Raw genomic sequence first — 55,455 nt, forward strand, 5'->3', positions numbered from 1 at the left:
GATGGCAGCGGCAAACCGTGTCTTCCGCGTGGTATCGGTTGCGGCGTTGTGGCCCTTGCCCCGGCCCCCGAGCCGGTAACGCAGTGCGCCTCCGAACAAGTTTTACTGCACCCTGCAACAGGCCTGTCAATGGTGCTCAGACGTGTGAACGTCTGACTGAACATCGCCAGACCGCCGAGGCCGAGCAACGCGAGGCTCGCGGGCTAGGGAACCAGCAGTGCAGCTTTGAGCGCATCAACGTCTGACTGGGTGAAGGCACCCTCGAAGAACGCAATCTCGTCCATTGAGCCGTGGAAAGCGTTGGCGGGATGAAGGCTTCGAGCGCCGATGATGGCGTCGGCGGCTAATCCTTGGCCGATAGGGGAGCCTTGTGTTGTCTCCACAGACTCAAAGTCAATCCAAATCTCCACGTCGCTCCAGTTGTTGCCTCCCCGTGAGACAACCAGATGATGCCATTCACCATCCAGTGCTGACTCGCCATCCAGTGCCGACGAAAGGTCGATAGACGCCGAGGTCCAGCCATCGTTCCCCTTCTGAACGGTCACCGACAATGTGTTTGTTTCCGTCACGGCAATCGTGAATTGATAACTGGAACTCGCTTGGGTGGTATAAAAACGCTGGCCGATTGAATCACCTGTCGAGCGAAAGAACCCGGTGAATGTGACCTGCTCCTTGTCGACGGCGGCCGGATCGATCGCGATCATGCCTTCACCATTGAAGTTGATCGCCAGGTTGTCATCACCCAACGAGGGCGCTCCGTCATCGGCCATGGGGCCTGTCGTGGTCAACGGCGATCCGTTGTATGTTCCATGATGGTCGTTGCCGGACGCATCCGTCGCCGTCGTGGTCTCACCAGGATCCTCACTAAGACGGTAATAGGCGATCAGATTCTCGTTGTTCAGCACAGTGTCGGCGTAGTCCGCATGAGCCACACTGACGCCGAGGCTGGACCCTGCCAACACAGCGGCACAGCCAAGCGATTTCAACAGACTGTTCATTTTTGCGTAACTCATTTTTCGATCCTCCCAAACAGGGGGCATAACGTGCTTCTGCATGCTGACGACTACAGCATCGTCCCCGCTTGAGACCGAATTGGCAATACGGCCTGCTCAGCGCTTTCGAATCGGGGTGTCTGCAATTTGCAGCAGTTCTAGCAATGGTGTTCAGACGCGCGAACGCCTAAACACCGATTTCGGAAAACGAAGGTTTACTGAGCGGCACGGTTCCGCCGACGACCGAGCATCGCCAGACCGCCAAGGCCGAGCAACGCAAGGCTCGCCGGCTCGGGGATGACGGTGAAGTAGTCGACGTCCATTGTCGTGAAATTGGTGCTCAGGCCGATCGCCCCTTCAGCGTTGCGGTTCTGCGGATCGATGTAGTCGATCAGCAGTTCGTCATCGATCCACACCTGGTGGTGGTTCCCTATGAACGACACGCGGATCGAGAACGGATTCTCATAATGTGCCGTGTCGTCGGAGATGTTGGCCGATGCAAGCATGTTGCCGGCAGTGCGGGAGTCTCCATAATACAATTCAAGGTCCACAGTCGTGCTCCAATCACCCCGGACCACGACATGGAACGTGTTGTTGGAGCTGTGAACTGCAGCATTGGCGAGGCTGCTGGCACGATAGTTGATCACGGACCGCCTCGCGTAACTTGTGTCTGAAGCAATCACGTCGAATTGGGTTTCGATGATGCCATCCGCCAGGCGAAGGTCGGTCAGCGCCAAACCGGGACTGCTATTGGTGGCGTAATGGGTGAACCGAAGCTGATTATTCCGGATGGTGAGCTGGTCTGCTTGCCCCTCGAATTCGGTCCACGTGTCGTTGCCATCTGATGTCGTGCCGACGGTGTTGGAATTGGGACGATTGAAATCGTCATGCACGAGGGCCGCATCCGCGGATGCGACCGCCATGCCAAAGGCGGCGGCGACTGTCAACGTGGTAGATAGATGCTTGCGATTCATAACTTGATTCCTCCAAAGAGTGTGAAAAAAACTTGTGGCAAAATAGGGCCAATGTGTCTCTGCCCCAGGATAGGCATTGCAGGTTCTATATCGTCATACTCCTTTCGCTTCGCCTGGCTGGCTCGGTCGGTGATAGAATTCCTTTTACTGTTACTGGAGTGTTTCCAGCAGCGCCAGCGCGTCACGCCGCCACTGTTCCAGTTCAGCAGGGCTGCTGCTTCCGAGCAATGTTTCCGCTTGCGACTTCAACGCATCGATCCGCGTTCCATTTGCGCCCGAAGCATTGCTCTTCGCTTCCGCCAGCAGGTGCAGCAGCACGTAATCTTCCATACCGGCCCGGAAAGCGAACAGTCGTTTGGATGGCACGGGGCCGCCCTCACCGCGGTAGGCCAAGCCTTCATTGAATCGGTAGCCGCCGCCGGGGCGGGGACTGTCCCATTGCGCCCACGAGTCGCCGGTCCAGGAGTTGAACGCCCACAGCGCGATGCCATCGACGCCGAGGTGGTAATCCTGAATGCCGCGATGGCGGTAGTAGCCAATCAGCGATTGCATGTCCATCCGCGTCGCGCAGAGGAACGGCCAGAACGCATCCTGGGTGTTATAAAACGCCAGTTCATCCGCCGCTTCTTCCCGCATGGTCAGGCGTCGCCGCTCGGGCATCCACATGTCCACATAAGGCTCAAGGGATGCGATGTGCTCGGCCGTGTTCCACGGGGCCATGGTGACGGTGGTCTGCACGTCGGGGAAATACTCTTTGAGCATGGCTGCCTCTTTCACCAGATCCGGCATGCGAGGCAGGCGAGGCTCGTCTTCGATCTGAATCCAGAAGTCGTCGTAGGTCAGCCCATGGCCCTTCAGCGCGTCCATAAAGTTGCCGAACCACTCCCGGAAGTGCGCCTGCCACTCGTCATCCATGGTCTCGCCTTCGAAACCTGCCTCTTTCAGAGCCGTATCAAAATGGGTGAACAGGTGATAGTCGTAGACGAACTTCATCGGCCGATCTTCACGCATGTAGACCGCGTGGTTGGTCAGGTAATCAGCCGGATCACTTGACATCACCGGCCCATCCTTGATGGCACCAACGGGGTAGGACACGTGGAAGACGTTGATGTGCGAATCCAGCATGAGTTTGACATAGTCCAGCGGACCGCCGTAGTCGTACAACGCGCCCATGTACGGGCCGAAGGTGTAAACATGCATCGGCAGCGGGCTGGGGATTTCCACGTCGTAGATTCGCACATCGATCGGCACGCTCACCGGGGTCTGATCTCTGAGCGTGATCGGCAGCAGTTGCAGTTCGCCGCGGTAACGGCCGGCCGGGGCCTTGCCCGCAACATCGACCCAGAGCTTGGCCGTCTCGCCTGAACCCACGGTCAGCACCCCGTTGATGCCGATCGCTCCCAGCGGATCAAAGTCGAGCGTTTCGTAACTGCTCAACCGCGGCACGCCCTGATAGAGCGTGGCCAAGTCATAGAACCGCACGGAACGGCCGCCGCCGGCGTTGAGCTTGACTGGCGGATTAACCTTGAAGACCAACGTGTCCGGCCCATGGTTGCGGACCAGAAGCGCTGCCGCGTCGGAGCCGCCGCCGGGCACGTGCAGTTCCAGCGTGCCGGGTTCGGGGTTATCCCCGCGCGGCCGGGTGGTCAGGCCAACCCCGTCTTCCCAAGCGGAGACCTGCCAGATGTCAAAGCCTTCACCTGTTGCCGCCGCCGGGCCGGCGCTGGCGGTGGCCGGGCGATCGACGAGTCGGCTCGCCAACTCACGCGGCGAGAGTCGGCTGATGTGGCCAACGCTTTCCGGCGTCGGGATCACATGTATCGGCGCGACCCACGAACTAGTTTCTTCCGAGTTTCGATCGTTGCGGGCGAGGTTCGCAAAGAACATCTCAGGCACTTCGCCGCCTTCAAACACCTCGGTCAGGGGCACTGCGAGCACCGCCTGCCACGAATCGGAGCCGATCCGCACATCGCTGGTCGATTCCCCGTCCCATCCGGCAACGCGATCACGCGCATCGTAAATCGCGCCGCCCGCGGACAGGATCCAGTGATACACCGATCCACCTTCTTCGGGCACGAGCACCAGTTCCACGCTGTCGTCGGTCCACGCCTGGCCGTCGCGAACGGTCACGTTCTTGACCAGATCATCGGGATTGGGTTCTTCGTTGTGAAAGGCGGCCACGAGGTACTGGCCGATGACGCCCAGCCGGGCTTGGGTTGTTTTGGTGGGCTCGTCGCCGGTGTCGTGGATCCGCAGTTCGACCGTTTCGAACGCCTCCCAGATTTTCGGATCGTTGAACAGATCCGCCTCGGCGATATCCTCGAAGCTCGCGTCCTCAAACGTTTCAAGAAACATCAGCGGCTTGCCGGCTCCAGCGGAGCCCAGGGCCAGAGTCGTCGCCCCGCCGGATGTCCCAGCCGCCCCTGTCGCGGGATCCACCTGCGCGGCGGCGCTGCCGCCCAGATAAGCGATGAGATTTTCCCAGAAAGGCGACCGGGCCACCCGCGTGAGATGGCGGGCCTGGCTGATGATCACTTTGCCATCTCCGAAGATGCCTTCCTGCAGAAGCATCACCGGATATTCGTTGTCCGGACCGACCAGCACCGGCAGGGCCTTGTCGGGGAAGTTGCGCCAGTAAAACGCATTGCTCTCCACGCCGCTCCAGTCTTCCTCGGCCAGTGAATTCGGCTGAGACAGAAGCGGCAGGTCCAGCAGGTCCGGATTGGCATAGGCGGTAAAGTTGCCAATACTGCTGGACGCGCTGGGGCGGTTGGGCGCGGTGGGAAGAAACACATCGTGTTCTTCAAAGTAGTCTCGCATCACCGCCGGCAGATTGTTGAGCGTGGCCCCGTTGAGCTGGCCGATGTAGAACATCCCGCCGCGACGAAACAGGTCGTCGAACGCGGCCCGGGCCGGGTCGGCGTTGAAGAGGCCTTCGAACGCCTCGGCCGGCATGATGGCGCCGGTCAGCACCAGTATCGACTCATCGATGCTCTGTCCGACCGCGATGGCGGTCTGGGTGTCCATGGTCGTCAACTGTTCCGCGGTATAGGTGTTCACGCGCAGGCCAAGCCGCTCGAAGTCCACCCGCGTGTCCTCCCTCGGCGCGAGAATGGTCACCTGCCCGGCCAACGCGGCCTGGGTGAAAAGCACAAGCGCGAGAACGAGCAGGGTCGGCTTGAGCAACATCGACATAAGGAAGCCGGGCCTGCCGAGCCGTGAGGCTCGCGGTCGACTTGAATGATTTTCGATGGATGCAATACCTGTGATCATGAATCAGCTTTCTAAAAAAGGACAAATGGCCTCGTTGCCGGAAAGAAACGTTTTCGTTGCGGTGATAGTGAAACGCAGTGACGAAGCGGAAAACATCAATCAATGATGTACGTCAGTTGACGCTCCGCCCACGGCTTGTACGACTCCATACATTCCGATCGGTCGCGGCGGCGCCTGTGCCTCCGACGCCCAGCAATTGATAAAGAGCGGCGTAATCTTCAGGATCCGGCGACCTGACAGAACTGGCATGCCCGTCGATCCAGACGATATTGGTCGCGCCACGATGGCGAGGGTCTGGTCGCCCCGAGTCGCCAGAGCCAGCAGCGTAAGAATGAGCGACGCGATTCCTTCCGTGGCGAGGCGTTGCTGGCAAGCCTGTCCCTGTATCAATGTCGACCGTGTCAACCAAAAGCAGTTTATTGCTGGGGTCAACAATTTCGTCCTGATGGGCGGTGTAATACCATCGGGCCTCCTCGGTGTTTGGAAGGATACTTATCGAAGCACCGATCTGGTGCCAGTTATAGCCAAACGAAGTAAAAGTAGCTCGCCACCCGGGATTCTGAGTGCTCGCTGTGCCACGTTCGTTGGGGTCGGCGTCACAGGCAAAGACATCCCAGCCAGGTTCAGTACCTTCAATACCTCCAGGCAGGTAGGCGCGATGCATCAGCACTCGAGGCCAGGAAAAAGACTCATCAGATGTGCCTGGAGGAACGGCGTTATAGTCGCGATGCTGCCTTGATGGCAGCATGTAGCCGCGGCTGTCGTCGGCATACATCAACATTGACAAGCCGATCTGTCGCTGATCGCTAAGGCATACGACGGATCGCGCCGCATCCCGGGCCGAACTCAGCGCGGGCAGCAGAATGGCGATCAGCAAAGCGATGATCGATATAACAACGAGAAGCTCGATGAGCGTGAAAGCTTTTGAACGACGGAGCTGAAGGCGGCGGGATATATACATCATGTGGTCTTCCTTGTTATGAACTGCTGTGAACGTAATAGGACGTCAAGACCTTGCTTCACGGTTCACTGACGCTGGCCCCGTGGAGTCGCGGACGACCAGTTTCAGGTTGAGTTGTTCGTTTTGCGGTTCGCTGTTGTTTTCGATGCAGTCGAGGACGGCTTTGACGGCTTTCCGCCCCAGATCCAGATGGGTCTGAGAGACGGTGGTGAGGCTCGGGTAATAGAAGGCGGAGGCCTGGACGTTGTCGAAGCCGACGAGCGAGACGTCCTGCGGCACGCGCATGCCGTGATCGTGCAGGGCCTTGAGCACGCCGAGCGCGACCTGATCGCCAATCGCCTGGAGGGCCGTGGGAAAAGGGCCTGGCTGCTGGAGACGCTCCGTGATGGCCTGGTAGGCGCTTTCCATGGATGCGGCGGCTGGGGCTATGAACTCCGTCTCGACGCGGTGCCCGCTCTGGTCGATCGCGCGAGCGATGCCTTCTCGCTGCGCGCCGTGGGTCCACTGGGGAGCGGGGCAGATTCCGACAAAGCCAATGTGGCGGTGCTGAAGCGACAGCAAGTGCTCCATAGCCAAACAGAATCCGGAAGCGATGTCGACGTTCAGCCTCGTGGCGCCTGAAAGAACACCGCGGTTAGCATGGACGATTTGCAGGACAGGGATTTTTCGATTGAAGAAGGGCTTGAACGCGTCGTTACCGCTTTCGACCTGCGGCTTGCTGAGAGGACCGTCGATGATCAGTGCGTCGACGTTCAGGCCGAGAAAGTGCTGGCAGAGGAGGGCTTCCTGGTCAGGCCGCCACTCGGAACTGGCGAAAGAGATTTCGTAGCCCCGCTCGTAGGCCACCTGCTGAGCGGAGGCGACTCGCTCGATGTAGATCGGATTGCTGAATGTGGGGATCAGCAGCCCGATCAGGCGTGTCTTCTGTCGGCGAAGCGCCGCTGCCTGGCGGTTGGGAACGTAACCCGCCGCAGTGGCGGCGGCCACCACGCGCTGACGGGTGCTCTGGGTCACACACGACCGGCCGTTGAGGGCCATGGACACCGTGCCTACCGAAAGCGAGAGCTGCCGAGCCAACTCGGCCATACTGATGTTTTTGGGCGGGCTTTGGGTGGACATGATGAAGTTCGCCGATCGTGTTCGCCGGGGATTTACGACTTCCGACCCCAATTTGAATCGACTCAATTGAATCGACTCAATTTCAATTGTCGATAGTTCTGCCGCTTTGTCAAGGGGTAACAGGCGATTTTGGCCGAGTGCCGGGAACCAGCCTGCCAGCGTTGCTTTCCGCGTAGCGATGATGATCAAGCAGTTGATTTAGGCGGGGCGATCGGAGAGGCGCGGTCGCTACGGCTGATCTACGTGTGGGAAGTCCTAGACGCGGTTGGCAGGATATGTCCTTGGCATCGTGAAATTGGACATCGTCCGCCAGTCTTGCTGATCGGCCTCCGCCTGCCAGCAGCGCCCCTGCCTCGAACACCAGCAATCGTCAGTCAAATTGCTCGGCCGTGAGCTGGGCAAGGTAGATACTGGCCTTGCCGCCGTTGCCCGAGTAATAGCTGACCCACAACCGCTGATCATGCCAGAGCAAGCCGGGGTAACTCGAATCGTCACTGGTCACCAAACGCACGCGCGGCTCGAAGCGCCCCTGGTCCATGTCGAGCACGCCGAGCGTGGTGTAGGGCTTGCCGTCCGCATGAACCCGCCCGGCGCCGATCCAGCGCCCGTCCGGCAACTGGAGCAGGTTCGGGCCGCCGATGTGCACATCCAGTTCATGCCACTGCCACTGGGTGTAGGGTGGTCGGCTTCGGCCGAGCAGCGCGTCAGTGTGCTTCGGGCTGTCGCGTCGGACCAGGGCGTAGGCCGTGTCATCCTGGTCGAACCGGAGCGACGCCTCGGAGGGGCAGCCGGGGATGCCCAGGTCTTCCACGACGCTGTGGTAGGTTAGGCCATCGTCCGTGGCATGCAGGGTCAGGCGGGCATGCTGCGGGAAATCGATCGTGGTTGAAAACGAGAGGCCATACCCCCTGCCGCGGTGCCAGGTCACCCGCCAGAGCCAAAGTTGCGGGGCGAGCGCCGGCTCGATTTCACTCCAGGCCGAGCCGTCTTCCGAGAAGCTGACCACGGCCTGGTGCTCGCCGGGAAAAGGCACTCCGTCCCGCAGGGCCGAGCAGCCCAGCAGCATCAGCCGATCGTCGGGCGTGATGCTCAACTTCGGGTCACGCAGATCCCGCCCGGCCTTCGACAGCAGCGCGGCGGATTCCCACGCCACCCCATCGAGCGAGGTCAAGACCCGGAGGGCGCCATCGGACGAAACATGCCCTGAGGCTTCTCGAAAGGTGCACCAGAAGCGATCCCGCCAACGGACCAGGTCCGTAAAAGCATTGTGGGCAGCGGCGTCCCAGATGCACCGGGTATCACAGTCAATGAGGGCAATCTCGCCTGAGCGGGTCATGAGTTGGGTCCTGTCGGGGTGAGGGGCCGTGCCCGGCGCTTGCCGACACAGGGTTTGCTTCCCGCCGTCGCGGGCGAGTTGGTTCGATTTTAAGAGAGTTACTAATTTTTTCAAGCACAACCTCAAAATCATGCATGTATGGATCCCCAAACGCCGATCAAAGCTTGAGGGGCAAGCATTTGGAGCAGACGGGGATTGGTCTTGAAAAATGTAGTAACGCTCTTATAATGGTGGCGATGAACCCTTCCCTTCGAGAGATCGCGGATCGCGTGGAGCTCTCGTACCAGACCGTGGCGAACGTGCTGTCGGTCAACAGTAAGACCCGCGTTCGGTACAGCACACGCACGCAGCAGAAGATTCAGGCGGTCGCCAAGCAGATGGGCTATCGCCCGCATCTGGGTGCCCGGTCCATTTCCACGGGGCGGTTCGGCAGCCTGTCGCTGCTCATGAGCACGCACAGCAAACGCCGAAGCCTCCCGCAGGACATGCTCGACGGCATGCTTCGGGCCTCGGCCGACCTGGGCCTGCACCTCTCGGTGGAAACGGTCGACCGCGTGCTGACGGACCCCAAGTTCGTGCCCCGGATGTTGCGCGAATGGTGTTCCGACGGTCTGCTGGTGGATTTCGTGGGCGTGCCATCGGAAATGGAGCAGTTGATCAGCGACAGCCAGGTGCCCACCGTCTGGATCAACCGCAAGCGGCATCACGACACGGTCCGTCCGGACGATTTTCAGGCGGGGCAACTTGCGGCCGAGACGCTGCTGGCCTTGGGACATAGGCGCATCGCGTACGTGCAGCTACTCCACAGTGCGTTGAAATTGCCGCAACTGCACTACAGCGTCACCGATCGGATCGAAGGCTTTCAGACGAGCGTTCAGGCGGCGGGGCTGAAGTCGGAGGTAATCAGTTTCGACCAGGCACTGCCGCAGGCGGAGATTGAGTCATGGGCCACCGCGTTTCTTTCCGATCCGGATCGCCCGACGGCGGTCGTGGCGGCGGACGTGCTGGAGCGTGAGACGCTGTTGCTCGGTTGCGCTCGGCTGAACCTGCGCGTGCCGGAGGATCTTTCGATTCTCGCCTTTGCGTCGGGCAAGTTGTCCGGCTGCGAGGTGGGCTGGCAGTCGTTCACGAATGTGGCCGTGGACTGGCATAAGGTTGGCGACCAGAGCGTACGAATGCTGGTTCGCGTGATCGAAAACCACCACGTCGACCCGATCTTGATTCCATTTGAGTTGACCGAAGGGCAGACGACCGCCCCCCTGCCTGCATAAGCCCAGAGTTCCCGGCCGCGCCGAAACGCGATGAACGATCACGTCGGTTTGAAAAAAGGGATGCGTGATGCAGGTGAAATGTTCCCGGTGGACATGGGCATCGCTCGTATGCGTGCTCAGCATGCTGACTGGGGGGCAGGCGGCTGGCGCGGCCGAGCCAACCTTCAAGGACTCGCTGGCCGAGGGCTTGCTGCTGTTCGCCAGTTTCGATGACCCGCAGGAGCCGATCGATTTCGCCCGAGGGCCGACCGCGGCAAATGGTGAAGCGCCGCAGTTCGTCGCGGGACGCACCGGCCGGGCCTTGGCGCCGCGCGACTCGGGTTGGCCGGTGCAGCTTCACGGCAACCTCGATTTCGGACGCGGCACACTGAGTTTTTTCATCCGTCCCGACTGGCAATGGGGCGATCGCACGCAACGTGTGCTGCTCGCCACGACCAACTTTGAGTTGCGCCTCCCTGCCGAACACGAAGTGCTGCTGTTCATGACCGGCAACGATTTGCCGACGTCCGGCTTCGCGTGGGACTACGGCTGCACGGGCCGTATTACCCGCGCATTCACCCAAGGCTGGCAGCACATCGTACTCACCTGGGATGCCGAGGCCGAGCACAAGCAGATCTATCTCAACGGCGAACGTATCGCCGAGCAACAGACCAACCTGATCCGCCCCTCGCAGTTCAGCCCGACGGGTCCGCTGTGGTTGGCGCGGGGCGCGGCGCCGGGCGCTTACGACGAACTGGGCATCTGGGACCGGGTACTGAGCGAGGATGAAATTGCCGCCTTGGCCGATCAGGGGCCGACCCTGCGTGACGCTGCTCGGGAGAAAGAACATACGCCATTGAGTCCGCTGCGAGTGCAGGTGGATGGCCAACGCAGTCCCGGGTCGTTGATTGTCGACCCGGGCGAACGGTTCACCAGTCGATTCGGATTGAAAAACCGCCAGCCCGAGCCGATCGCGACCGAGATCACCCTGCGTCTGCTGGACTACCGCGAGCGCGAGGTCGATCGCACGACGCGCGAGGTTTCGATTGCGCCCGGCACGTCGATGAACGTCGAGCATGCGTTTTCCGCCCAGGCTTACGGGCCTTACAAGGTCGAGGTGAGCTATACCTTGCAGGGCCGGGATCATCTGGCGGACGCGGCGAGCTTTGTCGTCTGGCCTGAAGCGGACGCGCCGAATCCGGACAGTTTCTTCGGCTACCACATCAACAGTTTTCGCGGCTCAGGCGTCTTCGAGCAGGCGGTCCGGTTGGGTGCGGCGTGGAACCGTGGGCACAACATGGTGCAGCATACCTGGTGGCCGCGCGTGCAGCCGGAGCCGGGCGAGTTCGCATGGCAACTTGAAGACAAGATGCAACGCCTGGACGACGCGGGAATGACCCTGCTTGGCCAATGGTTCGGCACGCCTTATTGGGCCGCGCGGGAGGCGGACCGATCGCCGCCGGAGCATCCGCTGGCGTATCCCTCGGGCGACCTGCCGGACCTGCAGGCGTTCGCGACCTACGTGCGCAAGACGATCGAGCGGTTTCCGCAGATCCGTTACTGGGAGACATGGAACGAGCCGGATGTGAGTCTGTTCTGGCGCGGCACGCCCGAGCAACTTGTCGAGGTGGCGCGGGTGGCCTACGAGACGGCCAAGGCGGTCGATCCCGAGCTGACAGTGATGGGTGTCGGCGTCACGGGCAGCGCCCGCGGCTGGCACAGACAGATCGCCGAGGCTGGCCTGTTCGACTACGTCGATGTGATCACTTACCACGCCTATCACCCGGCCGACATCGAACCGGAACGCCTATGGGACATGCAAAAGAACCTTGTCGAACATTTCCGCTCAATGGCGCGCGAGCATCACGGCCACGAGTTGCCGCTCTGGGACACGGAAAGCGGCAACGTCAGTACGACCTGGCTGCGTCACTACGAACATGAGTCACTGCCTGCGCCGCACCTGCGTCACCCGATCGACGCGTATGAAGCGGCGCTTTCGATGGTGCAGGCCAACGCCTTCATGCAGGTGCTCGGCGTGGAGCGGTCGTTCCACTACATGTGGAACCTGCCCCAGCCGAACGATTACCGAAGCTCGAACGCTGTGGACCCAACCGGCACGCCGAAGCCGAAGCTGCTGGCTCGGCTTGCCATGGAACGCATGGTCGGCCGCGGCGAGTTGGCCGGCCACGTGCAGCGCGACGAAGGCCGGCTGTGGTTCAACGTCTACGCGATGCCCGACGGTTCGAGCGTTCTGTTCGGCTGGACCGGTCGCGGCGGGCAGGTGGAGTTGACCGACATGCCCGGCGCCTTCACGCGATACGACCTGATGGCCAATGCCAGCGACGCAACGAGCATGCACTTCGATCAGGAACCGGCCTACTACGCATGGGACGTGTCGGCGGACGAGGCAATTTCGCTGCTCGAACGCGCTACCGCGCACGTTCATCGCACGCCGCAGCCGGTGGGCGCGGCGCGTGAGCCCATTGATGCAGATCTGCCCGCCTATCCTGACTTCGCGGCGGCATTGGATCAGGCAGGCGGCCTTTTCACATTGGACTTGCGCCCCTTCGCGAACATGGGGCTAGCCGACGAAACCCCCGGCACACGCGACGGTGGCTGGACCGACCAGGGGCCGATGAACGATGCGCGTGACCTGACCATCGGCACACGTGAACTGTTCGGCGTACCGTTTGAGGTGATCGATCCGCAGCGCAACGACGGCCGCGCGGTCATCACGATGCGCGGCGAGAATCTCACACCCGACTTCCCGCAGCGTGTCGGGCCGATCGAAGTCAATCGCCGCATCCGAACGCTCTATTTCATGCACGCCGGTGCGTGGGCGGTTGATGGCGAGATTGGGCATTACCTCATCCGCTACCGCGACGGCAGCCGCGTCAAGGTGCCGGTACGCGTCGGCGAACAGTTGAACGACTGGTGGCGGCCGCCCAGCGATGGGATGGAGGCACGTGCAGTCGGGTTCACCGCCGAGCAGACCCTCACCGGCGAACCACAGCAACGTTACATCTACGTCTACGAATGGCAGAACCCGGAGATGGACAAGGCGATCGATTCCATTGAAGTGGTTTCAGCCAACGGACAATCCACCCTGCTGGTGCTGGCGATCAGCGGCGTGGCGTTCTGATGGCGGACAGGACAGGTACTGGCGAGCAAGCCAGGCAGATCAGGCTGGTGCATGTGCAAGATCCGGTTGACCCACAAGGAGTGACTGGCGATGACTTTCACGCGAATGATTCACCGTAGACGATCGGCCGACATTGATGACCGACGTGGTTTCACGCTCATCGAGCTGCTGGTGGTAATCTCCATCATTGCGATTCTGATCGCCCTGCTGCTGCCGGCACTCGGCGCCGCCCGCGAGCAGGCCCGGGCCATCCAGTGCGCCGCGAACGTCCGTTCGATTGGCTTGAGCTTCGAGTTCGTGGCGGAAGATCACAGCGGCTATTATCCGCCCCGCGCCTTTTTCGCGGATCCCCATCGCCCCGGTATGGCCAGACCCGCCGGTTGGCCCACCGACGGCATCCGATGGGACGACTGGATGGTCCTCAAAGGCTACATGCATACCGCGCTGGTGGCGTGCCCGACCGCGGATTACATCCCGCAGCAAACCTACCCCTTCGACGGAACCCGCGTGTTGCTCAACGAGGTGCGGCATTACGGCGTCGCCACCTACGGCATCGGAGGCGCATTACTCAGTGTCGGCAGCAGTTCCTTCGAACCCGTGCATCGCGACAGCATCCAACGCCCGACCCACGCCATCGGCGTCGGAGACAGCGACCCCGGCTACGCCCAGAGTCCCGGTGAATTCAACCCCGCCGACTTCGCCGGCAACAACACGTGGAACATCCAGGGCACCGCCCCCTCCGCCACCACCGGCAAACCGTCCATGCGCCACTCGCTGACCGGGAACTACGCCTTCCTCGACGGCCACGTCAGCCGCGATCCGGTGCAGGACGTCGCCGTCGCCTTGCCACTGGATGAGAACGCACGCACCTACCGCATGTGGGTCTATGGCGGAAACAACGAATAACCGACACCCACTTTTTTTGACCTCGATAATTCAGGAACAGCCATGGATGCCACCGCCCTTGTCTGCGACAAGCAGCAGAACATTTCCCTCCTCAACGTCCGGTTGAAAGAACCGGATGCGGATGACCTGGTCGTTCGAACGCTTTACAGCGGCGTGAGCCCGGGCACGGAACTGGCGTTGCTTCAGAACAAGATTTCCTGGGGCCCGTTCCCCTTATGCACCGGCTACCAAGGCGTCGGCGTGGTCGAGGCAGTGGGCGCCAACGTTCACGACTTCAAGCCCGGCGAGCGTGTGTACTACCGCGGCAATACGCCGATGACCACGCCCGGCGGCGAGCCGATCTCACCCGTTTCCGGCACGCATTGCAGCCATGCCGTGGTACCGCCGGGGCGGATCGGCACGGCCGTGCTCCCCGAAGGGGTGGACCCGGCGTCGGCGAGCCTGTTCGTGATGCCGGCCGTGGGCCTGGCGGGTGTGGACATGGCCAACCCGCGGATCGGGGCTTCAGTCATCGTGCATGGCGTGGGCCCGATCGGCCTGGGCGTGGTCGCGGCCTGTGCACATCGCGGTTGTCGGGTGATCGCCATCGACCTCGACGATCATCGACTGAAACTCGCCGCGGCGTTCGGCGCCGAGCAACTGATCAATGCGACGAAAAAGCCCGCTGCCGAACAGGTCGCCGATTTGCTACCCGACGGGGCCGACGTCGTATTCGAAGCCACGGGGTTGCCTTCGTGCATCGACCCGGCGATTCGAATGTGTCGAACCTTCGGCACGTTCGTCTGGCAAGGCAATTACGGGGCCCAGCCAATCCAGATGCAGTTCATGGAAGCACACATGCGTCGGCTCACGATGTATTTCCCCTGCGACGACGGCGGACCGGCTTGTCGCCACGCGGTGCTGAGCAACATGGCCCGCGGCGGACTGGCGTGGGATCGCACGATCACGCATCGCGTCAGCGCTTCGGACGCGCCGGCGCTCTACACCCGCATGCTCGCGGGCCAAGCCGGCGACGTCATCGGGGCCGTGGTCCAGTGGGAGTAGGCGTAGACGTCTGACGAGCTTTCCCACGCATTCGCGAACTACGATTTGGAGAATCGGCATGCCATACACGCTCATCACCGGTGCCACGGGCCTTATCGGTCGGGCGCTTTGCACCTCGCTCGATCAAGACACGCCGCCGCTGGCCATAAGCCGAGGTCAACTCGACCTGAACACCGCGTCGGTGCAGGGCGACTTTGCGCGTTTTGAAGACCTGCGACAGTTGGATCGATACGAGATCGAGGCGGTGGTGCACCTCGGGGCCGTGACAGGTGGTTGCAGCGAACGCGATGGGTTTGCGGTCAACGTCGAGGGCACGCGCTGCCTGATGCGCTACCTCATCGATCGCGGGTGTCGGCGGTTCGTGCTCGCCAGTTCGATCGCCGTGGTGGGCTTGCAGTCGGCCGAGTTCCGCCCCCGCCGATTCCCCATCCCCGACGAACACCCCTGCTTTGACCGACACGGTTACGGGCTCTCCAAATACCTGATGGAAGAGCTCGCCCGCTACTATCACCGACAGAATCCGCTACTCGACATCACCAACCTTCGGCTGGCGGCAATCCATTCCGATGACGCCCCGCCGCCGTGGAACCACGGCGACACACCCGGCGAATGGGCGCTGGCGGGCCTGACCCGCATGAACCTCAGCGACGCGGTGGCGGCGATTAGAGCCGCCCTGGACATCTCGAAGCCGGGGCAGCAACCCGGTTTCCGTGTGCTCAACGCAGCCGCACCTCATGCCTGGGCGGATCGCCCAACGGCCGAAATCCTGCGGGCATGGTACGGCCCGGAAGTCGATCTGACCTGGTTCGAACAGCCGGGCCATGAACGGCGAGGCGCGTTCGATGTCCGCTCGATAGAAAACGAACTCGGCTTCACGGCCACGCACACACCGATGCCACCGCTCCAGCATGACCACGTGGCCCGCTAATGCCAGATGTTTTTCATAAAACCTGAAAAATAACTAGCTTAGAATGGATCACCTCCAAAGAGCACATACCACGCCGAGCAAACCCGAATCGCTTGGAACAAAGGAAAATCGACAATACTAAGAACACTCTTGCATATTAATAGTATCACTCTTAAACTGAACTTTGAACACCGCCATCCTTCTCGGTCAAGCGACCGGGCCCGTCGAGGAGGCGATTCAAGAGGCGAGCAGGAACGCATCTGTTCACCGCTCACCCGGTCTTGAAGTGTCCGCTCTATACAACGGAGGAACCATGCAGACCCCAAGCACCTGTATCGCCCTGACCTGTGCCGCCCTGCTCACTGCGGGAACCCCGCTGGATGTCAAAGCGGACAGCTTTGCCATATTCTCCGTCCAGGGCCAGAACAGCATCCGCACGCTCGACACCCGCACCGGCCAGCCCGTGACGGGCACCTTGGCCTCCGGCCAGACACTCTCCGCAGCCCAGAGGACAGGCGACCAACTCCTCTACAGCGTCGACGGCACGTGGGCGACGCACATCGTCAATCCCGAACCGCTCGAAGGTCCGTCGGCCAATATCTACGCCAGCAACCGCAGCCTGGGCGTCACCGATGCCGGCGCCACCGGCGACGCCGTTGGCACGCTCTACAACAACACGCTCGGCTCGCCCCATGCCCTCTACCACCTCGCCGCCACGGGCCCGACGGCCATCACGACAACCAATATCCACTCAGTCGCCGTAAGCAAAGGCACTGCCCTGGTGGGACGGGACAACGGACAAATTCACAGCTACGACCTCGCCACGGGGACATTCAGCGGCAACCTCATCACCGGCTCGATGACCGTCGCCGCAGGCGCAGGCGATTCCGGCACGTTCGCCTTCGGCTTCACGGCCGCCAACAACACCAGCCACAGTCGCGTCGCCACGTCGCCGCCGCTCGCCCTTGTCAGCGGTGCCAGCACCGCCTCGCTCATGCTCAACGCATTCGGGAGCCAGGACGTCCTGCTGGCCACCGTCGGCAGCAACATCGTCCGATTCGACAGCCGCAGTTCAACCGCGTTTGTGACAACGGCCAGCGGTCAGGCCCTCAGCCACGCCGTCGCACTGGGTAATTCGAATCTGTTTATTCTGGGGACCGCCACCGGCGGCACCCACCGCTACGACGTGGATGCAGGCACATACACCACCTTCAGTTCAGTGGAACGTCTCGTCAGCGGCTTCAGCTTCGGCGACTACGCTCTCCTCGGCCTGCTGCATACCGACGGCAGCGGCCGTACCGTCCTCGTCGACCACAACGGTTCAATACTCAGCACGGTGGCGAGTTCTACCGGCGACGCCAGCGCCGCCTACGTCATCGGCGCCGGCACGAGCTACACCGTCATCCCAGAACCGGGAAGCATGACCCTTCTTGGTCTCGGCGGCGTGCTCATCCTTTTTCGACGACGAGCCTAGCCCGACAACGCGGATTCTGTATTTGCGACATTTAGCGGCAGTGCTTGCACCGCCTTTTCCGGCCCGCAGGGCCGAACGCGCTGGTCAAGGCCCGCGGCTAAATGGGAACCCTTCGCTGACGTGCACGGCCAGCACCAGGGCATAGCTCGCACCAGCCACCACACAAACAGCATGGGCGAATGTCTTCACCCCGGCTGTCGAGGTGACGGGTGAAACTGGCAGGCTTGTCGGTCAGCCGGGGAAGATGGCGTACCTTGCGGGCGTGATACCCGTGAAGCCATAATACGTTCCGCCGACGATCATCCAGAGCAGGCCGGCACTCAGTTCGCCGGCGATGACGCCGACCATCAGCGGGACCAGTCGACTGTAGCCGGCCGTACCCGCAAATTTGACGATTGCGACCTTCACCAGGCACCCCAGCAGGAACGACGCGGCGAACATCTGGATCGGGTACGACCCCCAGACCAGGAAGGCCACCGGGTGCAACGGCCACCAGGGGAGCCGGAGGCGTGCGGCAGCGGTCGTCACCACCAGCACGAGGCCAAGGATTGTCCACGGAACGGCGCCGCTCATCGGCTGCACCATGCTCAGCCGTTCGAGCCCCTGGGCGGTGGTCGCTTCGGTGAGCGTGTCGTAGGCGTTCATCTCGGCGAGGTAGTGGTTCAGTTGACCGAAGGGCATGGAAGGCAGGTTGCGATTGGTCCAGGTGTCCACGCCCGCGACGCCGTGCTGGTACTGAAGGGTGAACGTCGCGACACCTGCCACGACGAACCCGGTCACGACCATGATCGCCAGCCAGGGGGCGACGCGGGTGGGACGAGTGTTGGCACTGCGTTCGCCGATCTGCAGGGCGTTGGTCAGGTAAGGCATGAGCGCTTCACGGGGGTCGCCGACGATAACGATGCTCGCGATCGCCAGCACGATGAACGCGGTGGGACCGATCGCCTCAATGCCGAACAGCGCAGTCATAACCGCCACCGGCATCCACCACGGCTGAAGGAAAAAGGCCCCGGTCTCCGCGACGATGCGCGACAACACCAGCATCATCATCATCACCAGCAGCACGAACACAGCCGCCAGTACCGGTGCGAGCCCCGCCTGTGCGAGCAGCAGCACCGCGCCGACAAGGCAGACCGCCAGTAGTCGCGCTGCCCACACCGACGACATCGGGGTGTCCTTCCGGCGCGGCAGGCCGACACTGCTGGTCAGCACGTTGAGATAGTAGCGCCGCCCGGTGTAGGCGATCATCAGCGCGATTCCTCCATACGCACCGAACCGCAGCAGGTTGCCCTGTTCGGCAGTGATCACGCTTTGACTGAACGACAAGCCTTGCGCGATCATCACCGCGCCAAGCATCAGGAACAGCAATTGCGAGACGCCCAGGCTGAAAGAAACTGCAAAAGTCAGAAAAAAGGCAAAGGCAATGACCGAGGGGTAAACCGTTGGCAGGAAGTAGGCGGTGCTCCCAGGGACGCGCGATGCATTGGGAAACAGCTCACGCATCGCCGTGAAGTCGAACTGGCGTGGAATTGCAGGCACTTGGTCGAACCAGGCATGAAGGCCGTTGACCAGGTGAAGCGCGAGCAGCGCCGCGAAGCCGTACCAGAACAGGCTGTTGCTCAACAGGCGAGGCAGCAATGACTTTTCGTCTCGTCGCGAAATCTCCTCCACAAACCGCGCGACCGGGTACGGCAGCAACTCGCGCCGCGACCACTGAGGGTGCACGATCACTGCCAGTGCCAGGCTCGCCAAGCCAATCAGCATCGCAAGACCGCCCCATGTGAAAAGCACCGGCGTCCAACTGCCCCACGGGACCTGACGGATGCTGAAGTCGCCGCGGCCCTGCATCAGATCGCTTACGACGTCCGGATCGACGCGTCCCTGCGCCGCAAGCACGCCCGAGCCTTCCGGGGCGGGCAGCAAAAGATCGTCAAACAACTCGGCGAGCACCGCGCGATTGGCGTGCCGGTACCAGTGATCCCGTTCACGTTCGAGGATTTCGGACTGCCGTTGAGCCGACCGACGATCGCTTTCGAGGGCGGCGGCCGCATCGGAATCGTCGGCCGCCTCGATCTGCTCGCGCAGCGCAGCATGTTCCGCCTGCCAGTCGTCGATCCGTGACTGCCGAGCTTCGGCACGCTCAAGGGCTTGTGCAGCGATCGGGCCGAGCTGTTGCACCTGCTGCCAGATTGCGGCTCCATCGGCGATCGGGATTGGATCGATCAGCTCCTGGTTGATAGCGCGCATGACCGGCCGGGCATCGGACAAGGTGGCGCGGTCGCTCGTGGCCAGTTCCGCCAGGTGGCGGCGGGACATGGCGCTGAAACGCTCGGCCACGCGTCCGGCGTCGGAGTCCGGGTCCGCCTCGTGCAGCCGGGCGGCCAGTGCCGACCAGTCGCGGACCTGCCCCGGCGCGACGTGCGGCGACCCGCCGGGCACATAGGACATCACTTCCGCAGCTCGCCAGCCGGAGTTGGTCTGCAACCAGTGGGCAGGCAGAGCGGTCGTCGTGGCTATGCCACGGTAGAAGCCCGACCCTGGCCAACCGCACGCCGCCAGCGCCACCGCCACGAGGATCGCCAACTCCGCCGGCCGTAATGGTAGTTTGGCTGAGACGCTGCCCAGCAGCGGGTTAATGATGAGCAGCAGCAGCATCGCCACGCCGAAGACTGAAATCGGCAGAAAATTACCGATCAGCATCGTCTGGCTGATGACAAAATCGTTGAAGTACGTGGTGGCCGAAATCAGCCAACCCAGCAGCAGCCCTGTGAGCACGGCACGAACGGTCAAGTGTCGCTCCCTTATCTGACAGTCACATAAATCGCCTGAACTGGTGAAGTCCTGTCTGAGCCTCGGCCATCGAGTACTAATGCATTACATCAAATGAGTGCGTATCCTGCACCAGAATCCAGCAAAGGGCAAATCGCCGTGTGCATCAGCCTCTTTCGCGAGGGCGTGGCTGCGGGCGATGAAATACACCTGCATACACCTGCGCGGGATTTCGGCGGCGGCACATCAACGATCGGCACGCCGCGTGATCAATGCGACCTTCTGTTCGTGTTGCCGTAGTACAAAGACGGTGTAGGAACTGTCACCGCGACCGCGCAGCTGAGCTTGTGCCAGGTCGGGGTCGATGGCTTTGCCGCGTGTTTTGACTTCGACGATTCCACCGTCATGCGAATCCAGCCACTGGCGGACCTTCTTCGGTCGCCACGGCAGCTCGGCAAACAATTCAAATGCTTGCGTCCATGGGCTGGAGACGATCTGGTCCGCGGAGAGCAGGCCCCAGTGCGGGTGAACCAACCACGTGTTTAATTGCTGGGCGAGAAGCCCCATCAGTTCCGCCCGTTCCACCGAAGCGTTCATCGTGAACAGGTACCGCCCAGGCGGAGCAAACTGCAACGGGTGAGCCGCCGGGCTGCCCTGCAAGGTATGCGTTGCATGGTCCGTGACCATCGTCGCCGAGCGAACGGCCCGGCGAAGCTTTCCTGTCCATAGCACTGCCTGTACCAGACGGCCGGCTTCACTGATGAACTCTAACTCCGCCCCGGGCGCCAGTGCGTCCGCTTCCTCACGGTCGACTCCCGGACTGAGCTTCATACCGCCATCGGGCGAGGCCGCAAGCAGGCGACGCAGAAAGGTCAGCCCCGGCTGGTAATCCGCGATGCGCCACACACGCCCGCGGGCGTTGCGCCGCGCAGGATCAATATGAAAGGGCAGCCCAGCCAGGCGGAGCTGCGTCACGTCAGCGGCGGCGGTAGCACAATGAGCATTGCATTTCGCCATCCACGCGCGGACCGGCTCCCGGTCCACCGCCAGGACGTGCAGGCCCGCCGCAGCCAGTGCGCGGGCGTCGCCACCGATGCCACAGCAAAGGTCGATCACAGTGGCCGCGGGTTCCAACTGCTCAACGAAGCGTTTGGCCTTCCAGGCGGCCACGGCACTGGAACTGGCCTGCTGAGCGCCGGCGTCATCCAGCACCAGGTCGCCAGACGCGGGGAACTTGCCGGCGGCGCTGCGCCGGCCGGCTGCCAGTTGCAGCGCTGCGGTGACCAGGTTCGGCGGCGCGAGGCGGCGCAGATGAGCCACAGCCGATACGTCACCGGCATCCACCGTGGCCGCGGCATCACGCAACGCCTGCCATCGCGGCGACATCAACGCCTGCCATGTGTCCAGAACCGCAAGTGTCATGCCTTCATCCGCACCTTCTCAACGCTCAAGACTGAACCGCTTCAAACGGTCCAGTGTACCCAGCGAGCATGATCATGTGCGGTGATCATCAGCCGACCCGTCTGACTCCCAGGCGACCGCTTGTAAAACTAAACTTATAATATAAGATTACAAGTCATGAAGAAGCCCTCGGCCACATCGCCACAGTTCGAAAGATTGCAGCCGACGCCCAACCTGGTCGAGCAGGTGGTCGAGCAGCTCCGCGAACAGGTGGTGACGGGGCGATTCCAGCCGGACGAGGCCTTGCCGTCTGAAGGGCGACTTGCTGAGCAGTTTGGTGTGTCCCGCACTGTCCTGCGTGAAGCGATGCATCAACTGCGTTACGCCGGATTGATCGAGGTGTCGCACGGTCGACGTCCGCGTGTGAAAGCGCCGAACGCCGATGCGAGCCTACTGAGTCTCACGACTTGGATGCAGCGCAGTGATCTCGCGATTGACCAACTGCTCGAGGTGCGTCGTCCAATCGAGTGCGAGATCGTTCGCCTTGCGACGACGAGGGGCGATGCAGAGATGCTGCGTGAGTTGCGCAACTGTATCGACCGGCTCCGTAAAGCGACCACCATGGCGCGACGCGTGGCGTTTGACGCTCTGTTTCACCGTCAGCTCGCCGAGGCAGCGGGCAACCCGATCTTCCTCCTCCTGCTCGACGCGTTGAATCCACTGCTCGTGGAGCAGCGACGGCGCACTCTGAAGGGGCGTGGTGCCGAGCGGGCTGCTGCGGACCACGAGGCGATCCTCGACCGCATCGAGCAGCATGACCCCGCCGGCGCGACGCAGGCAATGATGGATCACCTGATCTGGCCCCATGGTTAAGCCAGCAGGATGGAGCGGCAACGGCGCCGTTGATGCGTTCTCACGAGCCAGAGAGAAATAAGCATGCCCAAACGTTACAAGGTGGTTATCCCCGATTTCATCGTCGATGCCCTGACACCGGAGCGCGACATTCTCGGCGACATGAGCGATGTTTTTGCGTATGACGCAAATCATGAGGACGAGCTGGCGGGCCGAATCGAAGATGCGGACGCGATCATGCTCTACCACAATCTGTCGCTGACGAGGAAAACCCTCGGCAGGCTGAATCAGTGCAAGCTCATCGTTCGATGTGGCGTGGGCGTCGATAACGTCGACCACGCGTATGCCCGCACGCGCGGCATCCCCGTGGCAAACGTGCCCGACTACGGTACGGAAGAAGTGGCGGACTCGGCGCTGGCAATGGCCTTGACACTCGCCCGCGGGGTGCACCCGCTCAACAGCATGATCAGGGACGGTCGCGACCCCTACTCCTATACGCAAGTGGTCCCATTGCAGCGATTGCGTGGCGCGGTGTTCGGCGTCGTCGGTATGGGCCGAATCGGCACCGCCGCGGCGCTGCGGGCGAAGGCGTTTGGCATGGATGTCGTCTTCCATGACCCATACGTCGCGGACGGTTGCGATAAGGCTGTTGGTTGTCGGCGTGTCGATCGGCTCGAAGATCTGCTTGAGCAAGCGTACATCCTCAGCCTCCACTGTCCGCTGACAGACGAGACGCGGCACCTGATCAACGGCACGACCCTTGGCCGGATGCCTCGGGGGGGGTTTCTGATCAATACGGCCCGCGGCGGTGTCGTGGACACGGCCCTGCTGTCCGACGCCTTGACGTCGGGGCAACTCGCCGGCGCGGGCATCGACGTGCTCGTCAACGAACCACCGGCCGCTGACGACCCGCTCGTGGTCGTCTGGCGTAATCCGCAGCACGTGGCCCACCACCGGCTGATCCTCAACCCCCATTCAGCCTTCTACAGCGAGCAGGGCCTGCGCGACATGCGCGTCAAAGGCGCAGGAGCTTGCCGTGACGTGCTTCTCGGCAAGCTGCCCCGCAACATCATCAACTGAGCCCGAAGGGTTGTCGGCTCTCGCCGATCCGATCAGATCGTCCGCACCAGCCTCTTGTTTGTTCAAGGATTGAAACATGCTCCAATTGCGATTGCTCATCGACAACGAATGGTCCGATGCACAGCAGAGCCGTACATTTCCCGTGACCAATCCCGCCACCGGCGAAGTGATCGCACAAGCGGCGGAGGCCTCTGCCGACGATGTGGACCGAGCTGTTGGCGCGGCCCGGTCCGCTTTCGAGCGAGGCGAATGGTCCGAGAGGGAGCCCGACGATCGTGCGGACATCCTGTTACGAGTTGCGAGTCTGCTGAACGAACGGCAGGCCGAGTTCGCTCGCCTTGAGTGCTTGGACTCGGGGAAGCCGATCCGGGAAACCTCAACGGTGGACATCCCGTATTCAATCCGCGCTTTTGAATACTTCGCGAACATTGCCCGCGAAGTGAAGGGGGAGGTCATTCCCGTCAAGGGCAAACGCGTGCTCGATTTCCAGACCTTTGAACCGCACGGTGTCGTGGCCGCCATTACGCCATGGAACTTCCCGCTGCACCTGTTCACCCGCGCCATTTGCCCGGCGCTGGCTGCGGGCAATACCGTGGTGGCCAAGACATCGCCGATGACGCCTGCAACCAGTGGCTTGCTGGGGGAGCTTCTGCTCGCGGCCGGGATGCCGGCCGGGACGATCAACATTCTCCACGGCGGTCGGGAGGCGGGGGAGGCGTTGGTGTCACACCCTGACGTGCGGATGATCACCTTCACCGGCAGCGAACCGGTTGGGCGAAGCATTATGGAGGCATCCTCCCGCTCGCCGATCATCAAAAAAATGATTCTTGAACTCGGCGGCAAGGGCGCTTTCATCGCTGACGCCGACTGCGACGTCGAGGCCGCAGTCGCCTCAGTGCTCGTGGGATTCTGCCTCACCCAAGGGCAGGTCTGTTGTGCGTCGACCCGCCTCTACCTGCATGCTGACATCTACCACGACTTTCTCGATCGGCTCGTCCGGCGCGCCGAATCGCTGCGCATCGGCGATCCCCTCGATCCCAAAACACAGCTCGGAACGCTGATGAACCAAGCGCAGCTCGACCGGGTGGACCAGGCGATCCGCGTTGCGATCGGCAACGGGGCCACCTTGCTCACCGGCGGCAAGCGTCTGACCCGGCCCCCCCTGGACAAGGGCTTTTTCTATCGCCCAACGATACTTGAAGTTGATCGCAACGATTTGCCATGCGTACGCGATGAGATCTTCGGCCCCGTGTTGACCGTCAAACGCATCACGTCCCTTGACGAAGGTGTCCAACTGGCCAACGACACCGACTTCGGCCTGGGCGCCGCCGTCTGGAGCCGTAACGTCACCAAGCTGTTTCGTGCGGCCCGTCAACTGGACGCGGGAACGGTTTGGATGAACATGAACCTCATGTCGACCATGGAAGCTCCTTTCGGTGGCAATAAGAACAGCGGAATCGGCCGGGAATACGGCACGATGGGGCTGCGCGAGTACATGAAGGTTAAGAATCAGATGGTTTCGCTGGAGGATGAGGCGAGCGATTTTTACACGGATTCAGACACCTGATGTACTGCTCACAACTCGCCGCTCGTCGCCACTCATCGCAAGGAGAACCCATGGCCACACCCATCGCCAGCCCGATTGAATCTTCGAACACCGACGACGGCACCGCGCCTCGCGTGCGGTGGCGGGGCAAGTGGATCTGGCCACCCACGACCAAGGAGCAACCACACGCCTTCGCGCTCTTTCGTCGATGTTTCACGCTCGAGCGTCCGTCCGAGGCAGCGAGGTTGTTCATCACCGCCAGTCACGCGTATGCGTTGTGGGTAAATGGGCATTTTGTCGGACGGGGACCGGCGCTTTCGGATCCGCGTTTTCAGCGGTACGACGAGCGCGACATAGCCGAGTGGCTGGAGGCGGGCAGGAACTGCCTGACCGTGCTGGCACACCACGATATCAGCCGCAACCGCCTCACGGCCCACGCCGAAGCGCGGGGACTGCTGTTTCAACTCGAGTGCGGCGACAGGGTCATCGCCAGCGACGAGACCTGCCGCGCAACGCTCGCCACTGCCTGGCGCGTGCCTCCACAGGGTTTCGATGACACGACTTGTGCAGAGATGTTCGACGCCCGGCAGATGCCGGCGGACTGGCACACGCCCGAATTCAGCGACGGCGACTGGTTCACGGCCGATCCGGTGATTCCACCGACCAATACGCTATGGGGCTGTGCCCAACCACAGGCCCGCTTCTACCCATGGGTCAACCTGATCCCAAGCGAGGTCTGCGAGCCACATGCAGCGCACCGCCGAGCCAAGCGAATTCATACTGCGGGCGAAGTCCTGCAGACGATGGAGCCAGGGGCTGACGGGGCTGTGCGATTGAGCCTTGAGACCATACGCCCATTCACCAAAGCCCGCCTCGACCGGCCGGAGACGCTGATCACAGGCCAAGGCGAACCGGCGCGCGTCGTGAACTCCGACCCGGCCGAGCCCGACGCAACCTTTGACGGGCTGCGGAATGTGACGATCGTACTGGACTTTGGCGAGTTGATGAACGCTCGGCCTGTGCTGCACCTCGACGCACCGGCCGGCGCGGTCATCGACATCGGCTACGCCACACACTTGCAGGAGGGGCGGGCCGTGTCGTACCGCTCACGACGGACGCCCCAGGCAGACCAGTACATCGCCCGCGCTGGCGAGCAGCGATGGCAGCCGTTCCAGTGGCGGCAGTTCCGTTACCTTCAGCTCACGTTTCGCAGTTTGAACGAGCCGCTCATTCTGCTCGGCGTCGAGGCGGAAACGACTGAGCCAAGACTCGAAGATCGCGGCCGTTTCGCCTGTGAGGATGAACTGGTGAACCAGGCGATGACGATGAGTCGGCGAACCGTGGCGTTGACAGTCCTCGACCGGCTGATGGACAACGCCTCGCGTGAGCGGCGGCAATACCTCGGCGACGGGGCCGGCATGCTGCGGGCGATCTGGGCGCTGCACGGCGATGCGGCGGTCGGGCGAAAGTACCTGCACCAGGCCGACGAGGGCCAGCACAGCACAGGACTCTACCGCTACAGCTATCCGGGGCATGACGACGACCGCACGTCTTTGTTTGACCACTCGCTGGCCATGCCGCTGCTGGTCTGGGAGCACCACCGTCTGTTTGCCGACGCGGCGCTCGTCGAGCGACTGTGGCCGGGGCTGATACGGTTCGCACGGCTGATGACCTCATGTCTGGATGAGGACGGCTTGATGGGAATGCCACCCTACGCGGTCTGGCTTGACTGGGCGGCCATTGATCGACGCGGCCGATCGTTTCTGCTCAGCGCATACGCGGCCGAGGCATTCGAACGGTTGGCGGATCTGTCGCGGACACTGAAGCTCGGCGGACCGGCGGAGCGATGGAGCGATCTGGCCCAACAGATACGGGCAACGCTGCGTGAGCGTTTTTTCGATGGCCGTCGTGGCGTGTATGTCGATTGCCTGCTCGACAAGCCGGACGCGGACAACCCGCCCGGCGCCAGCGAACACGCCCTTTCTGCAGCGATCGTGCTGGGGATCGCAACGCCTGAACAGACTGAGGTGATGTGTCGAACCTATGAGCGCGACCCGATGGCGTTCAGCCAGGTGTCACCTGCATGGCAGGAACTGCCGACCGCGTTGATCCGGGCCGGACGGACGGACCTCGCCCTGGCCTGGGCGCATCGACGATATGGGCAACTGATCGAACAGGGATTCGAAACGATTCCGGAAATGTGGTGCCTGTGGGGTGAAAAGACACTGGGGCAGTGGCGATGCCGTGACTCGCGGGCGGTGGCGCAGGGGACCGGACTGCCGTGGCCGAAGGCGATGTTGAGCGGGGTGTGCGGGCTGGAGCCTGCCGAACCGGGCTTCACGCGGGTGCGCCTGACACCACGTCTCGGGTCCCTGCGTCGGATCGATGCGGCATTGCCTGGCCCTGACGGGGATTACGCCGTTAAGATGAGCAGGGAAGGATCGCGGCTTCAAATCACGCTCGACTTGCCCGCCGTGAAACCCGTGGAGCTTGTACTGCCAGGCTTTCAAGAGACAGATCAGCTTGCGGCCCTTGGTGACGTGTTGACGCCAACCGAATGGCGGACGCTGCTCAGCGGGCCCGCAGCGGTGTTTCAACTGGTTGGCGCCCGCCGATACGAGTTGGCGTGGGACGCCGGCGGAGAACGGGTGATTGCATGAGGGGTTCATGGCGAGCGGATTCGGACGATGGGTGAGAGATGTCGCCGTGCTTGATATCCGAACCGCTCGCCCCGTTCCATCATCCGGTCGTCGAGGCCGGCCGGGTTCCTCCCCCACTCAGCCAGCGCTTTGTCATCAGCAAATCGGCCGGATTTGTTCACGCCGGAGCCGCCACGGTAGTATGTGCGGCTCTCCCGGTATTTTCCCACTGCTACCGAGCAGCGTGCCAGGAGAGCTATTGCCAGCAGGCTTCGCGGCGCGGGCTCCCGGCCATGGCCGAAGTCCAGCGGTAAACGTACCGAACGAAAAGCAGGCAATTGCACCGTACCTGATTCCTGTACCTGAAACGAACGCCGCGAGCGACGAGATCAGGTATAAAACCCGGTTTTCAGCCAGTCATCACGGAATATTCGCCCCATGGAAGCAGGCATCGTCGGTTTACCAAACGTCGGCAAGTCCACGCTGTTTAACGCCCTCACACAAGCAGGCATCGCCAGCGAAAACTATCCGTTCTGTACGATCGAGCCAAACGTCGGCGTCGTGCCCGTGCCCGACCCGCGCCTGGCCACGATCGAAACGCATATCCCCACGCAAAAGGTCATTCCCGCAGCGCTGCGACTGGTCGACATCGCAGGCCTCGTCCGCGGTGCGAGCGAAGGCGAGGGGCTCGGCAACAAATTCCTCAGCCACATCCGCTCGGTCGATGCGATCCTTCACGTCGTCCGCTGCTTTGACGATCCGGACATCGCCCACGTCGAAGGCAGCGTCGACCCGATCCGCGATATCGAAACCATCGACATGGAACTGATGCTTGCCGACATGGCCAGCGTCGACTCGGCCATGGAAAAGGCCGTCCGCGCCGCCCGCACCGGCGACAAGGAGGCGAAGCTGCGCGTGTCCGTGCTCGAAGCGTGCAAGGCCCGCCTCGACGCCGAGCAGCCGATCCGCGGCGTCACGTTCGACCAGCCCGACGCGATGAAAACATTGCGCGGCTTGTCGCTGCTCACCGCCAAGCCGGTGCTTTACGTGGCCAACGTCGACGAAGACGATCTCGCGGGCGACAACGCCTACGTGCAGAAGGTTCGCGAGCGAGCCGAGCGTGAAGGCGGCCTGGTCGTGCCGGTGTGTGCGAAGATTGAATCTGAGCTGGCCGAGCTGGACGAAGCCGACCGCGATGAGCTGCTCGAAAGCGTCGGCCTGACCGAGCCGGCGCTGCACGCGCTCGCCCGCGCTGCGTACAAGCTGCTGGGGTTGCAAAGCTACTTCACCGCCGGGCCGAAGGAAGTGCGTGCCTGGACCGTGCCGATCGGCGCGACCGCGCCGCAGGCCGCGGGCGTGATCCACAGCGATTTTGAGCGAGGCTTCATCCGGGCCGAGGTTTACTCGGTCGCCGACCTTGAAGCGCATAAGAATGAGAAGGCCATCCGCGAAGCCGGCAAGCTGCGCATCGAAGGCAAGGACTACGTCGTCAGCGACGGCGACGTATGCCACTTCCTGTTCAATGTATGAGCATAATGCCCTTCAAGCCGTGGACGGGTTTTGACATCTCCACGCGATTCACCCCTCGCGCGTCAGTTTGGTGATCCGCCCATCCGCCACCCACTCGACAATGTAGATATTGCCTTCACCATCAAAGCAGCCGCCGTGCGGACTGTTGAACCGGCCGGCCACGCGCATCTCATCCGGCACGTTCGGCCAGCCATGCTTGCCGACAATCTCACGGTTATCGCCGATATGTTCCGCCACCAATTCATCTCGCCCGTCATACAGATTGATGAACCCATGCAGGTCCGGCACGAGCAGCGTGCCGTCCGCGTGCTGATCGAAACAACACGGATGCTGCTGATCGAACGCCTTGATAAACGAGCCATCCAGCCCAAACACCTGCACGCGACTATTGCCCCGGTCGGTCACATACAGCACCGGGTCGTCCGTACCCGTCGCAGCGGTGCGCGTGCCGATCCACACCGCATGTGGACACTTGAACGCGCCCGCGCCACTGCTGCCGTCCAGCGTGTCGAGGTATTGCCCCGACTTGTCGTAGTGATGCACCAGCCACGAGCCATAGCCGTCGGCGACATAGACATCGCCATTGGTCGGCGACTCGCTCGCCCACGTCGGCGAATAGTTGCCGCCCTCGGCGTAGGCTTGATGCTCCGGCTTGTCGATGCTCAGCACCGTTTCACCGGTGAGGGTGGTCTTGACCACCTCGCCACTTGTCTGATCGGTCAGCCAGAGAAACTCCTCGCCGTCGCTTTGCACCAGTGTCAGGCCATGCGCCCCGAGAAAGCGATCGCTCGGAAACGCGTCCCACATGCGGACAAAGTTTCCATCCGCATCGAACGTCAACAACGCGTGAGCCGACTGGTTGAACACATGAACCAGCCCTTCCCGGTCGACCGCGACACCATGCGTGTAGCCGAGGTTTACGCCATCAGGCACCTTCGCCCACTGGCTGTTCCACGAATAGGTCCGGTCGGCAAGGCTGAGTGTGTCCGTCATGCGTCGACTCCTTTCAGCAGATCAAGATCGCCACACAGGATGATGGGTCAATTCCCACCCAATCGCAACCCGCGGCCCCGGCTTGCCACCGGCCTCGCTTCGGGATACAAACGCTCACGGCAACTTTATTGGAGAACCATTCATGCCCGAGAGCTACGTCGTATCACTGGACACGCACCGCAACCTCGTCACCGCTGCCTTCCAGGCCCGCGGCTTCACCGCTGAGGAAGCCGACGCCTCTGCCCGCTTTTGTGAGCTCGCCGCCTGGCATGGCATCAAGACCCACAACGCCCTCAAAGCCCTCCACCTCGACGAGCACTTCGGCTCGGGCAACAAGAAGCGACAGGGCTGCGTCCCCGGCGCGCAGATCGAAAAGCTCCCCAGCAAGTTCGCCGCCAGCGAAAAGTGGAACGCCAACCGCAAGCTCGGCCAGGCGACCGCCTTCGACGCCATGGACCGCTGTATCGAGCTCGCCGACAAATACGGCATCGGGCAGGTGAGCGTCGACAACGCCTTCCACTACCTCTGGGGCGGCGGCTATGTCATGGACGCCGCGAAGAAAGGCTACATCGCCTACACCAACTGCACCGCAGCGCTGGCCGAAGTCGTCCCCTTCATGGGCAAGTTTCCCACGCTCGGCACGAACCCGCACTCATGGGCCTTCCCGACCACCGACGCCATCGGCTTCCCCATCGTCATCGACTGGGCCACCAGCACCGTCGCCATGGGTCGTGTCCAACAGTTCAAACGCGAAGGCAAGCAGCTGCCCCCCCAGGCCGCCGTCGACAAGAACGGCGAGCCCACGACGGACCCCACGCAGGTCGCCGCCCTGCTGCCGTTCGGCGCTCACAAAGGCTACGGCCTCTCACTGATCAACGAGATCGTCGCCGGCTTCATCGGCGGCTCGCTGCCCACCCTACGCTCGCGACCCGAGCAGGCCGGCGAAGGCGAAAAGACCACGCCCAACTTCTACTTCCAGGTCATTCATCCCGACGCGATGGACTGCGGCGGCTTCGCCCGCGGCCGCAACCAGGCCGACAACGTCAAAGCCGTCATCAAAGACATCCTCGGCCACGGCAACGAAGGCTGCCTCCTGCCCGGCCAGATCGAGCACCAGGCCGCCGTCGCCAGTGCCAAGGCCAACGGCCTGATCTTCACCGGAGCCGAGGTCGCCGAGTTCCGCGAGCTTGCCGATGCGCTCGGCGTCACCTTTGACGCGGCAGAAGCAGCCACGGCATGAGTCGCCGTACCCTGAACGCAATCCGCGAAGCCCACGGATTCAATCCGTGGGCTTCCGCTACTTTCACGCCCTCGCAGGGATGACGTATGCCCGAAATCGAAATCGGCCCCGAAACTGAAGGCGACAACTGCTGGTCATACGAAGTGCAGGTGTTCGACGCCGGCCGTACGCATCAGTACGACGTCACCCTCAGTTGGTCCGACTACGATCTCTGGTCGCGCGGCCGTGTCCCGCCGTCACGTGTCGTCGAAACCGCCTTCAAGTTCCTCCTCGACCGCGAACCCGCCACCGCCATCATGCCCCGCTTCGACTGCTCCGTCATCCGCCGATACTTCCCCGACGTCGACAAGCAGCTGCCGACAATGCTGTAATAGCCCCCCTCACTCGCGCCCCAATCAGCAATTAGAAATTCTCACCCCTCATCCGCTTGCCCACAGTTCCAGCACACTTCGAAGTTCGGCGGGTTCGTCTCCTGGCAATGCATGCAACGCCACGCCGCCGTCCGCCCCGACTGCGCCGGCGGCTCCGGCATCAACTCACCCAACTGCCACCGCCGTAGAAGATCGACCACTTCCAGATATTGCTCGCGCGGCACGCCGATGCGCGGCGGCCGATGTCTGGTGTAATGCAACGCCCCGCCGAACATGTTCGGCATCAGCTCCGTCAACTCAACGTAAGGCACCTGGTACAGCCGCAGCAGCTCGACCACATCCGCCTCGGCACGCACTTCTTCACCGTTGGCGATCACCGGCGGACAATCCCCGCGCGGCACATAATCCATCAACGAAAACCCACGCCCACACTCCGGACACTCATGCTTGCGCAACCCCGCCAGCGGATAACCGCAATGACGACATCGCAAGCCAAGATCAGGTACGGGCAATGCATCAGGATCAAACATGCGTTCTATTGTAGGCAACGCCGAACATCAGCACCCTTACACCCTGACCGCGGATTGCCCCATCACCTGCCGCCGCGCCTCGTCCAGCACGCGCATCGTCCGAAGTGTCTGTTCGCGCGTCACCTCCGCAGGCTCACCGTCGAGCACCGTCCGCGCAAATGCGTCCGCCTCCAGCCCGAACAACGGCAGCTCCGCATCCACCTGCCGAACCGTCGGCTCCGGCGCTTTCAATGCACCGCCATCCTGCCGCGGCGGCGTCATCCCCTTGATCACGTACTCCGCCCCACGCACCGCCGGCTTCCACGGCACGGGCACTGCGATGTAACCCTCGTCACCACAGATCAACGCAGTATTGTCCGCCTGCACCGTCATCCCGCACGCGAAGTCTGCCAGCACATCGTTTTCAAACGCAAGCGTCCCCACCGCCCGTTCGTCCACACCTGTCTCATGCACATGCCCTGACGCGTTCACCGACGTCGGCTCCGCGTCGGCCAGCAGGCATGCAAGGTCAATGCAATAGCAGCCGATATCCATCAGCGCGCCGCCCGCCAGCTCTGCATCGAATCGAATGTTGCCTTCAATCTTCCGCGTGCGATAGCAAAAGCTCGTTCGGATCAACTGTAACTTGCCGATTGCTCCCGACCGCACTTCGCGCACCACCGCCTGCGTCAGCGGATGCGATCGATACATAAATGCTTCGACCAATATGCGATCCGCCTTCGCCGACGCGTCGAACATCTGCTCCGCCTCGGCTACGCTCGTCGCCATCGGCTTCTCACAAAGCACATGCTTGCCCGCTTCCAACGCGCGAATCGTCCACTCGGCGTGCATGCTGTTCGGCAGCGACACGTACACCGCCTCCACCGCATCGTCCGCCAGCAGCTCCGCATAGCTGCCGTACGAACGCTCCACCGCATACGCTTTCGCAAACTCCGCCGCTGCTTCACGCGTCCGCGAGCCCACCGCGCACACCCGACTCCGCCGTGCCCCCGACACGCCCTCGGCAAACTGTCTCGCGATATTCCCCGTCCCAAGTATGCCCCAGTTCAATCGATCCGCCATATCACACACCCCTTATCGCAGCACCTTCAATCACCCGGCCGACATCCAAACCCAAACCAGTAACGAGAAACCACAAACCAGAAACCAACGCCATCAACTTCTCAAAGCTTCTCCACCACCAGCGACGCCAACTCGCTCCGCTCGCTCTTGGCCAGCGTTACATGCCCCACCAGCGCCGCCCCCTTCAGCCGTTCGACCATGAACGACAATCCGTTGCTCGAACTGTCCAGGTACGGATTATCGATCTGTGCCACGTCGCCCGTGAGGATGATCTTCGTCCCTTCGCCCACGCGCGACACGATCGTCTTCACCTCGTGTGGCGTCAGGTTCTGCGCCTCGTCAATGATGATGAACTGATGTGGAATGCTTCGCCCGCGAATGTACGTCAGCGGCTCGAGCACCAGTTGCCCCGATGCGATCAACTGTTGAATCCGCTGCTCCGCGCTCTTCGAGTCCGCATGCTGCGCCGCACCCGGAAACGCAGCGCCGCGCGTCGACAGCAGGTACGTCAGGTTGTCGAAGATCGGCTGCATCCACGCTTCGAGCTTCTCATCCTTTGTGCCCGGCAGATAACCGATATCACGACCCATTGGCATGATCGGCCGCGCGACCAGCAGCTTGTCGTAACGCTCTTCCGTAAACGTCTTGGCCATCCCCGCCGCGATCGCCAGCAGTGTCTTGCCCGTACCCGCTGTGCCCAGCAGGGTGACCAGCTTGATTTCGTCATCCAGCAGCAGGTCCAGCGCCATGGTTTGCTGTACGTTCCGCGCCATGATGCCCGACACCGGCTTGCGCGGCCCGTGAATCGGAATCAGATGGTCCGTATCCGCCAGCCGACGCGCCAGTCCCGTATGCGACTCGTCCAGCGCGTTGCGCAGCTGCACATACTGGTTCGCATGCAACTCGATTTCCCGCCGCTGACCGTCCGGCCCTTCATCCATCAGATGCTCAGCCAGTTCCGCCAATTCAAGCTGCTTCTCTTCATACAACGTGTCAATCAACTCGCCCGGCACAGCCAGCGTCGCGTAGCCCGCATATAGGTGATCGATGTCAACCTTCTGCGCCTCGAAGTCTTGCGTCGTAATACCCAGCGCATCCGCCTTCAAGCGGACGTTGATGTCCTTCGTGATCAGAATCGAACGAACGCCTTGCTCGTGCAGCGCCCACGCCACGCTGATAATCCGGTTGTCCGGCAGATCTTCCTTCAACCACTTCGGCCGATCGTCTGTCGCAAACTCCACACGAATCTTGCCCCCCGCCTCGTTCCACGTCACACCCTCCGCCAGGTGCCCCTTGCTGCGCAGCGTATCCAGTTGACGGATCACCTCGCGTGCGTTCCGCCCCACGTCGTCGCTTTGCTTCTTGAACTTGTCCAGTTCCTCCAGCACCGCGAACGGGATGATGACCTCATGCTCCTTGAACATGTACAGGCTCACCGGGTTATGAAGCAACACATTCGTGTCCAGCACGAAGTACTTCAGATCACTCTCGGGTGTCGCCTTGTCAACTTGCTTGGTTGTCGTCATGGTGTCCGGCTTCAAAGTGTGCTGCCTCCGGCGTCTTCAGGGAATAAACCGTCCTTGGCCAACGTCATCTTGATTGTATCGCCTACGCTAACACCGCTCGCGTGTCTCCAGTCAAACATACGACACGATCCCGCCACGCATTCATCACGGCTGCCGCACCGCCTCGTCCTCATCCACCGCACTCGTCGCGGGCACTTGCCGCGCCTCCAGCGTCCTGATCCGATTAATCGCGGAGAGGTACGCCTTCGCCGCCGCTTCGATCACGTCCGTGCTCAACCCGCGGCCGCGCACCTTTCTTCCATTATGATTCACCTGCACGCTTACTTCCCCCTGCGCTTCCTTGCCCCCCGTCACCGCGCGCGTCTGATAATCTTCCAGTGTGATCCCCACGCCCGTGATGCGCTGGATCGTCGAGTACACCGCATCGATCGGCCCGTCACCCGTCGCGGCGTCCATCGCCTCCGTGCCTGCCGAGTCGCGCAGCACCACCGTCGCCGTGCTGATCACACCCGTGCCGCTGGTCACCTGAAAGCGCATCAACTCCCACAACGCGCTGCCCGACTCAAGCTGCTCGTCGAGTATTGCCTCGATATCCTCGTCGTACACATCTTTCTTCTTGTCCGCGAGCGCTTTGAACTTCTCAAACGCCTTCTCAATCGTCGCATCATCCACCTTGTAGCCAAGATGCTGCACACGATCCCGAAACGCATGTCGTCCTGAGTGTTTGCCCAGCACGAGCTTGCTCTCCGGCACGCCGATGTCGCGAGGGTCCATGATCTCGTACGTGCTGCGATTCTTGAGCATGCCGTCCTGGTGGATGCCCGCTTCGTGGGCGAACGCGTTTTCGCCGATGATCGCCTTGTTCCGCTGCACGTAAAGCCCCGTAAGATGGCTCACCATCCGCGACGTCGGGTAGATCTTCTTCGTGTTCACGCTCGTGCGGTATTGCTTGTAGTAGTCGCCACGCGTATGGATCGCCATGACGATTTCTTCCAGCGCCGCATTGCCCGCGCGTTCACCGATGCCGTTGATCGTGCACTCGATCTGCCGTGCCCCGCCCTGCATCGCCGCGAGCGAGTTCGCCACCGCAAGGCCGAGGTCGTTGTGGCAATGCGCCGAAAGCACGATGCCCTGCTCATCAATCACCGGCAACTGCTCGCGAAGGTGGCTGAAGATACGCCCATACTCCGCGGGCACGGCGTAGCCCACCGTGTCGGGAATGTTAATCGTCGTCGCCCCCGCCTCGATCACCGCGGCGGTGATGTCGACCAGGTGATTCAACTCCGTCCGCGAACCATCTTCCGGGCTGAACTCCACATCGTCCACAAACTCCCGCGCCCGCTTCACCGCGTCAACGCTGATCTGCTTGATCGCTTCGAACGGCTTTTTGAACTTGTGCTCAAGATGAATCTTGCTCGTCGCAGCGAACACATGAATCCGCGGATGGTTCGCGCCCTTGAGCGCTTCGCCCGCGCGATCGATATCGCGTGCCACGCAGCGCGAAAGCCCGCACACCGTCGCCCGCTCCAGCTCTCGGCCGATCGCGTGCACCGCATCAAAGTCCCCGATACTCGTGATCGGAAACCCCGCTTCGATGATGTCCGCACCCAGCGCCTCCAGTTGCCGAGCGATCTCCATCTTCTCCTGGTGGTTCAGGCTCGCACCGGGCGATTGCTCGCCGTCGCGAAGCGTCGTGTCGAAGATGCGAACGTGGGTCGGCTCGGACATCGTAGAGTCTCCTTGACTGATCTTTCCCATGGCTTGCTTTCAGCCAGCGTCTTGGCCGTCACCTGGCCGTCGTGGCTCATCGAACATAAAAAAACCGCCCTGTCGGTCGCTTGGCCGAACAGGGCGGTTGGTTGGCGAATCTTGTGAGTCGCAATCCAGCCCTATCCGGCGCACAGCAACAGCAGCAGGCCCAGCTGATTAAGCTGACCATGCTGCGTAACGCCGGCACGCGGATTGGGAGAATTCGTCGACATCGCATTGAGCTTATGATCGGCACACCAGCCTGTCAATCGTGTATCTTTACATGTTCCTCCGCCGCCTCAAACCCACGGAACCCGACATGACCGCAACATCCCCCCTCTCCACCGCAACGCTCGGCGAATCCGACATCACCGCCACCCGCCTCATCTACGGCTGCATGCGGACCGTCGGCACCTGGGACCCCGCCGCCGTCACACCCGAACACGAAGCCACCGCCAAGGCCGCCGTCCGCACCGCCATCGACGTCGGCTACACCCACTTCGACCACGCCGACATCTACGGCCGAGGCCAGTGCGAACGTGTCTTCGGCGACCTGCTTCGCGAGTCCCCCCATCTTCGCGAAAACATGATCATCACCACCAAATGCGGCATCCGCTTCGCCGGCGACCCCACCCCCGACGCCACACACCGCTACGACTTCTCCAGCGAGCACATCACCTGGTCTTGCGAGCAGTCACTCAAACGCCTCAACATTGACACCATCGACATCTACCTCCTTCACCGCCCCGACCTGCTCATGGACCCGCTCGAAATCGCCGACGCCTTCACTCGTCTCCACGACCAGGGTAAGGTCCGCTACTTCGGCGTCAGCAACTTTACCAACGAACAGTTCGACCACCTCCAGGCCGCGCTCGATCAACCGCTGCTCTGCAACCAGATCGAAGTCCACCCCGCTCGGCTTGACCCCATCGAAGACGGCACGCTCAACCACCTCCACCGCCTCGGCGTCACACCCACCGCCTGGAGCCCCCTCGCCGGCGGACGCTTTGGCAACGACGCCGCCGTAAAAGCAAATGCCCCCGACCGCGAGCATCAGCAATCGCTGCTCGACGCGCTCGACGCCGAGGCAAACGCCCATAGCGTCAGCCGTACCGCCATCACCCTCGCCTGGCTGATGCACCACCCGGCCGGCATCCAGCCCATCGTCGGCTCACGTAACCCTGACCGCATCCGCGACGCCGCCACCGCCGACCGCGTCACCATGTCTCGCGAAGTCTGGTACCGCATCTACCTCGCAGCAAGAGGCAAAGCCCTGCCCTGACCCAACTCCATCCCGATATCACCCTTCACATCCGAAGCCCACGGCGTCACGCCGTGGGCTTCTCCCTGCCAAACCAGAAACCACAAACCAAAAACCAGAAACCCAACCCCCCCTGCCTCAAAACACCGGCCGCCGCCTCCCCGACGGGTCCAACACCCATTCATACACCTGTTCCACCACCGCCGCCTTCGCGTCCCACGTGAACCGCTCGCACACCCGCCGCCGCGCCGCCGCCGACATCGCGTCCACCCGCCCCGGCTCGGCCGCCAACTCCGCCAGGGCCGCGCGAAACGCCTCCACCAGCCCCGCCCGATCCGTCATCGGCAAGGCGACCCCTGTCTGCTCCGTCACCAGTTCCGCCGGCCCGCCATAACCCACCACCACCGGCACCAGCCCCACCGCCATCGCCTCCAGCACCACACCGCCGCCGAACTCGCGGATGCTCGGAAAGCCGAACACGTCCGCCGTCGCCATCCGATCCTGCACCTGCTCGTGCGCCACCCACCCCGCAAGCGTCACTCCATCGCCCAACCGCTCCCGCTCAACGAGTGCCCGCAGCGCCGCCATCTGAGGCCCATCGCCGATCACCTCCACACACACCCGCCCCTCCCGCACCAGCGGCGCCACCGCTTCCAGCAACACATCCGCCCCCTTGTAAGGCACGAGTCGCCCGACGAACACCACCCGCATCGGCCGGGCCGCCGCATGCTCGCGCACGCGAGCGAACCGCTCCGGATCCACCGCGTTCTCCGGCAGATAAACGCACTTGTCGTGATACTTCTCTGGCATTTGCTGCCACGTATCCCGCGACGCCACCAACAGCGCCGCCGCCTGCCGCCGCGTCCGCCGATAGCCCGGCAGCAGCTTGTAAACCTCCCGCACGTACGACAACCACTCCCGCTCCGCCCGTCTCACCCCGTCATACCCCCGCGGCCACGGCACGCCGCCGTTCATCGGCCCCACCACGAAGGGCACCCCCGCCCGCTCACACCCTCGCGCCAGCACCAGGCTCGGTATCGTCGGACTCAATGGCGTCACCCGGTGTACCACCTCAAACCGCCCCGCCGCGATCTCCGCCCCCAGCATCCGCCACAGCTTCCACTCAAACGCGTAGTACGACAGCGCCGCCGCCGCTGTCATCGTCGTCCACCCCTTCCCCTTGCCGCCGCGCAGCACATTCCCCAGCCGCGTCGTCGGCCGAGCCACCGCCTCGCTGTCAATCGCAACAAAATCCCGCCCCTCCACCTTTCCCGCCCGCAGCCACGCTTCCCGGTTGCGCACCTGCGTCGCCACCAGGCAGTCCGTTCGCCGGGCGATCGCCTGAGCATGCGACCACCCCACCAACGGCACGCTGACCCACTCCGGGTTCGCCGCCTCCGCCACCACCAGCACCCGCCGCCGCATCCGCAACTCTCCCTCCCCACACAGCCCCCGATCCTACGCCGCCGCGTTCCCGGAGTCCGGGGAATTGCTAAGCGCTAAATGCTGATTGCTAATTGTGGGGAGCCACGCCGATACAATCAGCGATGAGAAATCAGCAATTAGAAATTCCGACAGATCCGGCCCTTCGCTCGCCGACTCGCTCAGGGCTCGGCTTACCCAAACCAGAAACAAGAAACCACAAACCAGAAACCTCCCCCCCTTCCCCCTGAACTTGAGCATTTGCCTCTTTTCGCCAATAATCGCCTCTCTGTCCGCCGGACGCTCCGACGCCGTCCGCGGTTTGTTCCCACCCTCAACGACCAGCCACGGAGGAAGCCCCCATGACCCAGGCAACAACCGGCGAACCCATCAAGTTCGCCAACGGCGAGCTCAACGTTCCCAACCACCCCATCGTCCCCTTCATCGAAGGCGACGGCACGGGCCGTGACATCTGGCGCGCCAGCCAGCGCGTCCTCGACGCCGCGGTCGTAAAGGCCTACGCCGGCGACAAGTCCATCGCGTGGAAAGAAGTCCTCGCCGGCCAAAAGGCCTTCGACTCCACCGGCGAATGGCTCCCCGACGCAACTCTCGAAGCCTTCAAAACCTACTTCGTCGGCATCAAGGGCCCGCTGACCACGCCCGTCGGCGGCGGCATCCGCTCGCTGAACGTTGCCCTTCGACAGATCCTCGACCTCTACGTCTGCCTCCGTCCCGTTCGCTGGTTCACCGGCGTGCCCACGCCCATCAAGCGGCCTGAAGAAGTCGACATGGTCATCTTCCGCGAGAACAGCGAAGACATCTACGCCGGCATTGAGTTTCAGGAAGGCTCGGAGGAAGTCGACAAGTTCAAGAAGCTGCTCAAGGAAGCCTTCCCAAAGCACTTTGAGAAGATCCGCTTCCCGGATACCTCCGGCCTCGGCATCAAGCCTGTCTCGAAGGAAGGCACGCGCCGCCTCGTCAAGGCCGCCATTGATTACGCCATCGAGCAGGGCCGTGACAGCGTCACGCTCGTGCACAAAGGCAACATCATGAAGTTCACCGAAGGCGGCTTCCGCGACTGGGGCTACGAAGTCGCGATGAACGACTACAACGGCGAGCTGATCGACGGCGGACCGTGGACGAAGATCAAGGCCAACGGCAAAGAGATCATCGTCAAAGACGTCATCGCCGACGCCTTCCTGCAGCAGATCCTCACCCGCCCGGCCGAGTACGACGTGGTCGCCACGATGAACCTCAACGGCGACTACATCTCCGACGCCCTCGCCGCGCAGGTCGGCGGCATCGGCATCGCGCCCGGCGGCAACATCAACTACACCACCGGCCACGCCATCTTCGAAGCCACCCACGGCACCGCCCCCAAGTACGCCGACCAGGACAAGGTCAACCCCGGCAGTGTCATCCTCTCCGGCGAAATGATGCTCCGACACCTCGGCTGGAACGAAGCCGCTGACCTCGTCGTCAAGGGTGTCGAAGGCGCCATCGCAGCCAAGACCGTCACCTACGACTTCGAACGCCTCATGGACGGCGCCAAACTCCTCAAATGCTCCGAGTTCGGCGAAGCCATCATCAAACACATGGACTGAATCAAACACTACACAAAACCCAGATTCGACTGAAGCCCACGGACACCCTCCGTGGGCTTTTTTGCTCTGCATCGACAAGCCGACGACGACGAGCCCCGGCCAACGTCGGCAAACCTCAGCATTGTGCGTTGGCCGCCAGGCCCGCCGCATCGACCGTCACACGGTCAAACGCGAGACTCGTCGGCGCACGCCTGGTTGATTCGGTGTCGATAAAGCTCTACCTTTGCATGAAGCATGCCAACCCCGTGGCCGTGCGTCCGGCATGGCCCGGTTTCAGGGAGAACGAAGCGTGTCCAGCAGCAGCAGCGGTGTCCGCGCGGACGCCGACGTGGCCAATTTGTCATCCGAGCTATCACCTGGAGCCGCCGTCAGCAGCGACAGCCGCTTCTTCTACGGCTGGGCGATGCTGCCGCTGGCGACGATGGCGTTGATCGCCACCGCCCCGGGCCAGACTTTCGGCGTCTCTGCATTCAACGATTCGTTCCGCACCGCCCTGGGCCTCAGCCACAGCCAGTTGACCGGGGCGTATATGGTCGGCACGCTCCTCGCCGCGATACCGATGGGCTATGTCGGGGCCCTGATGGACCGCCACGGCCTGCGGGTGACTATCACCGCGGTAGTCATTCTCTTTGGCGGCGTGTGCCTCTACACCTCGCAAGTCAACAGCCTTCCGGGCCTGTTTTTCGCATTCCTTTTCCTGCGCATGCTTGGGGCCGGGGCGCTGGGCCTGCTCAGCGGCAATGCGCTGGCGTTCTGGTTTGAGCGGCGTCTCGGCACCGTCGAGGGACTGCGTCACATGGGCATGGCGGGCGCTATCGCCGTCGTGCCCGCGCTGAACCTCTGGCTGATCGATGCGGTCGGTTGGCGATGGGCCTATGCCATCCTCGGGCTATCCGTATGGGCGGTGATGCTGCCGGCGCTGGCGTGGTTCTGGCGCGATCGGCCGGAGCAGGTCGGTCAGTACAAGGACGGCCTGCCACATGGCTCGGCCGACGGGACGGTTGTTGAGTCGGCCGAGGACGAGGCACGCACCTCGCTGACACTGCGAGAAGCAATGGCGAGCCGGGCCTACTGGGTCATCATCGTGTGCATCGGCATGTGGTCGATGCTCGGCACGGCCCTGTTTTTCAACGCGCTGCCGCTTTTCACTGCACGCGGGCTCGGCACCGCCGACGTGGCCTGGCTTTTCACCGTCTTCGCGGTCTCGCTGGCGGTAATGCACGTGATCGGCGGACTGCTGGCCGACCGAATGCCGTTGAACCTGCTTCTGGCGTCTGCCATGGCCGCGTTGGCCGGGGCGATGGCCATGGCGTGGCGGCTGGAGTCGGCGGCGTGGGTCTATCCGTTGGGCATGTTGATCGGGTTGGCCCAAGGGTTGATCGTGTCGACGATCAGCCCGGTCTGGCCACGGTTCTTCGGCCGAGCGTACATGGGGCGCATTCGCGGCACGTCGGCGACGGTGGCGGTGGCTGCCTCGAGCTTCGGGCCCTTCCTCATGGGCGCGGGGTATGACCTGCTGGGCAGCTATGACACGGTCATGCTGCTGTTCACGCTCCTCCCGTTGCCGATGGTCGGCCTGGCCCTGATCGCCACCACGCCCGCCAAGCGCCGACAGCGGCTGCAACGTCTGGTTGCTTGACCTTCACCGTCGCACATCATTGACACCGCTCTTTGCTAACGATTAAATAAGCGCTCTGTACGGCAGGGGCTGCCGGCGATAAGTGCGGCCGGGAAATGAGTGATATGGAAAAGACTTCGAATCAGCCACGCCTCCTGCTCGTTGACGACCACCAGGACACGCTTACCCTCCAGGCGATCCTCCTGCGACGAGAAGGGTTTGACGTGGTTACATCCGGTGACGCCGAGACGGCGTTGGCGCAGGCGGCCGAGGGCAAGGTGGATCTGGTCGTCAGTGACTTGCGCCTGCCTGATCGGGATGGCGTTGAGTTGATGCAGGAGCTTCACAAACGCTATGGTCTCTACGGCGTCGCTTTGACAGGTGCCGCCGATGCCGGCCGGGCGGCAGACCGAGTCGACGCTGGTTTCGTCGAGGTCTTGATCAAGCCGGTAGCACCAGAGCAACTCGTGAAGGTCATCAGACATGCCCTCTCAGAGGTTGATAATGCCTCAAGTCAGTGAGGCGATTTCGTAGAAGTTGCTTTCAAGCCAAGATGCGAAAGTTGTTGCTGATTTGCTGGCGCACGCAACCCCTTCTCCCCTCTTAGCAGTCTTCATTTATATTGGCTGCTCGATGGCTGACATCCCGGCCGGCTGTTCCACTTCCAAGCCCCATCATCAAATAGGAAAATACCCCATAGGGTATTTCTTGGACGTTCCTATACTCGGTCGCCAAGCGTCTCAGGTATCGCTGTGCGCGAGGCTTTTGTCGAGTCAATTTCCGACATAGGTTTGGTCGTCAGTTTTTCAGAGTCTGCTGTTTGTGGGCATTGATCGAGCACATCGGCGTGGGTCGACGTGGATCTGTAATGCCTATTTCAGCGCGCGATGGCCGTGTCAGCCTGAGCACCGCGGTGCAGTTATCACCGACCAGGAGTTGTGATGCCGATCCGAACGATAAACAAGCGCAACGGTCTGAACGGTGCCAGTCGGCTGACGGGCACCCTCCCGAAACCCGCCCCGCGTTTGAAGGCTGGCGGCGCCGCCCGCCGAAAGCAGGCTGAGGGTGAAGGACTCGACAAGCGCGAACTGCTTGAAGCGTTGATCGCGTTGCAGAAGGGAGACTTCACCACGCGTTTGCCGATGGATCTCGCGGGGCTTGATGGCAAAATCGCTGACACGTTCAACGCGGTCGTCGAGACGAATCAGCGGATGACCGGCGAACTGAAACGCCTGAGCGTGACCGTCGGCAAGGAAGGACGCATTTCGCAGCGGGCATCGTTCGGCGAAGTGCAAGGGTCGTGGGCTGACTCGGCCAATTCAGTGAACACGCTGATTACGAACCTCGTCCACCCCACGCGCGAGACCGCCCGCGTGATCGGCGCGGTGGCTCATGGTGACCTGACGCAGACCATGGCTCTGGAGATCGAGGGTCGGCCGCTCGACGGCGAGTTCCTCCGCACCGCCAAGATCGTCAACCGCATGGTCGATCAGCTCAGCTCGTTCACGTCGGAGGTGACGCGCGTGGCTCGCGAGGTGGGCACGGAAGGCAAGCTCGGTGGACAGGCGAACGTGTCGGGTGTCGCGGGCACGTGGAAGGACCTGACCGACAGCGTCAACTCGATGGCGGGCAACCTCACCAGTCAGGTGCGCAACATCGCGGCGGTGACCACGGCGGTGGCCAACGGCGACTTGTCAAAGAAGATCACCGTCGACGTCAAAGGTGAAATGCTCGAGCTGAAGGACACCGTCAACACGATGGTCGACCAGCTCAACTCGTTCGCGTCGGAAGTGACGCGCGTGGCACGCGAGGTGGGCACGGAAGGCAAGCTCGGCGGACAGGCGAGCGTGCCGGGCATCGCGGGCACGTGGAAGGACCTGACCGACAACGTCAACTCGATGGCGGGCAACCTCACCAGCCAGGTGCGCAACATCGCGGCGGTGACCACGGCGGTGGCCAACGGCGACCTTTCGAAGAAGATCACCGTGGACGTGAAAGGCGAGATCGCTGAGCTGAAGAACACGATCAACACGATGGTGGATCAGTTGCGGTCATTCGCGTCGGAAGTGACGCGCGTGGCACGCGAGGTGGGTACGGAAGGCAAGCTCGGCGGACAGGCTCGCGTGCCGGGCGTGGCGGGCACGTGGAAGGACCTGACCGACAACGTCAACTCGATGGCGGGCAACCTCACCAGCCAGGTGCGCAACATCGCGGCGGTGACCACCGCAGTGGCCAACGGCGACCTGTCGAAGAAGATTACCGTGGACGTGAAAGGCGAGATCCTCGAGCTGAAAGACACCATCAACACGATGGTCGACCAGCTCAGCTCTTTCGCATCGGAAGTGACGCGCGTGGCTCGCGAGGTGGGTACGGAAGGCCAACTCGGCGGGCAGGCCGGCGTGCCGGGCGTGGCGGGCACGTGGAAGGACCTGACCGACAGCGTCAACTCGATGGCGGGCAACCTCACCATTCAGTTGCGTGACGTGTCCAAGGTCGCCACCGCCATCGCGACGGGCGACCTGACACAGAAGATCACCGTGGACGCCAGCGGCGAAATTCTTCAGATCAAAAACGTCACGAACACGATGGTCGACCAGCTAAGCTCGTTCGCGTCGGAAGTGACGCGCGTGGCTCGCGAGGTGGGCACGGAAGGCAAGCTCGGCGGGCAGGCAACCGTGCCGGGCGTGGCGGGCACGTGGAAGGACCTGACCGACAACGTCAACTCGATGGCGGGCAACCTCACCAGCCAGGTGCGAAACATCGCAGCGGTGACCACGGCGGTGGCCAACGGCGACCTTTCGAAGAAGATTACCGTGGACGTGAAAGGCGAGATCCTCGAGCTGAAAGACACCATCAACACGATGGTCGACCAGCTCAACTCGTTCGCTTCGGAAGTGACGCGCGTGGCTCGCGAGGTGGGTACGGAAGGCAAGCTCGGCGGACAGGCGAACGTGCCTGGCGTGGCGGGTACGTGGAAGGACCTGACCGACAACGTCAACTCGATGGCGGGCAACCTGACTAACCAGGTGCGCGATATTGCGAAGGTCGTGACGGAAGTGGCGCACGGCAACCTCAGGCGGAAGGTGACGCTCGACGCGAAGGGCGAAATCGCCGAACTGGCGGACACGATCAACAGCATGATCGAAACGCTCGCGACGTTCGCTGATCAGGTTACGACGGTGGCCCGGCTCGTGGGTGTGGAGGGCAAGCTTGGTGGTCAGGCGAACGTGCCTGGCGCTGCGGGCACGTGGAAGGATTTGACCGACAACGTGAACCAGTTGGCGGACAACCTCACGACGCAGGTGCGGGCGATCGCCGAGGTCGCCACTGCGGTGACCAAGGGTGACCTGACGCAGTCGATCAAGGTCGAAGCGCAGGGCGAGGTCGCCGCGCTGAAAGACAACATCAACAAGATGATCCGCAACCTGCGCGAGACCACGCTCAAGAACTCCGAGCAGGACTGGCTGAAGACGAACCTGGCAAAGTTTTCGCGCATGCTTCAGGGGCAGAAAGATCTGCTGAAGGTGGGCAAACTGATTCTGTCCGAGCTGGCGCCGGTGGTGTCGGCTCACCAGGCGGTTTTCTATACGCTGGATCACAGCGGTCCAAATCCGAAGTTGACGCTGTTGGCCAGCTATGCCGCGAGCGCCCGCGAGCGGTTGCAGAATGAATTCGCCCTTGGGGAAGGGCTCATCGGCCAGTGCGCTGTGGAGAAAGAAAAGATTCTGCTGACTGACATTCCGCACAACTACGTGCAGATCAGCTCCGGGCTTGGCCACGCGCAGCCGACGAATATTCTGGTCATGCCCGTCATCTTTGAAGGCCAGGTCAAGGCCGTGCTAGAACTGGCGTCGTTCGATCGCTTCAGTCCGACGCACGAAGCGTTCCTCGACCAGCTGACGGAGAGCATCGCCATTGTGTTGAACACCATCGAAGCCGACATGCGGACCGAAAACCTGCTTAAGCAGTCGCAGTCGCTCGCCCATGAATTGCAGAGTCGGCAGGAGGAACTGCAGACCACCAACAGTGAACTGGAGGAAAAGGCGGAACTGCTCGCGACGCAGAAGACGGAGGTTGAACGCAAGAACCTCGAGGTCGAGCAGGCCCGGCAGGCGCTGGAGGAAAAGGCCAAGCAGCTTGCGTTGACGTCGAAGTACAAGTCTGAGTTCCTCGCAAACATGTCGCACGAGTTGCGCACGCCGTTGAACAGCCTGCTGATTCTTTCCGACCAGTTGTCGAAGAACCCGCAGAACAATCTTTCCGAGCGCCAGGTGGAGTTCGCTCGGACGATTCACGCCTCGGGCAACGATCTGCTGATGTTGATCAACGACATTCTCGACTTGTGCAAGATCGAGTCGGGCACGGTGTACGTCGATGTTCGCGACCTCCCGCTGGAGGACATGCGCAGCTACGTGGAGCGGACCTTCTGCCACGTGGCCGAGTCGAAACACCTGGACTTCGTCGTCGATCTCGATCCAGATCTCCCCGTATCGATCCAGACCGACAGCAAACGCCTCCAGCAGGTTCTTCGCAACCTGCTGTCCAATGCGTTCAAGTTCACGGAGAAGGGGGCGGTGTCGTTGACCGTCCGTCGTCAGACGCATGGCTGGAGCCCGGACCACGAAGTGCTCAACAAGGCGGAGCAGGTGCTTTCGTTCTCGGTACAGGACACGGGAATCGGCATTTTGCCAGAGAAGCAGCAGATCATTTTCGAGGCCTTCCAGCAAGCCGACGGCAGCACGAGCCGAAAGTACGGCGGGACGGGCCTCGGGCTGGCGATCAGCCGGGAGATCGCGGGTCTGCTTGGCGGCGAGATCCATCTGACCAGCGAGCCCGGCGGCGGCAGCATCTTCACGCTGTACCTGCCGGTCGTCGCGCCATCGAGCAATACCACGGCTCATCAGGCGGATGCGGCCGTGGCCCTCGAAGCGACGACGACCTTGCCTGTGAAATCTGACACTGCGTCGGCTGCGTCGGGGCTGACCAGACCAAATATCTATATTGAGGACGACCGGGACGCGATAGCGCCGGGAGATCGTGTTCTGCTGATCGTCGAGAACGACCTCGGGTTCGCGGAGATCCTCGTGGAGGCAGCCCGGCATCGCGGCTTCAAGACCGTCGTTGTCAGTTCAGGCGCGGCAGTGCTGGAGATGACCCGACGGATCAAGCCCACGGCCATTACGCTCGACCTCAATCTGCCGGACATGGACGGGTGGCGGGTGTTGGCCCATCTCAAGGATGACAGCGAGGTTCGGCATATTCCGGTGCAGATTTTGAGCACGGAGGAAGACGCGTCACGCGCGCTGCGGGCTGGCGCTTTCGAGGTCCTGACGAAGCCGCTCAAGGGCCAACAGCCATTGGACGAGGTGATTCAGCGGCTGCGGCAAATGGCAGAGCCACGGCTGAAGCACGTGCTGGTGGTTGGCTATGAGCAGTCGCAGCGTGAGCAGGTCGTCGACCTGCTTGTCAGCGAGGGCGTGCGGGTGCAGGCGGTGGCGACGTGGGAAGAGGCGCTGATGGTGCGATACGAAACGCCGGCGGACCTTGTCGTCGCTGACACCCAACTGCCGGATCAGACCGTATTCAAACTCATCCGCTACTTCCAGGATGACGAGACGTTGCGTTTGACGCCGATTATCATCTACACACCGGGCGAATTGGCCAAGACTGACGAGGCTCGACTCGCCCAGATCGGGCAGAGCATGATCCTTAAAGACGTCCGCTCGCTCGAGCGTCTGCTCGACGACGCGGCGATGTTCCTGCACCTGCCTCTTACGACACTGAGCGAGCAGCAGCGCAACATGATCGCAAAGCTGCACAGCCCCGAGACGATCTTGGCGGGCAAGCGGGTGCTGGTGGTTGACGACGATGTGCGCAACATTTTTGCGATGAGCAGCATTCTCGAACCCTACGGCATGCATGTCGATGCCGCGGAAAACGGGCGGGCGGCCATCGAATATCTTCAGACGACGTCCGAGGTGGACGCCGTGCTGATGGACATCATGATGCCGGAGATGGACGGCTATGACACGATGGCCGCCATTCGTCAGCAGTCGAAATTCCGCTCACTTCCGATTATCGCGCTGACGGCCAAAGCGATGAAAGGCGACCGCGAACGGTGCATTCAGGCTGGCGCTTCGGACTATATCGCCAAGCCGGTGGACACCGCTCAACTGCTGGCCATGTTGCGCACCTGGCTGCACCGCTGACGCGCCGCCTCCCTGTTCGAGCCACTTGTGAGGCGAATGCCTCGCGGCAATTGATGGGCTATGACGATGAATCCGGACGGTACGATCAATATTCTGCTGGTGGACGATCGCCCGGGCGCGTTGATCGCGCTCGAGAGTGCGCTGGCGGATTTGAATCAGACACTGGTCAAGGCGACCTCCGGCCGAGAGGCGCTGAAGCATGTGCTTAAAACCAATTTCGCGGTCATCCTGCTCGATGTGCATATGCCCGGCATCGACGGGTTCGAGACGGCCAGGCTGATTCGACAGCGCAAAAGCTCCCGCGACACGCCGATCATTTTCATCACCGGGCACACTGATGAACTGCATATCGCCAAGGGTTACTCGCTTGGCGCGGTGGACTACATTCTCGCACCCGTGCGGCCTGACGTTTTGCGGGCCAAGGTCGGCGTGTTCGTCGACCTTTTCCAGAAGACGGCGCAGGTCACGCAGCAGGCCAATCGGCTCCGCCGACGCGCGGGACAGTTGCAGGAACTTGCCGCAGCCTCCATTGCCATCAACGCCGCCCAGTCCGCGGATCGAATGCTTCAGACCATCACCGACGCCGCCCGCGACGTGGTTGGTGCCAATCAATCCATCACGCTGTTTCTCGGCGAGCAGGAACTCGGTCGAAACTCGCCGTTGGCGGTTTCGTCGTTTTCAGAGAAATATGCTGACTGGCAAGGCAGGCGGCTGGACCTGGCTCCGGTTGCGCAGACGCTCGTCGCTCGCAGCGGCGCGGCAACACGGATGACCGAAGCGCAGTTGCATCAGCACCCGGACTGGGAGATTGTCTCGAAGCTGGACATGCCCCCGATGTGCGGCGGCATGCTCGCTGCGCCGTTCACGGGTCACGACGGCCGAAACCTCGGCGTCATCTATCTCGCAGACGCGTACGAGGGGCAGTTCACCAGCGAAGATGAAGCCATCCTCATCCAATTGGCGCAAATCGCTTCCACTGCCATCGAAAACATCCTTTACGCCGAGGCCCGCGAAGCGAACCGGTTGAAGGACGAGTTCCTGGCAACGCTGTCGCACGAGTTACGCACGCCGTTAAACGCGATGCTGGGCTGGACGCGTCTGTTGCGTGAGCCGCCGACTGAGCCGGAGATGCTCGACCATGGTTTGCAGGTCATCGAGCGAAACGTCAACGCGCAGGCACGCCTTATCGAAGACCTGCTTGACATCTCGCGCATCACCAGTGGCAAACTGCGGCTGGAGATGCAGCCGATGTCGCTCAAGAGCGTGGTGGAAGCGGCCATCGACGCGGTCAAGCCCGCAGCCGACGCCCGTCAAATCAAAGTGCACGACGCCTTGCCGGATGACGCGATGCAGATGACCGGCGATGCGAACCGACTGCAGCAGGTGATGTGGAACCTGCTGAGCAACGCGATCAAGTTCACACCGGAGGCCGGTTCTGTTTACGTGGAGATGGAAGTAAAAGAGGGGGTTGGGCATATCCGGATTCGCGATACGGGCGAAGGTATTTCGCCAGAGTTGCTTCCGCATGTCTTCGAGCGGTTCCGACAGGCCGACAGCACCAGTACACGATCGCATGGCGGGCTGGGCGTGGGGCTGGCGATCGTTCGTCATATCGTGCAGATGCACGATGGGTCGGTGGAAGCGGAAAGCGCCGGGCCCAACCAAGGCGCCACGTTTACCGTGCAGTTGCCGTTGTGTTATGCCGACGCCGAGGTCGCTGAAGATGATGCGGAGGACAAGATTGTTGACCAGACGCTGGAGGGCGTGCGCGTTCTCATTGTGGACGACGATTGTGACGCGCGAGAACTGCTTGGCCAAGTCATCCGTCGTTATCACGGCACGGCGAAGCTCGTCAACTCCGCCCACGAAGCGCTGGACCTGTTCGAGCAGTGGATGCCGGACATTCTGCTAAGTGATATCGCCATGCCCGACTGCGATGGCTACACGCTGATCCGTCGGATTCGAGCATCAGACGCGCCGCAACTGCGCATGCTTCCCGCGATTGCACTGACAGCGCACGCGGGCGAGCGTGATCGAACCCGCAGCCTTTCGGCGGGTTTTCAGGTGCATATGGCCAAACCCGTTGAGCCGGTCGAACTGGTGGCGGGCATCGTCCGCCTACTTCGCCTGGACCGATCGGCGACCATGAACTCTGTTTCTGTTCCACTGGAGTAAATCACGAATGCCTGACCAATCACTCAACCACGACGTCCAGAAAGAACGAAAGCCGCTTGCCGGTCCCGCTGCCGTGCCGGTGGACCTTGCGCCGAATCCGTCGGCCACGGATCCGTCCCGCAACTTCCGTCACGAGTTCCGTAACACCCTCCACGCCATTCTGGTCCAGGTACGCTGTGCCCAGTTGTCGCTCAACAATTCGGATACCTCAGCCACTCGAGAACATCTTGCGCAAATCGAAGCTGCCGTGACCCAGTCGCGTCAACTGCTGGATGAGGTCGGATCCTTCGGCAACGAGCGATGAGCCGTTGCGCGTGGGGTCGTGGCAGGTGGTGGGCAATGCCTGGCGCATCGCACCCGCCGGCGAGGCCGACCGGTGCGATGAACGCGTATGCGACGAACATGTCAATTGCGGGTGGCGGGCCGATGGATCGTGGCGATCAGATCCTCTGTCGGATCATCCTTGTTCATGTAGGCCTCGGCACCGGCCGCTCGCATCGCATTAGTGATCTCGTCCTGATCGTGCGTTGACAGACCCACAACACGCATCGACGATTGCTTGCCGAGGATCTGCCGAGTCGCCTCAATGCCATTGATGCCCGGCATGATGATGTCCATCAAAACGAGGTCCGGCTGAAATACGTCGGCGAGTTGGACCGCGGCGTGACCGTCACGAGCTTGCCCCACGACCTGAATGCCTGGCTGATTTCTGAGCAGAGCGGCCAGGCCTTCACGGAAAATGTCGTTGTCATCTGCGAGCAGCACGCGAACCATTTGTTTGCTCGTGATTTTTTCCGGGGTGTCGTTACGTGATGATTCAACATCCGAGCTGGAACGCAAGGCCGATGACGCGTCGGCAGAATGTTGCGTGCCTTCGCGAGATGCATTGGTCAACATGTCGCGAAAACGGATAAGGCCGAGACGAATGCGCGTTTTGACCGTGCCCAGCGGCAGATCGAGTCGCTCGGCGATCTCGCGGTGACTCAGCCCCTCAAAAAAAGCATAATGCACCGCTTCCCGTTGAGCGGGCACGAGCGTCGCGAGCGCCCGATGCGCCATTTTCCGTCGTTCGGCCAGCGATAAGGCCTCGGCAGGATCATTCTGAAGATCACCGCTTTGCTCAAGGTATTCCGACCCGTTGTGCGAGATAAGCCGACGGCGCGAGGCCCGGCTACGCAGGTGGTCAATCGCGCGACTGCGGGCCAGCATCAACAGATAGGTCGACACCTTCCCACGTTCGAGATCAAAGCGTTCCGAACGATTCCATAGTTCCATGAACACATCGACCAGCGTTTCCTCTGCGTCGCTCGGATTTTTCAGAATCCGGAGGCACATGCCATATACCGCATCGCGGTAGCGATTGAACAGTTGTTCCAACGCCGCTTCGTCCCGATCAACGACGCCTTGCATCAAGCCGACGTCGATAACTTCGTCCGACATTTGTTCATTGTCACTGCTATTGCGTTCCGTCGTATTCATCGTCCTGTCCTCCATGCGGTTGTCGAAAGTGCCCAGTCGCTACAGCGATGGTCGGTCCTCTCAACCAACAGTCACCAGCTTAGAGAGGCCGGCTAGCCTGTCCAACGGATATCATCTTGGCTGGTCATGGGGAATATACTGATCTGCATGTGGGTCAACCGTCGGCGTTTGCGTTGACAATCGCTCTGCGAGGGCGCGGCGCAACGTGGCCCGGCGGCGAAGATCGAGTGCCGCAGGGTGGCTGAGCGGTTAATTTGGCACGCGATAAGGCCGACTCAGTCGTACTCCAGCACCCACTGCACGGCGTGGCGGATCAATTGGTTGCTGTGTTCCAGATCCAGCTTTGTCATGATGTGTTCGCGGTGCGATTCGATGGTCTTGGGGCTGAGGTGCAGTTGTTCTGCGATCTGTTTGGTGGTCTGCCCCTTGCCGATCAACGCGAACACTTCGCGTTCCCGGTCGGAGAGAATGCCGGTGGGCGAATCGCCGATTTTGCCACCATGCCGTCGCGTGCGTTGCAGCATGCGGTCGGTCATGGGGCCGGAAAGGTAGATGCGGCCGCTGAGGATCTGGCGGATCGCTTCGATCAACTGATCCGTCCCCTCGTCCTTGTTGACGTAGCCCATCGCTCCGGCCTGCAAGGCTCGGTCGGCATAGATCAGGTCGTCATGCATGGACGAAACGAGCATTTTTGTACTGACGTTTTCAGCGACGGCCTGTTTGATCACCTCCAGGCCGTTGCCGCCTTCGCCAAGGTTGATGTCGACCACGGCGATAGCCGGGCGTAAATTGCGAATCGCGTCAAGGGCATCGGCAAGGTTGGACACTTTGCCACAAACGGTCAGGCCGGGCGTGGCGTCAATCAGGTGGCTGAGGCCGTGACGCACAACCGGATGGTCGTCGACGATCAGCACACGAGAGGCTTCTGGCGCCCTTCGCGAGGCAATGGCTTTCGCTTTATTGCTGTTGTTGGTCGTCACGGTATGGATACGCTTTCAGTACATCACTAGGGGCTGTTGAACGTACACGATCCCGGATTCGCATTGTACCGTCGCATTTCCAGTCTGCCCCATCATAAATTGGGCGAGCATCGGCTTAGGTCATGCTGTGAAGCGGAATCAACCCCCTGCTGTGATGCATCCCATCCAGCGAAGTACCGATTGGGGCGTTTCACGGTCCACAGGTCAAGCAGATCCGAGAGAACGTCGCTGGGCGTCAAGGTGAATCGTGGTGCACCCGCCGGGGTTCAGGGGCAATGACTGGTCGGCCCAGACAAACTCGCCAGGCGTTTGCGCTGGCAGTGTGATTTCGCCTTGGCATTGGTTGGTTTGACGGTCAATGTGCAGCGAGACATGCACTTCGCCGGCGGGGTGGGGCACTCGGCTTTCGATCCGTTCAATCCCGGCCAGCGAAACCGGCGCGACCTGAACCCGCGCGAAACCCGGGGCGGCGGGTCGCACGCCGGCCAGCGACGCGTGAAAGTGGAACAGCGGATGTGACCCCCACGCGTGGCAGTCGGAGCGACTGGGTTCGGGCATCTCGACCGGGGTGCGCATGCCCTGCCCCACGAGTTGTTTCCAAAATGCAAACCGTTCGACCAGCTTGTCGCCCCGGCCGAACCGGTAGAGCGTTTCAAACAGGTAGAACGAGAAGTAGACGGTGGTGCGAGCCAGGCCTTCGCCGTCAAGCAGGCGAGCGAGCGCGGCCTCGGCCTTGTCGCCGGTGAGTGTGTCGGTGAGCAATGCAAGGCATTGGGCGTGCTCGCTGAAATGCTCGTGCGTTACATCGTCCGCGAGGCAGCCGGCGGGTTCATGCCAGAACGTCTGCACCACGCGCTGGCCCAGCCGATCGGCCATGTCCTGCCAGCGTTGGGCGAGCGCCGGTTCACCCATCGCCCGCTCCAGTGCGGCGGCGTCGCGCAGGGCATGAATGAACAGCAGGTTGTTGATCGCCGAGACCCCGGCCTGCCCGTCGGCCGGGCAGCCGTTGTTCCAGTCGGGCACCCAGTCGATGAACGACCAGCCGGGCATGCGGCCGAGCAGGCCCGCGTCGTTGAGCATCGGCAGAAACTGTTCCAGCAAACAGCGCATGCCGACCATGCGCTGCTTGACCCACGCCGGGTCGTTTCGCCACCAGGCGTAATCCTTGACCATGGAGACCCAGATCATGGAAAACGTGGCGCTGAGTTGAAACGGCGTGCTGGGATAGCGTTCTGCGATCAGACCGGTCTTCCATCGCGAGTGGTCGAACAGCTCGATGCTGCGGCGCGTCAGCCGATCGTCGTCGCAGCAGACGTGTGCGACAAGCATCTGCAAACGTGTGTCGCCGACGTACATCATCTGCTCGTAATAGGGGCAGTCCATGTACGTTTCGTGCATGCACATCTGCAGTCCGCGCACCGCCAGGGCCGACACGTCGGCCAGCCCGGCATCATCGCTATGCCACGTCGCCTTCGGCTCCCATGGGTAGCGGGTTTCAAGGATGCACACGTCGTCGATGCGCAGCGGCTGGTCGCCGGTGCGAACGGTCAGGCGAACGTATCGGCCGGCACGCCACCAGTACGAGCGATAGTCGCGATGCTCGCCGCCATCGTTGCGGAACGCGTCGCCGAAGCCGAAGAACGCCTTGCCTTCGATCTCGTCGCGGTGGTGCTTGTGGGGTGAGCGCTTCCCCTGTTCGTCGACACTGTAAAGCGATTCGGCCCACTCGAAGGCGAGTTCGCTGCCCTCGCCGCCGCTGAGTGTGACGCTGGCGAACCCGCAGTAATACTGCGCCATATCCCAGATGACCTGCACGACGCTGTGTGCGGGTACATCGACGGGTTGGCCTTGCTCGATGAGTTGCTGCCAGGGGTGCGTTTGTTCGTCAGCGAGATGCTCGGGATGAACGACGTCGCATTCGCCAGCCCAGGCGGCGCGGACCTGGCCGGGACGGATCGGCCTGCGGAGCATGTCCGGCAGCGGGCTGGGGTGCAGATGCCACTGCTCGGCGACGATGCCGCTGCCATTGGTTTCGATCGGG

General features: G+C 62.1%; 38 protein-coding genes. 21 read left to right on the top strand and 17 right to left on the bottom strand.

Annotation, left to right across the window (positions count from 1 at the left end; all coding sequences use genetic code 11):
* Positions 1-203: 203 nt before the first annotated feature.
* From ACERK3_18815 to ACERK3_18825, 3 genes are all read right to left on the bottom strand, one after another.
* Positions 204-1,013 carry a LamG-like jellyroll fold domain-containing protein gene (locus ACERK3_18815; protein ID MFA9480327.1) on the bottom strand — a complete coding sequence of 270 codons (810 nt, stop codon included), beginning with the start codon at positions 1,011-1,013 and terminating at the stop codon, positions 204-206.
* A 194-nt stretch (positions 1,014-1,207) separates the two neighbouring features.
* Positions 1,208-1,966, bottom strand: a complete 759-nt coding sequence (locus ACERK3_18820; protein MFA9480328.1) for a PEP-CTERM sorting domain-containing protein — start codon at positions 1,964-1,966, stop codon at positions 1,208-1,210.
* Positions 1,967-2,116: 150 nt separating this feature from the next.
* Positions 2,117-5,161: a glycoside hydrolase domain-containing protein gene (locus ACERK3_18825; protein MFA9480329.1), complete on the bottom strand. Its 3,045-nt coding sequence runs from the start codon at positions 5,159-5,161 to the stop codon at positions 2,117-2,119.
* Positions 5,162-5,216: 55 nt separating this feature from the next.
* On the opposite strand from ACERK3_18825, the gene ACERK3_18830 reads away from it, so the two are divergent.
* Complete coding sequence (locus ACERK3_18830; GenBank protein ID MFA9480330.1) at positions 5,217-5,345, top strand: hypothetical protein; 129 nt, start codon at positions 5,217-5,219, stop codon at positions 5,343-5,345.
* Positions 5,346-5,351: 6 nt separating this feature from the next.
* Here ACERK3_18830 and ACERK3_18835 read toward each other — a convergent pair whose 3' ends face one another.
* From ACERK3_18835 to ACERK3_18845, 3 genes are all read right to left on the bottom strand, one after another.
* Complete coding sequence (locus ACERK3_18835; protein MFA9480331.1) at positions 5,352-6,203, bottom strand: type II secretion system protein; 852 nt, start codon at positions 6,201-6,203, stop codon at positions 5,352-5,354.
* 42 nt (positions 6,204-6,245) lie between these two features.
* On the bottom strand, positions 6,246-7,508 hold the full coding sequence (locus tag ACERK3_18840; protein MFA9480332.1) for a LacI family DNA-binding transcriptional regulator: 1,263 nt from the start codon (positions 7,506-7,508) through the stop codon (positions 6,246-6,248).
* Positions 7,509-7,689: 181 nt separating this feature from the next.
* On the bottom strand, positions 7,690-8,490 hold the full coding sequence (locus tag ACERK3_18845) for an exo-alpha-sialidase (GenBank protein ID MFA9480333.1): 801 nt from the start codon (positions 8,488-8,490) through the stop codon (positions 7,690-7,692).
* 401 nt (positions 8,491-8,891) lie between these two features.
* Here ACERK3_18845 and ACERK3_18850 point away from each other — a divergent pair, with 401 nt between their 5' ends.
* The 6 genes from ACERK3_18850 to ACERK3_18875 all read left to right on the top strand — a co-directional run bounded on the left by ACERK3_18850 (position 8,892) and on the right by ACERK3_18875 (position 17,378).
* On the top strand, positions 8,892-9,926 hold the full coding sequence (locus ACERK3_18850; protein ID MFA9480334.1) for a LacI family DNA-binding transcriptional regulator: 1,035 nt from the start codon (positions 8,892-8,894) through the stop codon (positions 9,924-9,926).
* Between the two features lie 67 nt (positions 9,927-9,993).
* Positions 9,994-13,047 carry a LamG-like jellyroll fold domain-containing protein gene (locus tag ACERK3_18855; protein ID MFA9480335.1) on the top strand — a complete coding sequence of 1,018 codons (3,054 nt, stop codon included), beginning with the start codon at positions 9,994-9,996 and terminating at the stop codon, positions 13,045-13,047.
* Between the two features lie 90 nt (positions 13,048-13,137).
* Complete coding sequence (locus ACERK3_18860) at positions 13,138-13,953, top strand: type II secretion system protein (protein MFA9480336.1); 816 nt, start codon at positions 13,138-13,140, stop codon at positions 13,951-13,953.
* A 42-nt stretch (positions 13,954-13,995) separates the two neighbouring features.
* The gene (locus tag ACERK3_18865; GenBank protein ID MFA9480337.1) at positions 13,996-14,997 is read left to right on the top strand and encodes a zinc-binding dehydrogenase; all 1,002 of its coding nucleotides are present in this window, start codon (positions 13,996-13,998) and stop codon (positions 14,995-14,997) included.
* A gap of 58 nt (positions 14,998-15,055) precedes the next feature.
* Positions 15,056-15,925 (top strand): NAD-dependent epimerase/dehydratase family protein, encoded by an 870-nt coding sequence (locus tag ACERK3_18870; GenBank protein MFA9480338.1) that lies wholly within the window; start codon positions 15,056-15,058, stop codon positions 15,923-15,925.
* Positions 15,926-16,217: 292 nt separating this feature from the next.
* A complete protein-coding gene (locus tag ACERK3_18875; protein ID MFA9480339.1) occupies positions 16,218-17,378 on the top strand; it encodes a PEP-CTERM sorting domain-containing protein in 1,161 nt (386 codons plus the stop codon).
* 231 nt (positions 17,379-17,609) lie between these two features.
* Here ACERK3_18875 and ACERK3_18880 read toward each other — a convergent pair whose 3' ends face one another.
* Together ACERK3_18880 and ACERK3_18885 are read right to left on the bottom strand one after the other, a co-directional pair.
* Positions 17,610-20,168, bottom strand: a complete 2,559-nt coding sequence (locus tag ACERK3_18880; protein ID MFA9480340.1) for a DUF6785 family protein — start codon at positions 20,166-20,168, stop codon at positions 17,610-17,612.
* Between the two features lie 225 nt (positions 20,169-20,393).
* Positions 20,394-21,569 carry a hypothetical protein gene (locus tag ACERK3_18885; protein MFA9480341.1) on the bottom strand — a complete coding sequence of 392 codons (1,176 nt, stop codon included), beginning with the start codon at positions 21,567-21,569 and terminating at the stop codon, positions 20,394-20,396.
* 156 nt (positions 21,570-21,725) lie between these two features.
* Here ACERK3_18885 and ACERK3_18890 point away from each other — a divergent pair, with 156 nt between their 5' ends.
* The 5 genes from ACERK3_18890 (at position 21,726) to ychF (ending at position 29,195) form a co-directional block, all read left to right on the top strand.
* A complete protein-coding gene (locus ACERK3_18890; protein MFA9480342.1) occupies positions 21,726-22,421 on the top strand; it encodes a FadR/GntR family transcriptional regulator in 696 nt (231 codons plus the stop codon).
* Positions 22,422-22,484: 63 nt separating this feature from the next.
* Positions 22,485-23,480, top strand: coding sequence for a C-terminal binding protein (locus tag ACERK3_18895; protein ID MFA9480343.1), 996 nt, complete (start codon positions 22,485-22,487; stop codon positions 23,478-23,480).
* Positions 23,481-23,556: 76 nt separating this feature from the next.
* Positions 23,557-25,047, top strand: coding sequence for an aldehyde dehydrogenase (locus tag ACERK3_18900; GenBank protein MFA9480344.1), 1,491 nt, complete (start codon positions 23,557-23,559; stop codon positions 25,045-25,047).
* Positions 25,048-25,097: 50 nt separating this feature from the next.
* A complete protein-coding gene (locus tag ACERK3_18905) occupies positions 25,098-27,686 on the top strand; it encodes a family 78 glycoside hydrolase catalytic domain (protein MFA9480345.1) in 2,589 nt (862 codons plus the stop codon).
* Positions 27,687-28,103: 417 nt separating this feature from the next.
* Positions 28,104-29,195: a redox-regulated ATPase YchF gene (gene ychF / locus ACERK3_18910; protein ID MFA9480346.1), complete on the top strand. Its 1,092-nt coding sequence runs from the start codon at positions 28,104-28,106 to the stop codon at positions 29,193-29,195.
* A 48-nt stretch (positions 29,196-29,243) separates the two neighbouring features.
* Here ychF and ACERK3_18915 read toward each other — a convergent pair whose 3' ends face one another.
* Positions 29,244-30,188 carry a hypothetical protein gene (locus tag ACERK3_18915; GenBank protein ID MFA9480347.1) on the bottom strand — a complete coding sequence of 315 codons (945 nt, stop codon included), beginning with the start codon at positions 30,186-30,188 and terminating at the stop codon, positions 29,244-29,246.
* Between the two features lie 142 nt (positions 30,189-30,330).
* On the opposite strand from ACERK3_18915, the gene ACERK3_18920 reads away from it, so the two are divergent.
* Both ACERK3_18920 and ACERK3_18925 read left to right on the top strand, forming a co-directional pair.
* A complete protein-coding gene (locus tag ACERK3_18920; protein MFA9480348.1) occupies positions 30,331-31,428 on the top strand; it encodes an Ldh family oxidoreductase in 1,098 nt (365 codons plus the stop codon).
* An 86-nt stretch (positions 31,429-31,514) separates the two neighbouring features.
* Positions 31,515-31,799: a hypothetical protein gene (locus ACERK3_18925; GenBank protein MFA9480349.1), complete on the top strand. Its 285-nt coding sequence runs from the start codon at positions 31,515-31,517 to the stop codon at positions 31,797-31,799.
* Positions 31,800-31,840: 41 nt separating this feature from the next.
* Here the strand turns inward: ACERK3_18925 and ACERK3_18930 are convergent, their stop codons facing one another.
* The 4 genes from ACERK3_18930 to ACERK3_18945 all read right to left on the bottom strand — a co-directional run bounded on the left by ACERK3_18930 (position 31,841) and on the right by ACERK3_18945 (position 36,645).
* On the bottom strand, positions 31,841-32,329 hold the full coding sequence (locus tag ACERK3_18930; protein MFA9480350.1) for a hypothetical protein: 489 nt from the start codon (positions 32,327-32,329) through the stop codon (positions 31,841-31,843).
* A 36-nt stretch (positions 32,330-32,365) separates the two neighbouring features.
* Positions 32,366-33,391 carry a Gfo/Idh/MocA family protein gene (locus ACERK3_18935; GenBank protein MFA9480351.1) on the bottom strand — a complete coding sequence of 342 codons (1,026 nt, stop codon included), beginning with the start codon at positions 33,389-33,391 and terminating at the stop codon, positions 32,366-32,368.
* Between the two features lie 101 nt (positions 33,392-33,492).
* Positions 33,493-34,917, bottom strand: coding sequence for a PhoH family protein (locus ACERK3_18940; protein ID MFA9480352.1), 1,425 nt, complete (start codon positions 34,915-34,917; stop codon positions 33,493-33,495).
* A gap of 144 nt (positions 34,918-35,061) precedes the next feature.
* Entirely contained in the window at positions 35,062-36,645 is a 1,584-nt protein-coding gene (locus ACERK3_18945; GenBank protein MFA9480353.1) for a 2-isopropylmalate synthase, read from the bottom strand.
* Positions 36,646-36,985: 340 nt separating this feature from the next.
* Here ACERK3_18945 and ACERK3_18950 point away from each other — a divergent pair, with 340 nt between their 5' ends.
* Positions 36,986-37,948 carry an aldo/keto reductase family oxidoreductase gene (locus tag ACERK3_18950; protein ID MFA9480354.1) on the top strand — a complete coding sequence of 321 codons (963 nt, stop codon included), beginning with the start codon at positions 36,986-36,988 and terminating at the stop codon, positions 37,946-37,948.
* Positions 37,949-38,065: 117 nt separating this feature from the next.
* On the opposite strand, the gene ACERK3_18955 is transcribed toward ACERK3_18950, so the two are convergent.
* Positions 38,066-39,352, bottom strand: a complete 1,287-nt coding sequence (locus tag ACERK3_18955) for a glycosyltransferase family 4 protein (GenBank protein MFA9480355.1) — start codon at positions 39,350-39,352, stop codon at positions 38,066-38,068.
* A 359-nt stretch (positions 39,353-39,711) separates the two neighbouring features.
* On the opposite strand from ACERK3_18955, the gene icd reads away from it, so the two are divergent.
* The 6 genes from icd to ACERK3_18985 all read left to right on the top strand — a co-directional run bounded on the left by icd (position 39,712) and on the right by ACERK3_18985 (position 51,259).
* Positions 39,712-40,953: an NADP-dependent isocitrate dehydrogenase gene (gene icd, locus ACERK3_18960; GenBank protein MFA9480356.1), complete on the top strand. Its 1,242-nt coding sequence runs from the start codon at positions 39,712-39,714 to the stop codon at positions 40,951-40,953.
* Positions 40,954-41,242: 289 nt separating this feature from the next.
* Positions 41,243-42,592 (top strand): MFS transporter, encoded by a 1,350-nt coding sequence (locus ACERK3_18965; GenBank protein MFA9480357.1) that lies wholly within the window; start codon positions 41,243-41,245, stop codon positions 42,590-42,592.
* Positions 42,593-42,696: 104 nt separating this feature from the next.
* Positions 42,697-43,092 carry a response regulator gene (locus ACERK3_18970; GenBank protein ID MFA9480358.1) on the top strand — a complete coding sequence of 132 codons (396 nt, stop codon included), beginning with the start codon at positions 42,697-42,699 and terminating at the stop codon, positions 43,090-43,092.
* A 420-nt stretch (positions 43,093-43,512) separates the two neighbouring features.
* Positions 43,513-48,780 (top strand): HAMP domain-containing protein, encoded by a 5,268-nt coding sequence (locus ACERK3_18975; GenBank protein MFA9480359.1) that lies wholly within the window; start codon positions 43,513-43,515, stop codon positions 48,778-48,780.
* A gap of 60 nt (positions 48,781-48,840) precedes the next feature.
* Complete coding sequence (locus ACERK3_18980; protein MFA9480360.1) at positions 48,841-50,955, top strand: response regulator; 2,115 nt, start codon at positions 48,841-48,843, stop codon at positions 50,953-50,955.
* 7 nt (positions 50,956-50,962) lie between these two features.
* Complete coding sequence (locus tag ACERK3_18985) at positions 50,963-51,259, top strand: hypothetical protein (protein MFA9480361.1); 297 nt, start codon at positions 50,963-50,965, stop codon at positions 51,257-51,259.
* A 101-nt stretch (positions 51,260-51,360) separates the two neighbouring features.
* Here the strand turns inward: ACERK3_18985 and ACERK3_18990 are convergent, their stop codons facing one another.
* The 3 genes from ACERK3_18990 to ACERK3_19000 form a co-directional block, all read right to left on the bottom strand.
* Positions 51,361-52,434 (bottom strand): sigma-70 family RNA polymerase sigma factor, encoded by a 1,074-nt coding sequence (locus ACERK3_18990; GenBank protein ID MFA9480362.1) that lies wholly within the window; start codon positions 52,432-52,434, stop codon positions 51,361-51,363.
* Positions 52,435-52,709: 275 nt separating this feature from the next.
* Complete coding sequence (locus ACERK3_18995; protein MFA9480363.1) at positions 52,710-53,348, bottom strand: response regulator; 639 nt, start codon at positions 53,346-53,348, stop codon at positions 52,710-52,712.
* 270 nt (positions 53,349-53,618) lie between these two features.
* Positions 53,619-55,455, bottom strand: a 1,837-nt coding sequence (locus ACERK3_19000; GenBank protein MFA9480364.1) for an alpha-L-rhamnosidase C-terminal domain-containing protein, incomplete at its 5' end; no start/stop codon positions are given.

Source organism: Phycisphaerales bacterium AB-hyl4 (assembly GCA_041821185.1).
Classification (GTDB): domain Bacteria; phylum Planctomycetota; class Phycisphaerae; order Phycisphaerales; family Phycisphaeraceae; genus Natronomicrosphaera; species Natronomicrosphaera hydrolytica.

Excerpts from the sequence above, each read along its gene's own strand:
- ACERK3_18860 (MFA9480336.1), top strand. The coding sequence starts at position 13,138 with ATGACTTTCACGCGAATGATTCACCGTAGACGATCGGCCGACATTGAT.
- ACERK3_18970 (MFA9480358.1), top strand. The coding sequence starts at position 42,697 with ATGGAAAAGACTTCGAATCAGCCACGCCTCCTGCTCGTTGACGACCAC.
- ychF (MFA9480346.1), top strand. The coding sequence starts at position 28,104 with ATGGAAGCAGGCATCGTCGGTTTACCAAACGTCGGCAAGTCCACGCTG.
- ACERK3_18815 (MFA9480327.1), bottom strand. The coding sequence starts at position 1,013 with ATGAGTTACGCAAAAATGAACAGTCTGTTGAAATCGCTTGGCTGTGCC.
- ACERK3_18945 (MFA9480353.1), bottom strand. The coding sequence starts at position 36,645 with ATGTCCGAGCCGACCCACGTTCGCATCTTCGACACGACGCTTCGCGAC.
- ACERK3_18920 (MFA9480348.1), top strand. The coding sequence starts at position 30,331 with ATGCCCGAGAGCTACGTCGTATCACTGGACACGCACCGCAACCTCGTC.
- ACERK3_18890 (MFA9480342.1), top strand. The coding sequence starts at position 21,726 with ATGAAGAAGCCCTCGGCCACATCGCCACAGTTCGAAAGATTGCAGCCG.
- ACERK3_18850 (MFA9480334.1), top strand. The coding sequence starts at position 8,892 with ATGAACCCTTCCCTTCGAGAGATCGCGGATCGCGTGGAGCTCTCGTAC.
- icd (MFA9480356.1), top strand. The coding sequence starts at position 39,712 with ATGACCCAGGCAACAACCGGCGAACCCATCAAGTTCGCCAACGGCGAG.
- ACERK3_18940 (MFA9480352.1), bottom strand. The coding sequence starts at position 34,917 with ATGACGACAACCAAGCAAGTTGACAAGGCGACACCCGAGAGTGATCTG.
- ACERK3_18855 (MFA9480335.1), top strand. The coding sequence starts at position 9,994 with ATGCAGGTGAAATGTTCCCGGTGGACATGGGCATCGCTCGTATGCGTG.
- ACERK3_18885 (MFA9480341.1), bottom strand. The coding sequence starts at position 21,569 with ATGACACTTGCGGTTCTGGACACATGGCAGGCGTTGATGTCGCCGCGA.
- ACERK3_18930 (MFA9480350.1), bottom strand. The coding sequence starts at position 32,329 with ATGTTTGATCCTGATGCATTGCCCGTACCTGATCTTGGCTTGCGATGT.
- ACERK3_18825 (MFA9480329.1), bottom strand. The coding sequence starts at position 5,161 with ATGTCGATGTTGCTCAAGCCGACCCTGCTCGTTCTCGCGCTTGTGCTT.
- ACERK3_18875 (MFA9480339.1), top strand. The coding sequence starts at position 16,218 with ATGCAGACCCCAAGCACCTGTATCGCCCTGACCTGTGCCGCCCTGCTC.
- ACERK3_18900 (MFA9480344.1), top strand. The coding sequence starts at position 23,557 with ATGCTCCAATTGCGATTGCTCATCGACAACGAATGGTCCGATGCACAG.
- ACERK3_18935 (MFA9480351.1), bottom strand. The coding sequence starts at position 33,391 with ATGGCGGATCGATTGAACTGGGGCATACTTGGGACGGGGAATATCGCG.
- ACERK3_18830 (MFA9480330.1), top strand. The coding sequence starts at position 5,217 with ATGGATGCAATACCTGTGATCATGAATCAGCTTTCTAAAAAAGGACAA.
- ACERK3_18950 (MFA9480354.1), top strand. The coding sequence starts at position 36,986 with ATGACCGCAACATCCCCCCTCTCCACCGCAACGCTCGGCGAATCCGAC.
- ACERK3_18925 (MFA9480349.1), top strand. The coding sequence starts at position 31,515 with ATGCCCGAAATCGAAATCGGCCCCGAAACTGAAGGCGACAACTGCTGG.
- ACERK3_18895 (MFA9480343.1), top strand. The coding sequence starts at position 22,485 with ATGCCCAAACGTTACAAGGTGGTTATCCCCGATTTCATCGTCGATGCC.
- ACERK3_18975 (MFA9480359.1), top strand. The coding sequence starts at position 43,513 with ATGCCGATCCGAACGATAAACAAGCGCAACGGTCTGAACGGTGCCAGT.
- ACERK3_18870 (MFA9480338.1), top strand. The coding sequence starts at position 15,056 with ATGCCATACACGCTCATCACCGGTGCCACGGGCCTTATCGGTCGGGCG.
- ACERK3_18980 (MFA9480360.1), top strand. The coding sequence starts at position 48,841 with ATGACGATGAATCCGGACGGTACGATCAATATTCTGCTGGTGGACGAT.
- ACERK3_18915 (MFA9480347.1), bottom strand. The coding sequence starts at position 30,188 with ATGACGGACACACTCAGCCTTGCCGACCGGACCTATTCGTGGAACAGC.
- ACERK3_18985 (MFA9480361.1), top strand. The coding sequence starts at position 50,963 with ATGCCTGACCAATCACTCAACCACGACGTCCAGAAAGAACGAAAGCCG.
- ACERK3_18820 (MFA9480328.1), bottom strand. The coding sequence starts at position 1,966 with ATGAATCGCAAGCATCTATCTACCACGTTGACAGTCGCCGCCGCCTTT.
- ACERK3_18990 (MFA9480362.1), bottom strand. The coding sequence starts at position 52,434 with ATGAATACGACGGAACGCAATAGCAGTGACAATGAACAAATGTCGGAC.
- ACERK3_18905 (MFA9480345.1), top strand. The coding sequence starts at position 25,098 with ATGGCCACACCCATCGCCAGCCCGATTGAATCTTCGAACACCGACGAC.
- ACERK3_18835 (MFA9480331.1), bottom strand. The coding sequence starts at position 6,203 with ATGATGTATATATCCCGCCGCCTTCAGCTCCGTCGTTCAAAAGCTTTC.
- ACERK3_18955 (MFA9480355.1), bottom strand. The coding sequence starts at position 39,352 with ATGCGGCGGCGGGTGCTGGTGGTGGCGGAGGCGGCGAACCCGGAGTGG.
- ACERK3_18865 (MFA9480337.1), top strand. The coding sequence starts at position 13,996 with ATGGATGCCACCGCCCTTGTCTGCGACAAGCAGCAGAACATTTCCCTC.